This window comes from Streptomyces sp. NPDC006733 (genome assembly GCF_040636125.1).
Taxonomy (GTDB): domain Bacteria; phylum Actinomycetota; class Actinomycetes; order Streptomycetales; family Streptomycetaceae; genus Actinacidiphila.
Genome location: NZ_JBEYJD010000054.1, coordinates 1 through 55,762, shown reverse-complemented (window position 1 = coordinate 55,762; position 55,762 = coordinate 1). Strand labels below are relative to the sequence as shown.

General features: G+C 71.4%; 52 protein-coding genes and 2 pseudogenes. 37 read left to right on the top strand and 17 right to left on the bottom strand.

Annotated features, from left to right (window positions below; all coding sequences use genetic code 11):
• Positions 1-56 precede the first annotated feature (56 nt).
• The 8 genes from ABZ721_RS34585 (at position 57) to ABZ721_RS34550 (ending at position 9,783) form a co-directional block, all read left to right on the top strand.
• Positions 57-1,079, top strand: a complete 1,023-nt coding sequence (locus tag ABZ721_RS34585) for an ABC transporter permease (RefSeq protein ID WP_358792758.1) — start codon at positions 57-59, stop codon at positions 1,077-1,079.
• Entirely contained in the window at positions 1,079-2,257 is a 1,179-nt protein-coding gene (locus ABZ721_RS34580) for an ABC transporter permease (RefSeq protein WP_358792757.1), read from the top strand. The genes ABZ721_RS34585 and ABZ721_RS34580 overlap by 1 nt, the downstream gene beginning before the upstream one ends.
• A complete protein-coding gene (locus ABZ721_RS34575) occupies positions 2,254-3,315 on the top strand; it encodes an ABC transporter ATP-binding protein (protein ID WP_358792756.1) in 1,062 nt (353 codons plus the stop codon). The genes ABZ721_RS34580 and ABZ721_RS34575 overlap by 4 nt, the downstream gene beginning before the upstream one ends.
• Positions 3,316-3,334: 19 nt before the next feature.
• Positions 3,335-4,639 carry an ABC transporter ATP-binding protein gene (locus ABZ721_RS34570; RefSeq protein WP_358792755.1) on the top strand — a complete coding sequence of 435 codons (1,305 nt, stop codon included), beginning with the start codon at positions 3,335-3,337 and terminating at the stop codon, positions 4,637-4,639.
• Between the two features lie 106 nt (positions 4,640-4,745).
• A complete protein-coding gene (locus ABZ721_RS34565; protein WP_358792754.1) occupies positions 4,746-6,347 on the top strand; it encodes an ABC transporter substrate-binding protein in 1,602 nt (533 codons plus the stop codon).
• A gap of 29 nt (positions 6,348-6,376) precedes the next feature.
• Entirely contained in the window at positions 6,377-7,975 is a 1,599-nt protein-coding gene (locus ABZ721_RS34560) for an ABC transporter substrate-binding protein (RefSeq protein ID WP_358792753.1), read from the top strand.
• Positions 7,976-8,119: 144 nt separating this feature from the next.
• Entirely contained in the window at positions 8,120-9,232 is a 1,113-nt protein-coding gene (locus ABZ721_RS34555; protein WP_358792752.1) for a MerR family transcriptional regulator, read from the top strand.
• A gap of 110 nt (positions 9,233-9,342) precedes the next feature.
• The gene (locus ABZ721_RS34550) at positions 9,343-9,783 is read left to right on the top strand and encodes an STAS domain-containing protein (RefSeq protein ID WP_358792751.1); all 441 of its coding nucleotides are present in this window, start codon (positions 9,343-9,345) and stop codon (positions 9,781-9,783) included.
• Here ABZ721_RS34550 and ABZ721_RS34545 read toward each other — a convergent pair.
• From ABZ721_RS34545 to ABZ721_RS34530, 4 genes are all read right to left on the bottom strand, one after another.
• Positions 9,694-10,677 carry a sigma-70 family RNA polymerase sigma factor gene (locus tag ABZ721_RS34545; RefSeq protein ID WP_358792750.1) on the bottom strand — a complete coding sequence of 328 codons (984 nt, stop codon included), beginning with the start codon at positions 10,675-10,677 and terminating at the stop codon, positions 9,694-9,696. The two genes, ABZ721_RS34550 and ABZ721_RS34545, sit on opposite strands and share 90 nt — an antisense overlap.
• A gap of 51 nt (positions 10,678-10,728) precedes the next feature.
• Positions 10,729-11,304 (bottom strand): GNAT family protein, encoded by a 576-nt coding sequence (locus tag ABZ721_RS34540; protein ID WP_358792749.1) that lies wholly within the window; start codon positions 11,302-11,304, stop codon positions 10,729-10,731.
• 99 nt (positions 11,305-11,403) lie between these two features.
• A complete protein-coding gene (locus ABZ721_RS34535; protein WP_358792748.1) occupies positions 11,404-12,075 on the bottom strand; it encodes a response regulator transcription factor in 672 nt (223 codons plus the stop codon).
• 40 nt (positions 12,076-12,115) lie between these two features.
• Positions 12,116-12,976: a PD-(D/E)XK nuclease family protein gene (locus tag ABZ721_RS34530; protein ID WP_358792747.1), complete on the bottom strand. Its 861-nt coding sequence runs from the start codon at positions 12,974-12,976 to the stop codon at positions 12,116-12,118.
• A 140-nt stretch (positions 12,977-13,116) separates the two neighbouring features.
• Between ABZ721_RS34530 and ABZ721_RS34525 the strand changes: the two genes are divergently transcribed.
• The 3 genes from ABZ721_RS34525 (at position 13,117) to ABZ721_RS34515 (ending at position 16,129) form a co-directional block, all read left to right on the top strand.
• Positions 13,117-14,328 carry a site-2 protease family protein gene (locus ABZ721_RS34525; RefSeq protein WP_358792746.1) on the top strand — a complete coding sequence of 404 codons (1,212 nt, stop codon included), beginning with the start codon at positions 13,117-13,119 and terminating at the stop codon, positions 14,326-14,328.
• Positions 14,329-14,427: 99 nt separating this feature from the next.
• Entirely contained in the window at positions 14,428-15,420 is a 993-nt protein-coding gene (locus ABZ721_RS34520; RefSeq protein WP_358792745.1) for a tRNA (adenine-N1)-methyltransferase, read from the top strand.
• A gap of 148 nt (positions 15,421-15,568) precedes the next feature.
• Positions 15,569-16,129: a hypothetical protein gene (locus ABZ721_RS34515; RefSeq protein ID WP_358792744.1), complete on the top strand. Its 561-nt coding sequence runs from the start codon at positions 15,569-15,571 to the stop codon at positions 16,127-16,129.
• 152 nt (positions 16,130-16,281) lie between these two features.
• Here the strand turns inward: ABZ721_RS34515 and ABZ721_RS34510 are convergent, their stop codons facing one another.
• On the bottom strand, positions 16,282-16,581 hold the full coding sequence (locus tag ABZ721_RS34510) for a ferredoxin (RefSeq protein ID WP_358792743.1): 300 nt from the start codon (positions 16,579-16,581) through the stop codon (positions 16,282-16,284).
• 252 nt (positions 16,582-16,833) lie between these two features.
• On the opposite strand from ABZ721_RS34510, the gene arc reads away from it, so the two are divergent.
• The 6 genes from arc to prcA all read left to right on the top strand — a co-directional run bounded on the left by arc (position 16,834) and on the right by prcA (position 22,885).
• Positions 16,834-18,600 (top strand): proteasome ATPase, encoded by a 1,767-nt coding sequence (gene arc / locus ABZ721_RS34505; RefSeq protein ID WP_358792742.1) that lies wholly within the window; start codon positions 16,834-16,836, stop codon positions 18,598-18,600.
• 240 nt (positions 18,601-18,840) lie between these two features.
• Positions 18,841-20,352: a depupylase/deamidase Dop gene (gene dop, locus ABZ721_RS34500; RefSeq protein ID WP_358792741.1), complete on the top strand. Its 1,512-nt coding sequence runs from the start codon at positions 18,841-18,843 to the stop codon at positions 20,350-20,352.
• Between the two features lie 108 nt (positions 20,353-20,460).
• Entirely contained in the window at positions 20,461-20,679 is a 219-nt protein-coding gene (locus tag ABZ721_RS34495; protein ID WP_250991661.1) for a ubiquitin-like protein Pup, read from the top strand.
• 52 nt (positions 20,680-20,731) lie between these two features.
• Positions 20,732-21,280, top strand: coding sequence for an endonuclease VII domain-containing protein (locus ABZ721_RS34490; protein ID WP_358792740.1), 549 nt, complete (start codon positions 20,732-20,734; stop codon positions 21,278-21,280).
• The gene (prcB, locus tag ABZ721_RS34485; protein ID WP_358792739.1) at positions 21,232-22,077 is read left to right on the top strand and encodes a proteasome subunit beta; all 846 of its coding nucleotides are present in this window, start codon (positions 21,232-21,234) and stop codon (positions 22,075-22,077) included. Before ABZ721_RS34490 ends, prcB begins: the two co-directional genes overlap by 49 nt.
• A 58-nt stretch (positions 22,078-22,135) precedes the next feature.
• Positions 22,136-22,885 (top strand): proteasome subunit alpha, encoded by a 750-nt coding sequence (gene prcA / locus ABZ721_RS34480; protein WP_138354815.1) that lies wholly within the window; start codon positions 22,136-22,138, stop codon positions 22,883-22,885.
• 81 nt (positions 22,886-22,966) lie between these two features.
• Here prcA and ABZ721_RS34475 read toward each other — a convergent pair whose 3' ends face one another.
• Positions 22,967-23,977 (bottom strand): LacI family DNA-binding transcriptional regulator, encoded by a 1,011-nt coding sequence (locus ABZ721_RS34475; protein WP_358792738.1) that lies wholly within the window; start codon positions 23,975-23,977, stop codon positions 22,967-22,969.
• 111 nt (positions 23,978-24,088) lie between these two features.
• Here ABZ721_RS34475 and ABZ721_RS34470 point away from each other — a divergent pair, with 111 nt between their 5' ends.
• The 15 genes from ABZ721_RS34470 (at position 24,089) to ABZ721_RS34400 (ending at position 39,088) form a co-directional block, all read left to right on the top strand.
• Positions 24,089-25,336 (top strand): MFS transporter, encoded by a 1,248-nt coding sequence (locus ABZ721_RS34470; RefSeq protein WP_358792737.1) that lies wholly within the window; start codon positions 24,089-24,091, stop codon positions 25,334-25,336.
• A 9-nt stretch (positions 25,337-25,345) separates the two neighbouring features.
• Positions 25,346-26,707, top strand: a complete 1,362-nt coding sequence (gene pafA / locus ABZ721_RS34465) for a Pup--protein ligase (RefSeq protein WP_358792736.1) — start codon at positions 25,346-25,348, stop codon at positions 26,705-26,707.
• 156 nt (positions 26,708-26,863) lie between these two features.
• The gene (locus ABZ721_RS34460; protein WP_358792735.1) at positions 26,864-27,874 is read left to right on the top strand and encodes an FKBP-type peptidyl-prolyl cis-trans isomerase; all 1,011 of its coding nucleotides are present in this window, start codon (positions 26,864-26,866) and stop codon (positions 27,872-27,874) included.
• A 41-nt stretch (positions 27,875-27,915) separates the two neighbouring features.
• Positions 27,916-28,287, top strand: a complete 372-nt coding sequence (locus ABZ721_RS34455; protein WP_250975090.1) for an FKBP-type peptidyl-prolyl cis-trans isomerase — start codon at positions 27,916-27,918, stop codon at positions 28,285-28,287.
• Positions 28,288-28,395: 108 nt separating this feature from the next.
• Positions 28,396-29,337, top strand: a complete 942-nt coding sequence (locus tag ABZ721_RS34450; protein WP_358792734.1) for a WYL domain-containing protein — start codon at positions 28,396-28,398, stop codon at positions 29,335-29,337.
• Between the two features lie 14 nt (positions 29,338-29,351).
• Positions 29,352-30,299 carry a WYL domain-containing protein gene (locus tag ABZ721_RS34445; protein ID WP_358792733.1) on the top strand — a complete coding sequence of 316 codons (948 nt, stop codon included), beginning with the start codon at positions 29,352-29,354 and terminating at the stop codon, positions 30,297-30,299.
• Between the two features lie 9 nt (positions 30,300-30,308).
• Entirely contained in the window at positions 30,309-30,569 is a 261-nt protein-coding gene (locus ABZ721_RS34440) for a hypothetical protein (RefSeq protein WP_358792759.1), read from the top strand.
• Between the two features lie 18 nt (positions 30,570-30,587).
• Positions 30,588-30,791 carry a hypothetical protein gene (locus ABZ721_RS34435; protein ID WP_358792732.1) on the top strand — a complete coding sequence of 68 codons (204 nt, stop codon included), beginning with the start codon at positions 30,588-30,590 and terminating at the stop codon, positions 30,789-30,791.
• Between the two features lie 281 nt (positions 30,792-31,072).
• Entirely contained in the window at positions 31,073-31,354 is a 282-nt protein-coding gene (tatA, locus tag ABZ721_RS34430; protein ID WP_358792731.1) for a Sec-independent protein translocase subunit TatA, read from the top strand.
• A gap of 60 nt (positions 31,355-31,414) precedes the next feature.
• Complete coding sequence (gene tatC / locus ABZ721_RS34425; protein ID WP_358792730.1) at positions 31,415-32,341, top strand: twin-arginine translocase subunit TatC; 927 nt, start codon at positions 31,415-31,417, stop codon at positions 32,339-32,341.
• A 72-nt stretch (positions 32,342-32,413) separates the two neighbouring features.
• Positions 32,414-33,301 (top strand): diacylglycerol kinase, encoded by an 888-nt coding sequence (locus tag ABZ721_RS34420; protein WP_358792729.1) that lies wholly within the window; start codon positions 32,414-32,416, stop codon positions 33,299-33,301.
• Positions 33,302-33,407: 106 nt separating this feature from the next.
• Positions 33,408-36,224, top strand: coding sequence for a DEAD/DEAH box helicase (locus ABZ721_RS34415; protein ID WP_358792728.1), 2,817 nt, complete (start codon positions 33,408-33,410; stop codon positions 36,222-36,224).
• 181 nt (positions 36,225-36,405) lie between these two features.
• On the top strand, positions 36,406-37,089 hold the full coding sequence (locus ABZ721_RS34410; protein WP_358792727.1) for a PadR family transcriptional regulator: 684 nt from the start codon (positions 36,406-36,408) through the stop codon (positions 37,087-37,089).
• Between the two features lie 203 nt (positions 37,090-37,292).
• A complete protein-coding gene (locus ABZ721_RS34405) occupies positions 37,293-38,312 on the top strand; it encodes an ATP-binding cassette domain-containing protein (protein WP_358792726.1) in 1,020 nt (339 codons plus the stop codon).
• Complete coding sequence (locus tag ABZ721_RS34400; RefSeq protein ID WP_358792725.1) at positions 38,309-39,088, top strand: ABC transporter permease; 780 nt, start codon at positions 38,309-38,311, stop codon at positions 39,086-39,088. Before ABZ721_RS34405 ends, ABZ721_RS34400 begins: the two co-directional genes overlap by 4 nt.
• A 106-nt stretch (positions 39,089-39,194) precedes the next feature.
• Here ABZ721_RS34400 and ABZ721_RS34395 read toward each other — a convergent pair whose 3' ends face one another.
• The 10 genes from ABZ721_RS34395 to ABZ721_RS34350 all read right to left on the bottom strand — a co-directional run bounded on the left by ABZ721_RS34395 (position 39,195) and on the right by ABZ721_RS34350 (position 48,746).
• Complete coding sequence (locus tag ABZ721_RS34395) at positions 39,195-40,046, bottom strand: siderophore-interacting protein (protein ID WP_358792724.1); 852 nt, start codon at positions 40,044-40,046, stop codon at positions 39,195-39,197.
• 63 nt (positions 40,047-40,109) lie between these two features.
• Positions 40,110-40,826 (bottom strand): peptidoglycan editing factor PgeF, encoded by a 717-nt coding sequence (gene pgeF, locus ABZ721_RS34390; RefSeq protein WP_358792723.1) that lies wholly within the window; start codon positions 40,824-40,826, stop codon positions 40,110-40,112.
• An 82-nt stretch (positions 40,827-40,908) separates the two neighbouring features.
• A complete protein-coding gene (locus ABZ721_RS34385; RefSeq protein ID WP_358792722.1) occupies positions 40,909-42,105 on the bottom strand; it encodes an alpha/beta hydrolase in 1,197 nt (398 codons plus the stop codon).
• 183 nt (positions 42,106-42,288) lie between these two features.
• Positions 42,289-43,518 (bottom strand): cytochrome P450, encoded by a 1,230-nt coding sequence (locus ABZ721_RS34380; protein WP_358792721.1) that lies wholly within the window; start codon positions 43,516-43,518, stop codon positions 42,289-42,291.
• Positions 43,515-44,759, bottom strand: coding sequence for a cytochrome P450 (locus ABZ721_RS34375; RefSeq protein WP_358792720.1), 1,245 nt, complete (start codon positions 44,757-44,759; stop codon positions 43,515-43,517). The genes ABZ721_RS34380 and ABZ721_RS34375 overlap by 4 nt, the downstream gene beginning before the upstream one ends.
• Positions 44,756-45,382 carry an ATP/GTP-binding protein gene (locus tag ABZ721_RS34370; RefSeq protein ID WP_358792719.1) on the bottom strand — a complete coding sequence of 209 codons (627 nt, stop codon included), beginning with the start codon at positions 45,380-45,382 and terminating at the stop codon, positions 44,756-44,758. Before ABZ721_RS34370 ends, ABZ721_RS34375 begins: the two co-directional genes overlap by 4 nt.
• Positions 45,357-45,713 (bottom strand): DUF742 domain-containing protein, encoded by a 357-nt coding sequence (locus tag ABZ721_RS34365; protein ID WP_358792718.1) that lies wholly within the window; start codon positions 45,711-45,713, stop codon positions 45,357-45,359. Before ABZ721_RS34365 ends, ABZ721_RS34370 begins: the two co-directional genes overlap by 26 nt.
• On the bottom strand, positions 45,710-46,132 hold the full coding sequence (locus ABZ721_RS34360; protein ID WP_358792717.1) for a roadblock/LC7 domain-containing protein: 423 nt from the start codon (positions 46,130-46,132) through the stop codon (positions 45,710-45,712). Before ABZ721_RS34360 ends, ABZ721_RS34365 begins: the two co-directional genes overlap by 4 nt.
• The gene (locus ABZ721_RS34355; RefSeq protein WP_358792716.1) at positions 46,129-47,595 is read right to left on the bottom strand and encodes an ATP-binding protein; all 1,467 of its coding nucleotides are present in this window, start codon (positions 47,593-47,595) and stop codon (positions 46,129-46,131) included. Before ABZ721_RS34355 ends, ABZ721_RS34360 begins: the two co-directional genes overlap by 4 nt.
• 203 nt (positions 47,596-47,798) lie before the next feature.
• A complete protein-coding gene (locus ABZ721_RS34350; RefSeq protein ID WP_358792715.1) occupies positions 47,799-48,746 on the bottom strand; it encodes a 5'-3' exonuclease in 948 nt (315 codons plus the stop codon).
• Between the two features lie 196 nt (positions 48,747-48,942).
• Here ABZ721_RS34350 and ABZ721_RS34345 point away from each other — a divergent pair.
• The 3 genes and pseudogenes from ABZ721_RS34345 to ABZ721_RS34335 all read left to right on the top strand — a co-directional run.
• Positions 48,943-49,758: pseudogene (locus ABZ721_RS34345) on the top strand (glycine betaine/L-proline ABC transporter ATP-binding protein); the annotation flags it as partial.
• 82 nt (positions 49,759-49,840) lie between these two features.
• Positions 49,841-52,468: an ABC transporter permease/substrate binding protein gene (locus tag ABZ721_RS34340; RefSeq protein ID WP_358792714.1), complete on the top strand. Its 2,628-nt coding sequence runs from the start codon at positions 49,841-49,843 to the stop codon at positions 52,466-52,468.
• Positions 52,469-52,537: 69 nt separating this feature from the next.
• On the top strand, positions 52,538-53,278 hold the full coding sequence (locus ABZ721_RS34335; protein WP_358792713.1) for a helical backbone metal receptor: 741 nt from the start codon (positions 52,538-52,540) through the stop codon (positions 53,276-53,278).
• Here the strand turns inward: ABZ721_RS34335 and ABZ721_RS34330 are convergent.
• The gene (locus tag ABZ721_RS34330) at positions 53,247-54,368 is read right to left on the bottom strand and encodes a TDT family transporter (protein WP_358792712.1); all 1,122 of its coding nucleotides are present in this window, start codon (positions 54,366-54,368) and stop codon (positions 53,247-53,249) included. The two genes, ABZ721_RS34335 and ABZ721_RS34330, sit on opposite strands and share 32 nt — an antisense overlap.
• Before the next feature lie 71 nt (positions 54,369-54,439).
• Between ABZ721_RS34330 and ABZ721_RS34325 the strand changes: the two genes are divergently transcribed.
• Positions 54,440-55,384 carry a LysR family transcriptional regulator gene (locus tag ABZ721_RS34325; RefSeq protein ID WP_358792711.1) on the top strand — a complete coding sequence of 315 codons (945 nt, stop codon included), beginning with the start codon at positions 54,440-54,442 and terminating at the stop codon, positions 55,382-55,384.
• Between the two features lie 123 nt (positions 55,385-55,507).
• A pseudogene (locus ABZ721_RS34320) lies at positions 55,508-55,630 on the top strand (DUF2510 domain-containing protein); the annotation flags it as partial.
• Positions 55,631-55,762 lie beyond the last annotated feature (132 nt).

The window sequence follows — 55,762 nt, the reverse complement described above, 5'->3', positions numbered from 1 at the left end:
GGGGAGTGACTCCCCCGCGGGCCGGCCGCCACTCCGGCTAAGAAAGACACCCCTCCATGAGCAAGCAGTCCGGGTCACTGCGCCGCTACATCCTCATCAGGATCGCGCTCGCAATCCCCATGGTCCTCATCCTGCTGGTGATGGTCTTCGTCCTGATGCGGGTGGCCCCCGGTGATCCCATCTCGGCCTCCCAGGGCGGCAAGCTCAACGCGGCGGAACTCGCCGCGAGAAAGCATGCCGCGGGCTTCGACGCCCCGCTGTACCAGCAGTTCTGGGACTACCTGAAGTCCGTCGTCACCCTGAACTTCGGCACCACGTTCTCCGACCGCCGCAGCGTGCGCGACGTCATCATCGAGAACGGCGGCGCCACCCTCACCCTGACCTTCGGGGCACTGGTCTTCGCGACCGTCATCGGCATCCCGGTGGGCCTGCTCGCGGGCCGGCTGCGGGACAGCGCGGTCGACGTGGGCGGCCGGCTCTTCGGCATCCTCAGCTACGCCGTGCCGGTCACCGTCGCCGGGCCGCTGCTGATCCTCGGCTTCGGCGACCTCGTCGGCGACACCGGCGGCCAGGCCTCGCCGCTGGTGCAGCTGAACGTGCCGACGCAGACGCACATCCTCGTCGTGGACGCCATGATCGCGGGCGACTGGGACGCGGTGAGCGACATCGCCACCCACCTGCTCCTGCCCTCGATCGCGCTCGGCCTGATCATCGTCGGTGTCTTCATCCGCATGATCCGCATCAACCTGATCCAGTCGCTGCAGGGCGACTACATCGAGGCGGCCCGCGCCCGCGGTGTGAAGGAGAGCGCCGTCGTCGGACGGCACGCCTTCCGCAACGCCATGGTCCCGGTGATCACCGTCCTCGGTCTCCAGGTCGCGATGCTGCTCAGCGGCGCGGTGCTCACCGAGAAGATCTTCAACTGGCCCGGTATCGGCCGCCAGCTCATCGACTACATCACCCAGCGCGACTACGTCGCCGTCCAGGGCATCGTCACCGTCTTCGCCCTCGTCGTCGTCGCGATCAGCATGCTGATCGACTTCGTCAACGCGCTGATCGACCCGAGGGTGCGGTACTGATGACCCAGACAACGCTCCCCGTTCCGGTCGACCCGGAGATCACCCCCAAGGCTCCGAAGTCCGGAAAGTCCGTCCGCTTCGGCGGTCTGCGACGCATCGTGATCGCCGTCCGGCAGGCCCACGGCGTGCCGAAGTTCATGCTGTGGACCGGTGCGGTCCTCACGGCGCTCTTCGTGATCACCGCGGTCTTCGCGCCGCTGATCGCGCCGTACGACTTCGACACCTACCAGTCCGGCGGCAAGAACTTCCCGAAGCAGGGGGCGCCGGACGGCGACCACTGGTTCGGTACCACCGTGCAGAGCCTGGACGTGGTCTCCAGGACCGTCTACGGCGCCCGTACCGCGCTGGAGGTGATGGTCCTCGCCGTCGTCTTCTCGCTCGTCCTGGGGGTCCTCCTGGGCCTCCTGTCGGGCTACTTCGGCGGCTGGCTCGACCGCATCCTCGTGCTGGTGATGGACGCGCTGTTCGCGTTCCCGTACCTGCTGCTCGCCATCGTCACCGGCTTCGTCTTCTCCGGCATCACCGGCGGAGGCGTGGTGACCGCCGCGCTGTCGATCACCGTGGTCTACATCCCGCAGTACTTCCGGGTGGTCCGCGCCTCGGCGCTCTCCGCCCGTGAGGCCACCTTCGTGGAGGCGGCCCGCGCGATGGGCGCCAAGCCCTCCGTGGTGATCCGCAAGTACCTGTTCGGCAACGTGATCCAGTCGGTGCCCGTCATCGGCACGATGAACGCCGCCGACGCCATCGGCACGCTGGCCGGCCTGGGCTTCCTGGGCCTCGGCATCCAGCCCACCGACGCCGCCGAGTGGGGCTACGACCTCGACCGCGCGATCGACGACGCCAACGCCGGCATGTGGTGGACCACCGTCTACCCCGGCGCCGCCATGGTGATCGCCATCCTCGGCTTCACGCTGCTCGGTGAGGGCCTCAACGACGTCCTCAACCCGACCATGCGCCGCCGCCGCATCACCAAGGTGCTGCTGCCGACGTTCACCCGCCGCCTGGTCACCGCCGGGACCGCGCAGCCCGCGGGGACTGTGGTGACCGCGAAGACCGCGGCCACCACGGTGCCCGCGCAGTCCGCGGAATCCGCAGCGGCCGCACCACCCACCGCGGCGGCACCCGCCACGACCACCGCACCCGCAGCAACCGCAGAAGAAGGGGAGGCCGCGAAATGACCGAACCTGTCCTTTCCGTACGCGACCTGCGCGTCTGGTACGGCACCGAACGCGGACCGGTCCGCGCCGTCGACGGCGTCAGCTTCGACGTCCGCCCCGGCGAGACCCTCGGCCTCGTCGGCGAGTCCGGCTGCGGCAAGTCCACCCTCGGCCGCGGCGTGCTGGGCCTGGCGCCCAGCGTCGCCGCCGTCGACGGTGAGGTGATCCTGAACAGCAAGGGCGGCAGGGGCCGCAACCTGGTCGGCCTGCCGGCCAAGGAGCTGCAGAAGCTGCGCGGCCCGGACCTCGGGCTGATCTTCCAGGAGCCGATGACCCGGCTCAACCCGCTGATGCGGATCTCCCAGCACTTCGAGGAGGCCCTGCACGCGCACCACAAGGACCTCCCCAAGAAGGAGCTGCGCGAGCGCGCCATCGAGGCGCTGGCCGGTATGGGCATCCCCGCCAGCCGGTACGAGAGCTACCCGCACGAGTTCTCGGGCGGTATGCGCCAGCGCATCATGATCGCGCTCGCCCTCGTGCTGCGCCCGGCGTTCATCGTCGCGGACGAGCCCACCACGGCGCTCGATGTCCTCGTCGAAGCCCAGATCATCAAAATCCTTGCTGATTTGCGCAAGAACTTCGACACATCCCTTGTGCTGATCACCCACAACCTCGGTATCGTCGCCGAAGCGTGCGACCGGGTCGCGGTGATGTACGCGGGCCACATCGTCGAGCAGGGCGATGCCCGCGAAGTGTTCGCGAACCCGCAGCACCCGTACACCAAGGAGCTGCTCCGCTCCACGATCTCGCTCTCCACCACCGGACTGCACTTCATCCCGGGCAGCCCCCCGGACCTGGTGCACCCCCCGGAGGGCTGCCGGTTCAGCCCGCGCTGCCCGGTGGCGATGCAGGGATGCGCGAAGGTGGAGCCGCCCGAGGTGGTCCTGCCGTCCGGCGTGCACAGCGTCTGCTGGCAGCAGGCGATCGAGGTCGACCCCTCGATGGCCGACGAGTTGGGAACGGGTGGGCTCGAGCCGCTCGCCGCCGTGAAGGAGATCAGCGTTGCTGACGAAGCCTGAAACAGAAGCGAGCGGTGTCGTGGCACTCGACGACCGCGAGACGCTGATCGAGATGGAGGACCTGCAGGTCCACTTCGGCATGCGGGGCAACGTCTTCGGCCGGCTCTCCGGCAAGGCGGCCGGCGCGGTCAAGGCCGTCGACGGCGTGAACATCAAGCTGCGCAAGGGCGAGGTGCTCGGCCTGGTCGGCGAGTCCGGCTCCGGCAAGACCACCCTCGGGCGGACCCTGCTGGGCATGAACCGCGCCACCGGCGGCACCATCCGCTACCGCGGCGAGGACATCACCGAGTTCGGTGAGCGCAAGATGCGCCCGCTGCGCCGCAAGCTGCAGATGGTCTTCCAGGACCCGCACGCCTCGCTCAACCCGGCGATGGACATCCGCACCGCCGTCGGCCACCCGCTGCGCATCCACAACCTGGTGAGCAGCGACGCCGAGTACGACGCCAAGGTCATCGACGCCATGGAGCGGGTCGGCCTGACCCCGCCCGAGCGGTACCTGACGAAGTTCCCCGGCGACCTGTCCGGCGGCCAGAAGCAGCGGGCCGTGCTGGCCCGCGCGATCATCGCCGAGCCGGAGCTCCTCGTCGCGGACGAGCCGATCTCCATGCTCGACATGAGCGTCCGCGCCAAGATCCTGCAGCTGATGCTGGACCTCAAGCGGGACCTGGACCTGACGTACGTCTACGTGACGCACGACCTGGCCAGCGCGAAGTTCTTCTGCGACACCATCGCGATCATGTACCTCGGCCGGATCGTGGAGTACGGGCCCACCGCGGAGGTCTTCGCCGACCCCAAGCACCCGTACACCAAGGCGCTGCTGGCGGCGATCCCCGAGCCCGACCCGACCCTCGCCGTCGAGCGCGAACTGCTGCGCGGCGAGATTCCGGACGCGGCCAGGCCGCCGCTGGGCTGCTCCTTCCACCCCCGCTGCCCGGTCGCGCTGGCCGGCTGCGGCTGGGAGGCCCGCGACCTGCGTGGCCTGCTGGAACGCCGGTGGCTGGAACTGTCTCCGGAGGAGGCGGGCAAGGAGCGGGCACTGTTCGGCGATCTTGACGCGCTCTCCGAATCAGGGGTCACTTCTGCCGCAGTGGCCCCCGGCAAGGGCCACAGCGCGGAAGATGTGCTGGAATACCTCCGCCGACTCCGTGAGGAGGCCTCGGCGGCCGAGCCGCGCGAGCCCTTCTGGCGGGGCGTGATCACGATGCACGCCGAAGGCGGCCGGGCCGTGGTGGAGTTCTCGCCATCACAGGACCCGCGACTCACCCTGCTGCCGGAAACGGACGTCCAGGTGGCCTGCCACCTGTACCCCGGATCCGGCGGATAACCGCGTCATCACCCACACGGTGGCGGGCGGCGCGGGAGTCGCGTCGCCCGCCCGGGAACGGTAAGGAACCGCTGAGCTCTGAAGGACCCGAGGGAGAACGACGAGGATGAACCGTAAGCTACTGGTGCCGGCGACGCTGGTCGGCGTCGTCGCATCCGCCCTCGCCGGCTGCGGCGATTCGGGCAGCGGTGGTGACAGCAGCGGTAAGCCCATCGTCGTCGGGACCACGGACAGCATCAAGCTGACCAAGGAGAACCCCTCGCCCCTGGATCCGGCGACGTCGTACGACAGCGCCACGTGGAACATCTTCTACAACACCTTCCAGATGCTGCTGCGCTACCCGCGCAGCGGCACCACCCCGGAACCCGACGCCGCGGAGTCCTGCGGCTTCAGCGACCAGGTGGGGCAGGTGTACAGGTGCACGCTCCGCAAGGGGCTCAGCTTCTCCAACGGCCACGCGCTGACGGCCGAGGACGTCAAGTTCTCGATCGACCGCATGCTGAGGATCAACAGCGACAACGGGCCCGCGTCGCTGATATCCGGCGTGGCCGCCGTGCAGGCGACCGACGACCGGACGGTGGTCTTCCGCCTCAAGGCGCCGGACACCACCTTCCCGCTCAAGCTGGCCACGCCCGCCGCGGCGATCGTGGACAGCGAGGTCTACCCTGCGGACAAGCCCTACGACGGGCTGCGGATCACCGGCTCCGGCGCCTACACGCTGGCCGACTTCAAGCAGGGCGACACGGCCGTCTTCTCCAAGAACACCAGCTACAAGGGCTCCCTGAAGCTGAACAACAGCAAGGTGGAGCTGCGGATGTTCACGTCCGCGGACACGATGGAGGCGGAGCTCAAGAAGGGCACCGTCGACGTCGCCACCCGCACCATGCGCCCCGACCAGATCAACCGGCTGCTCAAGGCCGGCGACGGTGACAAGGTCAAGCTCACCGAGGCGGCCGGCACCGAGGCCCGCTACCTGTTCTTCGACACCACGGACCCCGCCGTGCGGCCCAAGGCCGTCCGGCAGGCCGTCGCCCAGATCCTGGACCGCCAGGCGCTGACCCGCGACGTCTTCCAGCGGACCGCGGAGCCGCTGTACTCGCCGGTCCCGGTCGGCATCACCAGCCACGCCAACTCGTTCTTCAAGGCCTACGGCGACCCGAGCACGGCCAAGGCCAAGGCACTGCTGCACGCGGCCGGGATCGACGACAAGGTCGCCTTCGACTACTGGTACCGCAAGGACCTCGCCGGCTCCAGCAACAAGGAGGAGGCCGAGGCGATCAAGGCGCAGCTCGACGCGAGCGGCCTGTTCGACGTCACGCTCAAGAGCGAGGAGTGGAGCGTCTTCATCTCGCAGGCGAAGCAGCACAAGTACGCCGCCTACGCTCTGAGCTGGCTGCCGGACTTCCCGGACCCGGACAACTACATCGCGCCGTTCTTCGACAAGGGCAACTTCCTCAAGCTGCCCTACCAGAGCGAGGTCATCCAGCGCCAGGTGATCCCGCAGACCCGCCAGCAGTCCCAGCGCAGCGCCACCATCAGTGACTTCGAGACCGCACAGAAGATCATCGCCCAGGACGTGCCGATGCTGCCGCTGTGGCAGGGCAAGCAGTACATCGCTGCCCGCAGTGACATCACCGGCGTGGAATGGGCGCTCAACTCCTCCACCACGACCCAGTTCTGGGAACTCGGGCGGGGTGTGACGGGTTGATCAGCACATACATAGGGAGAACGTCGAGGATGAATCGCAAGCTGCTTGCGCTGCCGATAGTCGTGGGTCTGATGACGCCCGTGCTCGCCGGTTGTGGATCCGGCAGTGGCAGTGGGGACGACGGCAAGGCGATCGTCTTCGGCACCACCGACGAGTTCCACATGACGAAGGACACGCCGGCGCCGCTGGACCCCGTCACGGGGTACGACATCCAGACCTGGAACGTCTTCTACAACACGTTCCAGACACTGCTGCGCTACCCCCGCAGCGGCACGGACCCCGAGCCCGAGGCCGCCAAGGAGTGCCACTTCGCCGACGGCATCGGCGAGCAGTACCGCTGCACCCTGCGGGACGGGCTGGAGTTCTCCAACGGCCACGAGCTCACGTCCAAGGACGTGAAGTTCTCCATTGACCGCATGCTGACGATCAAGGACGAGAACGGCCCCTACAGCCTTCTCACCAACATCGACAAGGTCGAGACGCCGGACGACGCCACGGTCGTCTTCCACCTCAAGGACCCCGACGCCACCTTCCCGTACAAGCTGGCCACGCCCGCCGCGGCGATCGTGGACAGCCAGGTGTACGACGCGAAGAAGCAGCACCCGGGCTTCGACATGACGGGCTCCGGCCCGTACCAGCTGTCGTCCTTCAAGGAGGGCGAGTCGGCGGTCTTCACGAAGAACCCGCACTACAAGGGCACGATCAAGCTGAACAACAGCAAGATCGAGCTCAAGTTCTTCAAGACCTCCACGGAGATGGAGAAGGCGCTCGAGGCCGGTGACATCGACGTCATGAACCGGACGATGACGCCCGAGCAGCTCAACCGGCTCAACATCAGCACCAGCGGCAACGTGAAGCTGACCGAGACGGCCGGCACCGAGATCCGCTACCTGGTCTTCAACACGGCCGACCCGGTCGTGAAGCAGAAGGCGGTCCGCGAGGCCTTCGCCCAGGTCGTGGACCGGCAGGCCATCACGCGCGACGTCTACAAGCGCACCGCCGAGCCGCTGTACTCGATGGTCCCCGCGGGCATCACCGCCCACGCCACCTCGTTCTACAACGCCTACGGCGAGCCGAGCGCGGCGAAGGCCCGCAAGACGCTCAAGGACGCCGACATCACCACGCCGGTCGAGCTGACGCTCACGTACACGACCGAGCACTACGGCGAGGCGACCAAGGCCGAGTTCGAGCTGCTCAAGAAGCAGCTGGACGCCAGCGGGCTGTTCAAGATCAAGCTGCAGCCGGTCGCCGACTGGCACGCGTACACCGACGGCGGGCGCAAGCACCAGTACCAGGTGTACGGCATGGGCTGGTTCCCCGACTTCCCGGACCCGGACAACTACGTCGCGCCGTTCCTCGGCAAGGACAACTTCCTCGAGCTGGCGTACGCGAACCCGGCCATCCAGGGCCAGCTGATCAACGCCACCCGGCAGAAGACGCAGCGCAGCGCCACCTTCTCCGACTTCGCCAACGTGCAGAAGATCATCGCCAGCGACGTGCCGCTGCTGCCGCTGTGGCAGGGCAAGCAGTACCTCGCCGCCCGCAAGGACATCACGGGCACCGAGTGGACCCTCAACGCGTCCTCCACGACCCAGTTCTGGGAGCTGGGACGCGGTGTGACCGGCTGATCACGGCATCGGGACGGGCTCGGACGACACGGTCGTCCGGGCCCGTTCCCATGGGCCCGGACGGCCGGGGTTGACCTTGCCCTTGGGGCAGACCGCAGCATCGGGGCAGCCGGGCACAGCGCCCGGCGGGAGGAGGCGAGCACGGTGCTGCTGACGATCGGGGAGTTCGGGCACGCGTCCGGCCTGTCGCCCAAGGCGCTGCGCCTGTACGACGAACTCGGACTGCTGCCGCCCGCCCGCGTCGACCCGCTCACCGGCTACCGGTTCTACGATCCGGCGCAGCTGGAACGGGCCGGGCTGGTGGCGTGGCTGCGCCGGCTCGGGATGCCGCTGGCGCGCATCCGGGTGGTGTGCGACCTGGCGCCGGGCGCGGCGGCCGCGGCCGTCGCCGCCTACTGGGCGCAGGTCGAGTCCGACACCGGCGTCCGGCGGGACCTCGCGACCTTCCTCGTCGACCACCTGTCACGGAAGGACACCGCCATGGACCGGCCCGGAACACCTCTGACGATCCGCTACGCCGCCCTCACCGACACCGGCCTGATCCGCGAGAGCAACCAGGACGCGGCCTACGCCGGGGCACGGCTGCTCGCCGTCGCCGACGGGTTCGGCGCCGGCGGGGCGCCCGCGAGCGCCGCCGCCATCGACGCGCTCCGACGGCTGGACCTCGCCGCCGGGGGCGACGCCGCGGGCACACAGCCCGGCGTGCCCGCGGGCACGCTCCTCAACACCCTGGAGAACGCCGTACGGCAGGCCAACGAGGCCGTACGGGGGCTCGCCGAGACCGATCCCTCCCTCCAGGGGCTGGGAACGACCCTGACCGCCATGGTGTGGACCGGATCGCAGCTCGCCCTCGTCCACATCGGCGACTCGCGCGCCTATCTGCTGCGCGGCGGCGAGCTCTTCCAGATCACCCACGACCACACCCTCGTCCAGTCGATGGTCGACGACGGCCGCCTCAGCCCGGGGGAGGCGGCCTCGCACCCGCAGCGGACGCTGCTGCTGCGCGCCCTCGACGGCGGCGACACGGCCGCCGCCGACCTGCGGCTGCACGACGCACTGCCCGGCGACCGCTACCTGCTGTGCTCCGACGGCCTGACCGCCGTCGTGCCCGGCCCCGACATCCACCGGGTGCTCGCTGCGGTCACCGAGCCCGAGCAGGCCGTCCGCGAGCTGATCGCGCTGGCGAACGCGGGCGGCGGGCCGGACAACGTCAGCTGCGCCGTCGCCGACGTCGTCGGCGACGAACCCGCTCCGTAGCCGCTGCGGGCGCGGCCGGGGGTGCCCGGAGGTGGCCGGAACCCGTCGGCGATGAGTTCCGGGCCGCGGGCCGGTCTGTTGAGGGGAGGACCCACGACAGGAGGCCGACGGTGAGCGCAGTCGACGAGGTGCCCGAGCGGCCGATACGGCAGCCGGACCAGGGCCCGGACACGGTCGTCTGGGTCCTGGCCGGCCCGCTGACCCGCGCCGCCGTCCCCGAGCTGTGCGCGCGGCTGCGGGACCGCCTGCACGGCGTCGAGCCCGGCTGGGTGACCTGCGACGTGGCCGCGCTCACCGAGCCGGACGCGGCCACCGTCGAAGCCCTGGCCCGGCTGCAGCTCACCGCCCGGCGGCTCGGCAGCCGCATCCGGCTGCGCGCCGCGGGCGGCCCCCTGCGCGGCCTGCTGGCCCTGACGGGCCTGCGGGACGTGCTGCCGCTGGAACCGGCGGAGCCGCTGCCCTCAGGGCTCCAGCCGCGGGGGCAGCCCGAACAGCGGGAAGAGGTGCTCGGTGTCCAGGAACGCGTTGATCCCGGTGATCCGGTCCCCTGAGATCTCGATGACCTGCAGCGCCCACGGCAGATGGCCGCCGTCGGAGGCGGGCCGGTACTGGCCGAAGGCCGGTGAGCCGTTCGCCGTCACCGGCACCAGCCGCGAGCCCGCGCAGCCTATGCCGGTGCCGAGCATCCAGCCGCGGATATCCGCGTGGCCGCGGAACCACAGCTCGTACGGCGGCATCGACAGCGTCGCGTCCTCCCGCAGCAGCTCGGTCAGCGAGTCCAGGTCGTAGCGCTCGAAGGCGTCGACGTAGCGGGCCAGCAGCACGCGCTGCGCCTCGTCCATCGGCCGGGCCGGGTCACCGGTGGTGACGTCGCCCGCGGCGAGCGCCGAACGGGCCCGCTGCAGGGCGCTGTTGACCGACGCCACCGTCGTGTCCAGCAGCTCGGCGACCTCGCTGGCCTTCCACGCCAGCACCTCCCGCAGGATCAGCACCGCACGCTGCCGGGGCGCCAGGTGCTGCAGCGCGGCGACGAACGCCAGCCGCACCGAGTCGCGCTGCGCGGCCACCTCGGCCGGGTCGCCGCCCGCGGGCAGCATCCGCGCGTCGGGCATCGGCTCGATCCACGTCGCCTCCGGCAGCGCCGGGGTCAGCGGCGACGAGGACGCGACGGGGGAGGCGAGGTCCATCGGCCGGGCCCGGCGCTCGCGCGCCTTGAGCATGTCCAGGCAGACGTTGGTGGCGATGCGGTACAGCCACGACCGCAGCGACGAGCGGCCCTCGAACCGGTCGAAGCTCCGCCACGCCCGGACCATCGTCTCCTGGACTGCGTCCTCGGACTCGAACGCCGAACCCAGCATCCGGTAGCAGTAGCCCGTCAGCTCCACCCGGTGCTGCTCCAGAAGCAGCTCGGAAGCCACGCCGTCCCTTGCCGCGAGATCACTCATCCCAGGCCCCTTGTCGACCGTCGGCCGTCAGCTCCGGCCGTCACACGCATCCTAGGCGGGGGGTGTGACAACGCCCCCGGGATCCGCCGGGCCGGGCGCCGTGCCGTCCTCGGCGGGCAGGTCACGGGCGAGCAGGTCCATCATCAGGCTGTCGTGCCACGTCCCGTCGGGCCCGCGCTCGTAGTCGCGCATGATGCCGACCGGACGGAACCCGGCCTTGGTGTAGCAGCGGATCGCGGCCACGTTGTCGGCCGCCGGATCGATGATCAGCCGGTGGTGCCCGTGGGCGGCGATCAGATGGCCGACGAGGGTGCGGACGGCGTCGGTGCCCAGCCCCCGGCCGTGGCAGGCGGGGTCGAGGTAGATGTCGATGTTCGCGTGCCGGTAGTCGGGCTCCTCCTCGGCGCTCCACTGGATCGCGCCCGCCACCCGGCCCCCGTACTCGATGACGAAGTGCTCGGTGTCCGGCTCGGCGAAGTCCTCCGCGATGGACGCGGCCATGCCGTCCGGGTCGCCGCGCCACCGCGCGTACACCTCCGGCGTGCGGCGGATCGCGGCGAGCGCGGGGATGTCGGCGGCCGTGGCCGGACGCAGCGTGACCGAGGCGCCGTGAAGAGTGGTCTGCATGCCCGGGACGTTACCCACCGGCGAGCGGCGCGGTCACGGGGGCGTGCCCGGCCGTCCGGCCCCGTTCCGGCCGCTCTCCCGGACCCCTTCCGGCCGCTCTCAGTTCGCCCCGGGGCGCACCAGACCGCTCTCGTACGCGTACACCGCCGCCTGGACCCGGTCGCGGAGCCCCAGCTTGGTCAGCACGTGGCCGACATGGGTCTTGACGGTCGTCTCGCTGACGAACAGCTCCGCCGCGATCTCCGCGTTCGACAGCCCGCGGGCGACCAGCTTCAGCACCTCGACCTCGCGCTCGGTCAGCGTGTGCAGCGGCTGCGGCACCGAGTCCTCACCGGAGGGCAGCCGTCCCGCGTACTTGTCCAGCAGCCGGCGGGTGATGCTCGGCGCGAGCATGGCCTCACCCGCCGCGACCACCCGGATGGCCTGCACCAGCTCGGCGGCCGGCGCGTCCTTGAGCAGGAAGCCGCTGGCACCGGCGCGCAGCGCCTCCACCACGTACTCGTCCAGGTCGAAGGTGGTCAGCACCAGGACCTTCGCCGGCCCGTCCCGCCCGGGGCCGGTGATCTGCCGGGTCGCCTCGACCCCGTCCATCCGCGGCATCCGGATGTCCATCAGCACCACGTCGGGCTGCAGCGCCCGCACCTGGTCCAGGGCCTGCTGGCCGTCCCCGGCCTCACCGATCACGGCAAGGTCCGGCTCCGCCTCCAGGATCATGCGGAACCCGGTACGCAGCAGCGGCTGGTCGTCCACCAGTAGGACGCGAATCGCCACAAGATCTCCCTCGTCGTTGCCGGACCCGCCCCATTCTTGCCTAGAGCAGGTCGTCCCCGGACGGCGCGGGGGCCGGGAGCGGCAGCGGATAGGGCGGGGGAGTGCCCCCGAACTCCGGACAGAACGCCTGGTGGTCGCACCAGCCGCACAGCTTGGACCGCCGCGGCAGCCATCGGCCGGTCGTGGTCGCCTCCCGGATCGCGTCCCACAGCGCCAGCAGCTTGCGCTCCACGCTCCGCAGGTCCGCCTCGGACGGGTCGTACGTGATCACGTCGCCGCTGCCCAGGTAGACCAGCTGCAGCCGGCGCGGCACCACACCGCGCAGCCGCCACAGCACCAGGGCGTAGAACTTCATCTGGAACAGCGCCTCGCCGGCGTACTCCGGGCGCGGCGCCTTGCCCGTCTTGTAGTCGACCACCCGCAGGTCGCCGGAGGGCGCCACGTCGAGCCGGTCGACGTACCCGCGCAGCGTCAGCCCCGAGTCCAGCACCGTCTCCACGTACATCTCGCGCTCGGCGGGCTCCAGCCGCGTCGGGTCCTCCAGCGTGAACCAGCGGTCGACGAGCTGCTCGGCGCTCTCCAGCCAGCGGGTGAGCGCCGGCGCGTCCGCCACCTCGAACAGCTGGGCCAGCTCCGGGCGGGCGGCCAGCAGCTTCTCCCACTCGCCCGGGACCATCGCGCGGGCGCGGTCCGCCGTGCGCTCGACGGCGGGCGCGTCGAAGAGCCGCTCGAGCACCGCGTGCACCACGGTGCCCCGGGTGGCGGCCTCGCTCGGCTTCTCCGGCAGCTTGTCGATCACCCGCAGCCGGTACAGCAGCGGGCACCGCATGAAGTCCGCCGCCCGTGACGGGGAGAGCGACGACGGTGGCCGGGGAGGGATGTCTGCGGTGCTGGTGCCCATGGCAGACGACCCTACGGCCTCCCGCCGACAGCCGGTGTCGGCCGCGGACCACCGGGCAATACCATCGATGGCAGAGCCCCTCGCGTCACACGATCGACTCGACCGGTGTGCGAGGGTTCAGACATGAACGAGGGGAACCAGTGAGCGAGAGCGGGCAACCGCCGTCCCAGGGCACGCAGGCCCAGCCGGGGAACGGTCAGAAGAAGCGCCCGCGCGAAGCCGGCGGCGGCATCCTCATGGGCCGCGTCTTCGGCGTGCCGGTCTACGTCGCCCCCAGCTGGTTCCTGGTCGCGGCCCTCATCACCTGGGTCTTCGGCGGCCAGCTCGACGAGGTGCTGCCGGAACTGGGCACCATCCGCTACCTCGTCTCGCTCTTCTTCGCCGTCGCCTTCTACGCCTCCGTCCTCATCCACGAGCTCGCGCACACCGTCGCCGCCCTGCGCTTCGGCCTTCCCGTCCGCCGCATCCAGCTGCAGTTCTTCGGCGGCGTCTCGGAGATCGAGAAGGAGTCCGAGACCCCGGGCCGCGAGTTCGTCCTCGCCTTCGTCGGCCCGCTGCTGTCCCTGGTGCTGGCCGGGGTCTTCTACGGCGGCATGCAGCTCGTCGAGCCCGGAACCGTCCCCGGCGTGCTGCTCGCCGGCCTCATGATCAGCAACCTGATCGTCGCCGTGTTCAACCTGCTGCCCGGCCTGCCGCTGGACGGCGGCCGGATGCTCAGGGCCGTCGTCTGGAAGATCACCGGCAAGCCGATGAGCGGCACCGTCGCCGCCGCCTGGACCGGCCGCGCGCTGGCCATCGCCGTCCTGGGCCTGCCCCTGCTCACCTACGACAGCGCCGCCGACAGCAGCGGCTTCGACTCGCTCACCGACGCCCTGCTCGCCGCGATCCTCGCCGCCATCATCTGGACCGGCGCCGGGAACAGCCTGCGCATGGCCCGGCTGCGCGAACGCCTCCCCGGCCTGCGCGCCCGCGCCCTCACCCGGCGCGCCGTGCCGGTCAGCTCCGACACCCCGCTGTCCGAGGCGCTGCGCCGCGCCAACGAGGCGGGCGCCCGCGCCCTGGTGGTCGTCGACGGGCAGGGGGACCCGACCGCGGTCGTCCGCGAGGCCGCCATCGTCGGCATCCCCGAGCACCGGCGCCCCTGGGTCGCGGTCAGCGGCCTGGCCCAGGACCTCAAGCCGGGCATGCGGGTCTCCACCGAGCTGGCGGGCGAGGACCTGCTGGACACCCTGCGGGCGACCCCGTCGACGGAGTACCTGGTCGTCGAGCCGACGGGCGAGATCTACGGAGTCCTGTCGACCGCGGACGTGGAGAAGGCCTTCCTGGCCGCCATGGCCAGACCGCAGACCTGAGCCCAGCAGCCGGGGAGGACCACCCGGCGCGTGAGCCGAAGGGGCCGCGGCGCCCCGGCGGCGAACCGAGCCCCTGAAAAGAGGAGCTAGGCTGAGGGCATGTCCGAACCGACCGGTGCCGCCCGCCGTCGCGGCCCATTCCAAGTCGGGGACCAGGTCCAGCTCACCGACCCCAAGGGACGCCACTACACCTTCACGCTCGAAGCCGGAAAGCAGTTCCACACCCACAAGGGCGCTTTCCAGCACGACGAGTTGATCGGTGCTCCCGAAGGAAGTGTTGTCCGTACCACGGGGAACGTCGCCTACCTGGCGCTGCGCCCCCTGCTCCCCGACTATGTCCTGTCCATGCCACGCGGTGCCGCGGTGGTCTACCCCAAGGACGCGGGGCAGATCCTGTCGATGGCCGACATCTTCCCCGGCGCCCGGGTCGTCGAAGCGGGAGTCGGGTCGGGATCGCTCAGCACCTTCCTGCTGCGCGCCGTCGGCGACCAGGGCATGCTGCACTCCTACGAGCGCCGCGCCGACTTCGCGGAGATCGCCTCCCAGAACGTCCAGCGCTACTTCGGCGGGGAGCACCCCGCCTGGCAGCTGACCGTCGGCGACCTCCAGGACAACCTGTCCGACACCGACGTCGACCGCGTCATCCTGGACATGCTCGCCCCGTGGGAGTGCCTCGACGCCGTCTCCAAGGCGCTCGTCCCCGGCGGCATCCTGTGCTGCTACGTCGCCACCACCACGCAGATGGCCCGCACCGTCGAGTCCATCCGCGAGCACGGCACGTTCAACGAGCCCGCGGCCTGGGAGACCATGGTGCGCAACTGGCACGTCGAGGGCCTCGCCGTCCGTCCCGACCACCGCATGATCGGGCACACCGGCTTCCTGCTCACCGCCCGCCGGCTCGCCGACGGCGTGGAGCCGCCCATGCGCCGCCGCCGCCCCTCCAAGGGCTCGTACGGCGAGGACTACACCGGTCCCGGCAGCGAGAGCGGGAGCAAGCGAGCCGCCGCCGACGCGGCCGCGGCCACCGAGGCGCCCGCCGTCGAGGCACCGGCCGCCGACGTGCCGGCCGCCCCCGAGGCACCCGCCGAGTAGCACCGGGCCACACCCCGCCAAAAGCACCGGCGCCTTCCGCGTTCTGGCCGCCCCGGCCCTCCCGCCCGCCCCTGCGGTTCCACCCGGGTGTGACGTGTGGCACCATGCTGGCCACCCCCCTCGAACGAACTCCCCAGGAGCCAGGCGAGTGCAGCCCTCCGCAGGACCGGCCCTTCCGCATACCCGCACCCGATCGGTGCACTGGATCTCCACCGCCGCGCTGCTCGGCGCGATCATCGGCGGCGGAGCCCTCGTCCAGCCCGCCGACGCCTCCCCGCACGCCTCCCAGGCCGCCGTACAGGCCGCCCCGGACCCCGCGAGGGCCACGTACCCGTTCGACTGCGCGGGAGCCCCCGTGGAGGTCGCCGGACGCGCCACGGGGGACCTGGACCAGGACGGCCGGCCCGAGACCGTCGCCGTCGTGCACTGCCGCGCCGAGGCGGGCACCCCGCCCACCGGCGTCTACGTCCTGGCGGCCGGCGCCTCGCCCGGCAGCCCGCCGCGCGTCGTGGCCACCCTCGTCGACCCGGCGGAGGAGCGCAGCATCACCGGCTTCGGGCTCCAGGGCGGCACCATCCGGGCGACCGTCCTCGGGTACTCCAGCGACACCACCCCGCGCTGCTGCCCGGACCAGAAGCGCGCGTACACCTGGCGGTGGCGGGCCGGGCGGTACTACGCCACGCCGGGCGCGCTCGCCAACAGCGTCTGATCCGCTCCCGGCAGCCGCCCTGGAATCGGGCGCGGCACCGGCCCCGGCGCCGGGCGTGGCACCGGGCGTGGCTGAAAACCGCCGGGCCGGCGGCTGCCACGGCACGCCCGCCCCGGGACGCGCCCGATGTGGCGCGCGTCACATGATCCGCCTCAGGCGGCGTCGGGCCCGAAGACCTCCACCCGGTCGGCGACGCGCCGCACGTGGATGCAGTCGCCCGGGCACTCCTTGGCCGAATCCACCACGTCGGTGAGGATCGTCAGCGGCACGGGCGCCGTGGCGCCCGGGGTCTGCCGCAGCTCGTCGTCCTGGCCCTTGACGTAGGCCAGCCCGTCGATGTCGAGCTCGAACACCTCGGGCGCGTACTGCACACAGATCCCGTCGCCGGTGCACAAGTCCTGGTCGATCCAGACTTCCAGCTCCTGCGCGCCGGCCTCGGACACGTCACTCACGGGGTACCTCGCCTGCCATTCATGGATCGGCCCGTACACGGACCGCAACAGTCCCTGACGGGTGTTGACCGAACCGACGATACAACCGGCCGCTTTCCGATGTTGATCCGTGGGTATCCCCCTGGCGTGAGGACGTACGCAAGGGTGAAGATCGGACACACCCCGACCGTCTTTGTGATCTAGGGGTTTCAACCCCCACCGGCCCAGGTAGGGTCTGGAAACGTCCAGCTCCCCTTGGAGGAGGTGAGGACCGTGGCGGCCCACGACGACGACATCACCCGTGGCGGCCGACCCGCTCGTGGTTCAGAAGACACCGCGAGCCAGGTCGCCTTTCTTGAGCAGGAAATCGCCGTCCTGCGACGTAAGCTCGCCGACTCTCCGCGTCACACGAGGATTCTCGAAGAGCGGATCGTCGAGCTGCAGACCAATCTGGCAGGCGTGTCCGCTCAGAACGAGCGGTTCGCGAACACTCTCCGAGAGGCCCGCGACCAGATCGTGGCCCTCAAGGAAGAAGTGGACAGGCTCGCGCAGCCTCCTGCCGGTTTCGGCGTCTTTCTGCAGGCGAACGAGGACGGAACGGCGGACATCTTCACCGGCGGCCGAAAGCTGCGGGTGAACGTCAGCCCCTCCGTCGACCTGGAAGACCTCCGACGAGGTCAGGAACTCATGCTCAACGAAGCGCTCAACGTGGTCGAGGCCATGAAGTACGAGCGCATCGGCGACATCGTCACCCTCAAGGAGATCCTCGAGGACGGCGAACGAGCCCTGGTGGTCGGACACACCGACGAGGAGAGGGTGGTGTGGCTCGCCGAGCCACTCCTGGACGGCGCTCTCCGCGTAGGCGACGCACTCCTGCTGGAGCCCCGCTCCGGCTACGTGTACGAAAGGGTCCCCAAGAGCGAGGTCGAGGACCTCGTCCTCGAAGAGGTCCCCGACATCGACTACCAGCAGATCGGCGGCCTCGCCGGTCAGATCGAGCAGATCCGGGACGCGGTCGAACTCCCGTACCTGCACGCGGACCTGTTCAAGGAGTACGAGCTGCGCCCGCCCAAGGGCGTGCTGCTCTACGGCCCCCCCGGCTGCGGAAAGACCCTCATCGCCAAGGCAGTGGCCAACTCCCTTGCCAAGAAGGTCGCCGAAGTCACGGGACAGCCGCAGGGGAAGAGCTACTTCCTGAACATCAAGGGCCCCGAGCTGCTCAACAAGTACGTCGGTGAGACCGAGCGCCAGATCCGCCTGGTCTTCCAGCGAGCCAGGGAGAAGGCGAGCGAGGGCACCCCCGTCATCGTCTTCTTCGACGAGATGGAATCCCTCTTCCGCACCCGCGGATCCGGTGTCAGCTCGGACGTGGAGAACACCATCGTCCCCCAGCTGCTCGCCGAGATCGACGGGGTGGAGGGCCTGGAGAACGTCATCGTCATCGGCGCCTCCAACCGCGAGGACATGATCGACCCGGCGATCCTGCGGCCCGGCCGTCTGGACGTCAAGATCAAGATCGAGCGGCCGGACGCCGAGGCGGCCAAGGACATCTTCTCGAAGTACCTCGTTCCGACACTCCCGCTCAACAGCGAGGACCTGGCGGAGCACGGCGGCTCGAAGGCCGGCACGGTCGAGGCCATGATTCAGGCCGTCGTCGAGCGGATGTACACCGAAACGGAGGAGAACCGCTTCCTGGAGGTCACCTACGCCAACGGTGACAAGGAGGTCCTGTACTTCAAGGACTTCAACTCCGGAGCGATGATCCAGAACATCGTGGACCGGGCCAAGAAGATGGCGATCAAGGCCTTCCTCGACCACGACCAGCGCGGTCTTCGCGTCGCCCACCTGCTCGCCGCCTGCGTCGACGAGTTCAAGGAGAACGAGGACCTGCCCAACACCACCAACCCCGACGACTGGGCCCGCATCTCCGGCAAGAAGGGCGAGCGGATCGTGTTCATCCGCACGCTCGTCACCGGGAAGCAGGGCGCCGACACCGGCCGCTCCATCGACACCGTGGCCAACACCGGGCAGTACCTGTAAAGCAGACCTCCGGCTGCGGGCGCCCGACCGGGTTCCCGCAGCCGGAGTGTTTGTCCACAGGTAGGCCAGGACCGGAGCAATGAGTGAAATGATCTCCCCACCGCCGCCATCGCGTTCTAGGCTCTTCCGTACCGCGCCCTGCAGTGCGGCTCAGGAATCAGCAGTCGCGCTCGGGCCATATGCGCAGCGGTACTTGAGCGTCAGCCCCAGCACGGGGCGGCGCCGGGCAAGGAGGGCCGCATGACCGTACGGCGAGTAATGGGTATCGAGACGGAGTACGGCATCTCCGTCCCCGGCCACCCGAACGCCAATGCCATGCTCACCTCGTCCCAGATCGTCAACGCCTACGCGGCGGCGATGCACCGGGCGCGTCGTGCCCGATGGGACTTCGAGGAAGAGAACCCGCTACGTGACGCCCGGGGCTTCGACCTCGCCCGTGACACGGCGGACTCGAGCCAGCTCACCGACGAGGACATCGGGCTGGCCAATGTCATCCTCACCAACGGCGCACGGCTCTACGTCGACCACGCCCACCCCGAATACTCCTCACCCGAGGTCACCAACCCCCTCGACGCCGTCCTGTGGGACAAGGCGGGCGAGCGCATCATGGCCGAGGCGGCCGAGCGGGCCGCCCAGCTCCCGGGCGCCCAGCCGATCCACCTGTACAAGAACAACACCGACAACAAGGGCGCGTCCTACGGCACCCACGAGAACTATCTGATGAAGCGGGAGACCCCCTTCTCGGACATCGTGCGCCACCTGACGCCGTTCTTCGTCTCGCGCCAGGTCGTCACCGGCGCCGGCCGCGTCGGCCTCGGGCAGGACGGCCACGAGCACGGCTTCCAGCTCAGCCAGCGCGCCGACTACTTCGAGGTCGAGGTCGGCCTGGAGACCACCCTCAAGCGCCCCATCATCAACACCCGCGACGAGCCGCACGCGGACGCGGAGAAGTACCGGCGCCTACACGTGATCATCGGGGACGCCAACCTCTCCGAGATCTCGACCTACCTCAAGCTCGGCACCACCGCCCTCGTGCTGTCGATGATCGAGGACGGCTTCATCAAGGTCGACCTGGCCGTGGACCAGCCGGTGCGCACCCTGCACCACGTCAGCCACGACCCCACCCTGCAACACCTCATCACGCTCCGCAGCGGCCGGACGCTGACCGCCGTACAGCTCCAGATGGAGTACTTCGACCTGGCCCGCAAGTACGTCGAGGAGCGGTTCGGCGTCGACGCGGACGACCAGACGAAGGACGTCCTCAGCCGGTGGGAGGACGTGCTGAACCGGCTGGAGAACGATCCGATGAGCCTGTCCGGCGAGCTGGACTGGGTCGCCAAGCGGGAGCTGCTGGAGGGCTACCGCCGCCGTGACGGCCTGGAGTGGGACGCGGCGCGGCTGCACCTGGTAGACCTCCAGTACGCCGACGTACGGCCCGACAAGGGCCTCTACAACCGCCTCGTGGCCCGCGGCCGCATGAAGCGGCTGCTGGAAGAGCCGGCGGTCGAGCGCGCCGAGGCCAAGCCCCCGGAGGACACCCGGGCGTACTTCCGCGGCCGCTGCCTGGAGCAGTACGCCGACGACGTCGCCGCCGCATCCTGGGACTCGGTCATCTTCGATCTGCCGGGCCGGGACTCACTGCAGCGGGTTCCGACCCTGGAGCCCCTGCGGGGCACCCGCAACCACGTCAAGGAGCTCCTCGACCGCTGTCGTACGGCGGAAGACTTGGTCCGCATCCTTTCCGGCGGCTGAAATGGCCCAGAACCGGGAATCAAGCAAGTGAGCGGAAACAGGGCCGATGTCGGACCCGGCTTGTAGGGTCTGATCAAGTAGGAAACGCAACCGAGCGGGGTGAGCGTCATGGCTACGAAGGACACCGACGGCGGACAGCAGAAGGCGACACGCGCCACAGAGGAAGTCGAAGAGGTAGCGCAGGACGCGCAGGCCTCGGACGAGCTCAAGGAGCGCCACGAGAAGCTCTCCGAGGATGTCGACGACATCCTCGACGAAATCGACGATGTCCTTGAGGCTAATGCTGAGGATTTCGTTCGAAGTTTCGTTCAGAAGGGCGGAGAGTAGTCCGAAAATGTCCGAACTGCACCCAGGAAGGAAATGCTCCCGGTGCAAGAGGATGTTGCTGCGGGCTGCCTTCGCCAGTAACACGTCGATGCCTGATGGGCTCCAGGCCTACTGCCGGGAGTGCTCCGCGGAGTACTACCGGCAGCGGCAGGAGGCCAAAGGGCTCAGTGTCCGCCGCAAGGTGGCGGTTCCACCCGGCCACAAGCGGTGCCCGAGGTGTGCCGAGATCAAACCGCACGCGCAGTGGTCCGGGAACAGCAGCGCCTCCGACGGCCTGGCCACCTACTGCAAGGCGTGCCGAGCGATCGAGGGGCGCGCGCGGCACCTCATGCGTCAGTACGGCATCACCGTGGCCGAGCGCGACGAGCTGATCGCCTCTCAAGCGGGCGTGTGCCCGATCTGTTTGGCCGCTTCAGCGGAACATGTGGATCACTGCCACGAGACGGGTAGGGTCCGAGGCGTACTGTGCTTCAGCTGCAATGCCGCACTGGGGCAGTTGAAAGACCGGCCTGATGCCATCCGCCGGGCTGCCGCTTACCTGGAAGGAAACGTGTGGAAGCCAACACTCGTAGCACAGGGCGTCTACCGGCTGCCTTCCTGACGCCTGGCTCGTCCTCGTTCATCGACTTCCTCGGCGAGCACTCACCGGACCTGCTGCCGCGCAACCGGAGCCTGCCGCCGCTGCAGGGTGCCGTCGAGATCCCGCACGGCACGACCATCGTGGCCGCGACGTTCCCCGGCGGGGTGATCCTGGCCGGTGACCGGCGCGCGACGATGGGCAACATCATCGCGCAGCGGGACATCGAGAAGGTCTTCCCGGCCGACGAGTACTCGGCCGTCGGCATCGCCGGCACCGCCGGTCTCGCCGTGGAGATGGTGCGGCTCTTCCAGCTGGAGCTGGAGCACTACGAGAAGATCGAGGGCGCGGTGCTGTCCCTGGACGGCAAGGCGAACCGGCTCTCCACGATGATCCGCGGGAACCTCGGGATGGCGCTGCAGGGGCTGGCCGTCGTTCCGCTGTTCGCCGGGTACGACGTGGACCGCGAACGGGGCCGGATCTTCTCCTACGACGTGACGGGCGGGCGCTCCGAGGAGCTCGGCTTCGCGTCGACGGGGTCGGGTTCGGTCTTCGCCCGCGGTTCGATGAAGAAGCTGTACCGCAAGGACCTGACGGAGGACCAGGCGATCACGCTGGTCGTCCAGGCCCTGTACGACGCGGCCGACGACGATTCGGCCACCGGTGGCCCGGATCTGGCGCGGCGCATCTACCCGATCGTCACGGTCATCACCGACGAGGGTTTCCGCAGGCTCACGGACGACGAGTCGTCCGAGGTCGTCCGCACCATCCACGCGCGACGCCTGGAGCAGCCCGACGGCCCGCGCGCCGAACTGCTCTGACGGTTCGGCAGGACCGCGGACCCAACTCTCGCCACTGACAGAAAGGGACGGATAGCCGGTGTCGACGCCGTTCTATGTCTCACCCCAGCAGGCCATGGCCGACCGTGCGGAGTACGCCCGCAAGGGCATCGCGCGCGGCCGCAGCGTCGTCGTGCTGCAGTACACCGACGGCATCGTGTTCGTCGCCGAGAACCCGTCCCGCGCTCTGCACAAGGTCAGCGAGATCTACGACCGGATCGCGTTCGCGGCGGTGGGCAAGTACAACGAGTTCGAGAACCTGCGGATCGGCGGTGTGCGCTACGCCGACCTGCGGGGGTACACCTACGACCGTGAGGACGTCACGGCCCGTGGTCTGGCCAACGTCTACGCCCAGACGCTGGGCACCATCTTCTCCAGTGTCGGGGAGAAGCCGTACGAGGTGGAGCTGATCGTCGCGGAGGTCGGCGCGGCCGCCGAGGACGACCAGATCTACCGGCTGCCGCACGACGGCTCGATCGTCGACGAGCACGGTGCGGTGGCGGTGGGCGGCAACTCGGACTCGATCGGCGCGTACCTGGACCAGCGGCACCGCGACGGCATGACGCTCGCGGAGGCGCTGAAGCTCGCGGCCGAGTCCCTCGGCCGGGACAGCAACGGCGGGGAGCGCACGCTCACCGCCGAGCAGCTGGAGGTCGCGGTGCTGGACCGCACGCGGCCGCAGCAGCGCAAGTTCAAGCGGATCCTGGGCCGCCAGCTGGCCCGCCTCCTGGAGGCGGACAGTGCGGCCACCACGAAGACGGACGATCCTTCGGACGAGGAAGAGGAGTAGGCCCGCGGCCGGCTCCTTCGACGTACCGCACGCCCGCATCCCGTCACCGGGGTGCGGGCGTGCGGCGTTGCGGCGCCGGGCTCAGGGCGCGGGCGGGGCCGTGGAGCCGCGGACGACGAGGTCGACCGGCAGGACGGTGCGGTCGGGTTCGCGGCCGTCCAGGACGGCGAGCAGGGCCGTCATGCCGCGGCCGCCGATCTCGTCGGCGGGCAGGCGGACGGTGGTGAGTTCCGGTTCGACGGCGGTGGCCAGCGCGAGGTCGTCGAAGCCGGTGACGGAGACGTCGGCGGGTACCCGCAGGCCCAGCCGGCGGGTGGCCTTGCAGGCTCCGGCGGCGAGGATGTCGTCGTCGCAGATGAGGGCGGTGGGCCGGGGGCCGGGGCGGGTGAGGGCGCGTTCGGCGGCGAGCCGGGCGTCCTCGACGCCGTGTGCGGAGCGCTCGGTGTGCAGCTCCGTGTCCGCGGTGCCCGCCAGGGTGCCGGCCAGGGCCTCGGCGCGGACCTGGAAGGTCCAGGTGTCGACGGCGGAGGCCAGGTGGGTGAATCGGCGGTGCCCGAGGCCGAGCAGGCAGCGGGCCACCTGGCGCATGCCGTCGGCGATGTCGAAGTTGACGGTGGCGGCGGCGCCGGCCGCGGCGGGGTCGCTGTCGAGCATGACGAGCGGGAGGTCGCCGCCGCCGATGGCGTCGAGCGCGTCGGCGGCCATCGAGGACGCGATGACGCCGTCGAGCGGGGCGCGGGCGGTGCCGAAGGGGTCGCGGGCCGGGCCGGTGCCGTCGGGGGAGGGGTAGAGCACCACGCCGAACCCGTGCTCGGCGGCGACGCGGGCGGCGCCGGTGTAGACCCGGGCGAAGTACTCGTTGGTGAGTGCCGGGACGACCAGCAGGGCGGTGCGGGTGCGGCCGAGGCGGAGGTTGCGGGCGGCGAGGTTCGGCCGGTAGCCGAGGGCTTGTGCCGCGGTGCGGACCGCCTCCGCGGTGCGTTCGGAGACCCGGCCGCGCGACTTGCCGCCCAGGACCAGCGAGACGGTCGCCTGCGAGACGCCCGCGGCCCGCGCCACGTCCCGGGAGGTGGGGCGTGCGGTTGTGCTCACTGCGGGCGTCCTTCCGGTCTCCGCGGATGGACCCGCGGCCTGCCGTCATGGTACGTATGACGCTCACGTTATACGTAACACTTCGGCGGTGTCCGGGGGAGAGGGGCCGGTATGGCGGCGGGGTACGGGGATCTTCTGCGGACGCGGTACGCGGGCCGGCTGCTCGCGGGCACGCTCATCGGCCGGCTGCCCAACGCGACGGCCGCGCTGTGCATCGTGCTGCTGACCCGGTCGGAGGGCGGCAGCTACTCGCTCGCCGGGTCGCTGGGCGCGCTCTACGGGCTGGGCACGGCGATCGGCCAGCCGCTGCTGGGCCGGGTCGTCGACCGCTACGGCCAGCCGCGGGTGATGCTGCCCGCGGCCGTGCTGTCGGCGGCGGGCATGGTGCTGTTCGCGCTGGTCGGCCCGGACCCGCTGCCGGTGGCCTGTGCCGCGATGGCGGTCGCCGGGCTGTTCACCCCGCCGCTGGAGGGCGGGCTGCGCGCGTTGTGGCCCGGCGTGCTGAAGAGCGAGGAGCGGCTGCACGCCGCGTACGCCCTGGACGCCGCCGCCCAGGAACTGCTGTTCACGATCGGGCCGGTGCTGGTCACCGGGCTGGTTCTGGTGGCCTCCGAGGCCGCCGCCGTGGTGTGGATCGCGGCGGTCGGCGTCGTGGGCGCGCTGGGCGTCGTCACGGCCGCGCCGTCCCGCGAGTGGCGGGCGGAGCCGCGGGCGGCCGACTGGCTCGGGCCGCTGCGCGCTCCGGCGCTGCGGGCGCTGATCGCCTGCCTGTTCTTCGTCGGGGTGGCGCTGGGCTCGATCGCGGTCGCCGCGGTGGCGTACGGGGACGCGCACGGCGGCGGCATGGTCAACGGCTACCTGCTGTCGGCGCTCGGACTGGGTGCGCTCATCGGCGGAGTGACGTACGGCGCCAGGACGTGGCCGGGCACCCCGGAGCGTCGACTGCGGCTGCTCACCGTCGGACTGGCCGTCTGCTACGTGCCGTTGGTGCTCGTGCCGGGGGTGGTCGCGATGACGGTCCTGTCGGGGGTCGCGGGGGTGTTCCTGGCGCCGGTACTGGCCTGCACGTTCGTGGTGGTGGACCGGCACGCGCCGAGCGGCACGGTGACCGAGGCGTTCTCCTGGCTGGTGACCGCGATCGGCGTCGGCGCGTCGCTGGGGACGGCGGCCGCGGGGCCGGCCGCGCAGTTCGGCGGGGTCGCCGCGGGATTCGCCGTCGCGGCCGGCGGCGGATTCGCCGCGCTGGCGGTGCTGGTCGCGACCAGCCGATTCCTCGCGTTCCCAAACCTGAAAACCCCGTTGGAAAAAGATCGAATCGGTGGCGTCGAACCCGGTTTCAGCACCACGCATCAGGCGTAATGTTCAGACATGGACCGCCGCATTTTCGGGCTGGAGAACGAGTACGGCGTCACATGCACGTTCAGGGGGCAGCGGCGTCTGTCTCCTGACGAGGTGGCGCGGTACCTCTTCCGCCGTGTCGTGTCATGGGGCCGGAGCAGCAATGTCTTCCTGCGCAACGGCGCCCGCCTGTACCTCGATGTCGGCTCGCACCCGGAGTACGCCACTCCGGAGTGTGACAATCTGACCGAGCTGGTCACCCATGACAAGGCCGGTGAACGCATCCTCGAAGGCCTTCTGGTGGACGCCGAACGGCGTCTGCACGAAGAGGGGATCGCCGGCGACGTCTATCTGTTCAAGAACAACACCGACTCCGCGGGAAACTCCTACGGGTGCCACGAGAATTACCTCGTCGCGCGGCACGGCGAGTTCTCCCGCCTCGCCGACATCCTCATTCCGTTCCTGGTCACCCGCCAGATGATCTGCGGCGCCGGCAAGGTGCTGCAGACCCCGCGCGGGGCGGTGTTCTGCGTCAGCCAGCGCGCGGAGCACATCTGGGAGGGCGTCAGCTCGGCGACCACCCGATCCCGTCCCATCATCAACACCCGTGACGAGCCGCACGCGGACGCGGAGCGCTACCGGCGGCTGCACGTCATCGTCGGCGACTCGAACATGTCCGAGACGACCATGCTGCTGAAGGTCGGTGCCACCGACCTCGTGCTGCGCATGATCGAGGCGGGCATCGTGATGCGGGACCTGACCCTGGAGAACCCGATCCGGGCGATCCGCGAGGTCAGCCACGACATCACCGGCCGCCGCAAGGTGCGGCTGGCCACCGGCCGCGAGGCGTCCGCCCTGGAGATCCAGGAGGAGTACTACTCCAAGGCTGTCGACTTCTGCGAGCGCCGGGGCATCCGCTCCGGGGTGATCGAGCAGGTGCTGGAGCTGTGGGGCCGCGCGCTGGAGTCGATCGGCAGCGGCGACCTGGCCGCCATCGGCACCGAGATCGACTGGGTGATGAAGTACCAGCTGATCGAGCGCTACCGGAACCGGGACAACATCACGATGTCCCACCCGCGCGTCGCCCAACTGGACCTCGCGTACCACGACATCCACCGCCGCCGCGGGCTGTACTACCTGCTGGAGAAGAAGGGCCAGGCCAAGCGGATCTGCAGTGATCTGAAGATCTTCGAGGCGAAGTCGGTTCCCCCGCAGACCACTCGGGCCCGGCTGCGCGGCGACTTCATCCGCCGGGCGCAGGAGCAGCGGCGCGATTTCACCGTCGACTGGGTCCACCTGAAGCTCAACGACCAGGCGCAGCGCACGGTGCTGTGCAAAGACCCCTTCCGATCGGTGGACGACCGGGTGGAGAAGCTGATCGCCGGTATGTGACCGGCGTATGTCGCAACGCGATCGGTTGCGGCTGATGTCCAGGGGCCCCACACGTCGAGGCGTGCGGGGCCCCTGGCATGCCGGGGACCTGCCCCTCGGGGCAGGCCGTAGAGTGACCGCTACTGACGGACCATCCCAGCTACCCCGAGGACCACTGTGCGACGCCGACTCGCTGCCGCGCTCATCGTGCCGGCTCTGATGCTCACCGCGGCCTGTGGAGGTGGCGACGACTCGGACAAGAAGGCGGACGCGTCCGCCACGCCGTCCGCGACGCCCACGCAGGCCGCCGCTCCCAAGCCGGTCGCGTCGGCCTCGCCGATGCCCACCGTCGCCGGTGAGCCGGGCAAGAAGGCGACGATCACCATCCCCAAGGGCGACCCGAGCGGGAAGTTCGTCGTGAGCACCGTGACCGCGGGCACCGGCCCGGTGGTCAAGAAGGATGAACTCGTCGTCACGAAGTTCACCGGAAAGATCTGGAAGAGCGGCAAGGAGATCGGCGGCTCGTACGACAAGGGCGGCGCCGCGCAGATCATCCCGGCGGGCTCTCCGACGATCATCCCGGCCTTCAGTGAGGCCGTCCTGGGCCAGAAGGTCGGCAGCCGCGTCCTGGTCGTCGCCCCGCCGGCCGCCGCGTTCGGCGCCCAGGGCAAGCAGGAGCTGGGCATCACCGCCACCGACACGCTCGTCTTCGTCCTCGACATCGACCGGATCATGCCGATCAAGGCCGAGGGCACGCAGGCCCCCATCCCGTCCGACCTGCCGAAGGTGGAAGCGGACAAGGCGGAGGCGGCGAAGATCACCATTCCGAAGAACGACCCGCCGAAGACGCTCGTCGACAAGGTCCTGATCGAGGGCAAGGGCGACGTCGTCAAGAGCGGCCAGACGGTCTACATGCAGTACAGCGGCGCCGCCTGGAAGCCCAACGAGGGCAAGAGCCCCGCCAAGCTGTTCGACGACAGCTGGAAGACCGGGGCCCCGTTCAGCACCGTCATCGGCCAGGGCCAGGTCATCGAGGGCTGGGACAAGGGCCTGGTCGGCAAGAAGGTCGGCAGCCGGGTGCTGCTCGTCATCCCGCCGGCGCAGGCCTACAAGGCCGAGGCCAAGGGTGAGGACCTTCCGGCCAACTCGACCCTCGTTTTCGTCGTCGACATTCTCGGCGCAGTGTAAGACTGTCCGGGTTGTCCGCAACGTATCGAGGAGTTACCGCAGTGAGCATCGAGAAGCCCGAGATCGACTTCCCCGCAGGTGAGCCGCCGGCCGACCTTGAGATCAAGGAGATCTGGGAGGGCACCGGCGAGGAGGCCAAGGCGGGTCAGAACGTCAGCGTCCACTACGTCGGCGTCTCGTTCAGCACGGGCGAGGAGTTCGACGCCAGCTGGAACCGCGGTTCCGCGTTCACCTTCCCGCTCGGTGGCGGCCGCGTCATCAAGGGCTGGGACCAGGGCGTGCAGGGCATGAAGGTCGGCGGCCGTCGCCAGCTGACCATCCCCGCGCACCTCGCCTACGGCAACCAGAGCCCGACCCCGGCGATCAAGCCGGGCGAGACTCTGATCTTCGTCGTGGACCTGATCTCGGTTTGAGCAGGCGCGCAGCGAGGGCCCACGCCGGCAGGCGTGGGCCCTCGCTTTTGCGGTGGCTCCCCGGAGCGGTACGGTCATCGATCGAGAGCTGAAGACGAAGGGTGCGCGATGGCGATTGCCAAGGCCGAGCGACTGATGAACCTGGCGCTGTGCCTGATGAACACCCGGCGTCCCGTCAGCAAGCGGGAACTGCGCGAGTCGATCGAGGCCTATCACGAGATAGGTTCCGACGACGCGTTCAACCGGATGTTCGAACGCGACAAGGACGATCTGCGGGAACTCGGACTCATCATCGAGACCGTGGAGAGCGTCGACGGCGACGTGGGCTACCTGGCCCGCCGCGACCGCAACCGGCTGCCCGAGATCGCGCTGGACGCCGAGGAGGCCGCCGCGCTGAGCCTGGCGGCCAAGGTGTGGCAGCAGGCCCGGCTCGCCGAGGCCGCCAGCGGCGCGCTGCAGAAACTCCGGGCCGCGGGCGTCCCGTTCGAGGACACCCAGAGCGCCCTGGAGCCGCGGATCCCGACCCCGGAGCCCGCGTTCGAGCCCCTGATGGTCGCGACGCGCGAGCGCCGCGCCGTCTCCTTCGACTACCGCAAGGCGAACGCGGTGCGCCCCGAGGCCCGGCAGGTCGAGCCGTGGGCCCTGGAGTGCTGGCGCGGCCACTGGTACCTGGCCGGCTGGGACCGGGACCGCGGCGCGGTGCGGGTCTTCCGGCTCTCCCGCATCTCCGGCAAGGTCCGCTCGCGCGGCGGCGCCTTCGGTACCCCCGTCCCCGACCACGTGGACGTGCGGGCCGCCGTCGCCAGCTGGGCCGGTGAGGGCGCGACCGCGACCGCCCGGATCCGGCTGCGCCGCGACTCGGGCTACCCGCTGCGGGCCAAGGCCGTGACCTCCCAGCCGATCGACGCGGTCTGGGACGAACTGGAGATCCCGTACGGGCACGGACTCGACGCCTGGCTGGTGGAGTTCGGACCCGACGTGGTGGTCCTGGAACCCGCCGAACTGCGGGCCGATGTGGTGGACCGGCTGCGTGCCGTGGCCAAGGACTGACGGGACTTCACGACATGGCGAACGCGATCGACCAGACCCGGCGGATGCTCTCCCTGGTCACCTACCTGCGCGAGCGGCCCGGCGCCCGCGTCACCGACGTGGCCCGTGCCTTCGGCGTCACCGAGGCCGAGCTGATCGGCGACCTGAACGTGCTGCCGCTGTGCGGTACGAGCTTCCGCGGCGGCGACCTGCTCGACATCGACACCGACGGCGAGCGCATCTGGTGGCACAACGTCGACGACGTGGCGCAGCCGCTGCGGCTGGCCGCCGACGAGGCGACGGCGCTGCTGGTGGCCGCGCGGGCGGTGGCGAACCTGCCGGGGCTGCGCGACAGCGACCGGCAGGCGCTGCTGCGTGCCACGGCGAAGCTGGAGACCGCGGCCGGCGAGGTGGCGGCGGCCAGCTCCCAGCTGTCGGTGACCTTCGAGTCCGAGGGCAGCGTCTTCGCCGACGTGGACCGGGCCATCGCCGAGCGGCGGCGGGTGTGGATCCGCTACTACTCGCCGGCCAGGGACGCGCTCACCGAGCGCGAGGTGGACCCGATCCGGCTCTTCGCGGTCGGCCACACCTACTTCGAGGGCTGGTGCCGGCTGTCGGAGGACCGCAGGACCTTCCGCCTCGACCGGGTCGCGGAGATCAAGATCCTCGACGAGCCGTCGAACCCGCCGCGCATCGAGCCGCGGGACCTGTCCCTGGGCCTGGTGCAGCCGGCCGGCGACGACCCGGAGGTCGTCATCGAGGTGGGGCCCGGCGGCCGGTGGGTCGCCGAGTACTACCCGTACGACAGCGCCGACGAGCTGCCCGACGGGGGCCTGCGGATCAGCCTGCGCACCCCGGACCCCGGTTCGCTGCGCCGGCTCGCGCTGCGGCTGGGCCGCGACGGGCGGATCGTCTCACCGGCCGACCTCGCGGACCGGGCGCGCGAAGCGGCCGTGCTGGCGCTGGCGGCGTACGGAGAATAGGGAGTGACGATGACGGGTGCGGCGACCTCGACGATGACGGCCCCCAGGCCGTCCCCGGTGCTCTTCAAGGCCGCGTGCCCGGACTGCCGCGGCCGTTTCGAGCTGGCGTCGCAGGAGCTGCGGCTGGCGATCGGCCGCACCGACCGGACGACGTTCTACTCCTTCACCTGCCCCGAGTGCGGGCTCGCGGTCCGCAAGCCGGCGGGGGAGCGGATCATCGAGCTGCTCACCGGCGGCGGGGTGCGCACGATGCGGCTGCACATCTGCTGAGCCGATAGGGTCGGATCCATGTGGTGGCTCTACCTGTACGTCGGCCTCTCGACCGCCGGCATCCTCGTGCTCGGCGTGCTCGCCGTCCGGCTCTTCGCCGAGGTCCAGCACCTGGCCGGCCAGGTGGCCCGGAGCACCGACGACCTCACCCGCGCCGCCGAGCGGCTGAGCCGGGCCGCGGAGCCGCTCGCGGAGCGGGCCGGGGACATCTCCCGGCCCTGACATGGCCGGCGGCTACCGCCCGGACCTGGTGCGATACCCGGATCAACGGGCCGGGTCGGAGCAGGCGTCGTCCACAGGCCCTCGTTCCCGGCCGCCCCGGAGGGTACGCTGCGTAACGTGGCCCCTTGAGCGAGCGGCGGGGGCCGCGCCAGGAAGTTGCCGACGGGTTGCCGGTCGTTTACCACCGCACGCTACGATCGCAGCCAGTACGGCGGTGCGGACACCTGTCCGGATCGTCGAAGACAAGGATCCACGCCGCCTCGGTGAGTAGGTAGACACTTATGCTCGGCAATCTCAAGCCCCTCGAGATCGTCCTCATCCTTCTCGTCATCATCTTGCTGTTCGGCGCCAAGAAGCTTCCCGACATGGCCCGGTCGCTCGGCAAGTCCGCCCGCATCCTCAAGAGCGAGGCCAAGGCGATGAAGAAGGACGACGAGGCTCCGGCGGCCGACACCCACACCGCCGAGTCCACGCCCGCCGCGCCGAAGACGATCCAGGCCGCGCCCGGCGACGTGACCAGCGCCCGCCCGGTGACGGAGCCGAACCACACCACCCAGGGCTGACCCAGCCCGTACTGGTTCGCAACAAGCCGCTGACGGCTGCCGCACGAGACGAGGACGTGGGTGCTCAAGTCTGCCCGCAAGCAGGAGAAGGATCCCGAAGGGCGGATGCCCCTCGCGGACCACCTGCGTGAGCTGCGCAACCGGCTGCTGAAGTCGGTACTGGCGATCATCGTCGTCACGATCGTCGCGTCGTTCTTCTACCGCGACATCATCCAGTTCTTCATGCACCCGGTCCTGAAGTCCGTCGGCTGTGTGGACGGCAAGATCAAGGGTGCCGACGGCCAACCGTGCGCGGAGATGACCGTGAACGGGCTGACCGGCCCCTTCGCGATCGCCATGAAGGTCTCCCTGATGGCGGGCCTGGTGGCGACGACGCCGATCTGGCTCTACCAGCTGTGGGCGTTCCTGGCGCCGGGGCTGCACACGAAGGAGAAGCGCTACGCGATCTCCTTCGTCGCCGCGGGCGTCCCGCTCTTCCTCGGCGGCGGCTACCTCGCGTACGTGATCCTGCCGCAGACCGCGCAGATCATGATCGACCTGACGGTCGACGACGCGCGCAACCTGTTCCCGCTCGACGACTACCTCGACCTCGTCGTGCGGATGATCATCGTCTTCGGCTGCGCCTTCGAGCTGCCGCTGCTGCTGATCCTGCTGAACTTCACCGGGGCGCTCAGCGCCAAGCGGATGCTCGGCTGGTGGCGGGTGATGATCCTCGGCATCACCATCTTCGCCGCGGTGGCCACGCCCACCGGCGACCCGTTCTCGATGTCGCTGCTCGCCGCCCCCATCGTGTTCCTGTACTTCGGGGCCGTGGCGATCGCGGCCTTCAACGACCTGCGCAAGCGGCGCCTGCGCGAGGCCGATCCGGACTTCGCGCTCGACGACGACGAGGCGTCCAGCCTCGGCCACATCCCCGAGCAGGTCGGCGCCGCGCCGACCCCGCCCGCGTCGGACCGTCCCACCGACGACTTCGACGACGCGACCTGATCGCTGGGGCTCGGCCCGCCCCCGCCCCGGTCCGACCTCGACGCCGGTGATCACGCGCGGTAGGGTCCGCGCGTGACCAGCGACATCACCCTCTTCGTCAACCCCACCGCGGGACGCGGCCGGGGCGCGCACGCCGCGCAGCCGGCCGCCCGCGCGATGCGCGACGCGGGCTACACCGTCCGCACCGTCGTGGGCCAAGACGCCGCCGACGCCCTCGTACGGGCCCGCGAGGCGGTGGCCGGGGGGACCAGGGCGCTGGTGGCCGTCGGCGGCGACGGGATGGTCTCGCTGGCCCTGCAGGCGGTGGCGGGCACCGACACCCCGCTGGGGGTCATCGCGGTGGGCACCGGCAACGACTTCGCCCGCGCCACCGGGCTGCCCGTCCGCGACCCCGCCGCGGCCGGCCGGCTGGCCGCCGACGCCCTCAAGGAGGGGCGGGTCCGGGCCGTCGACCTGGGCCGGGTGGGCGACCGCTGGTTCGGGACCGTGCTGGCCTCCGGCTTCGACTCGCGGGTCAACGACCGCGGCAACCGGATGCGCTGGCCCACCGGCCGCTTCCGCTACGACGTGGCGATGCTCGCCGAACTGGCCGCGCTGCGCCCGATCCCGTACCGGATCCAGTTCGACGACAGCCCCGAGCGGGAGATCGAGGCGACCCTGATCGCCGTCGGCAACGGCTCCTCCTACGGCGGCGGCATGCGGATCTGCACCGACGCGCTGCTCGACGACGGGCTGTTCGACGTCACCGTGGTCGGCCCGTGCAGCCGCACCACGCTGCTGACGGTCTTCCCCCGGGTCTACCGGGGGACGCATCCCAGCCACCCGAAGGTGACCGTGCACCGGGCGGCGCGGGTCCGGCTCGCCGCGGACGGCGTGACGGGGTACGCGGACGGCGAGCGGATCGGGCCGCTGCCGATGACCGCGGTGACGGTGCCGGAGGCGGTACGCCTGCTGGTCTGACGTTCGGCGGCGCGGGGGCGATACGCGGTCCGCCGCATGTCCGGACGTCGGTACGAATAAAAGATCACGCGGTGTGTCGGTGGGGGCCGGTACGCTCGGAGACAAGATGAGCGATGAGATGTCCCCCTCCGAGCGCTACGCCGCAGCCAAGCGTCGCGCGGCCGATCAGGCCACTGCCCTCGCGCCGTTCCGCGCGCTGTACGACTTCGACCTGGATCCGTTTCAGATCGAGGCATGTCAGGCTCTGGAGGCCGGAAGCGGAGTGCTGGTCGCCGCCCCGACCGGCTCAGGAAAGACCATTGTCGGCGAGTTCGCCGTCCACCTCGCCCTCTCCGAGGGCCGCAAGTGCTTCTACACCACCCCGATCAAGGCCCTGTCGAACCAGAAGTTCAGCGACCTCGTCAAGCGCTACGGCGCGGACAAGGTCGGCCTGCTGACCGGCGACAACAGCGTCAACGGCGACGCACCGGTGGTCGTGATGACCACCGAGGTGCTGCGCAACATGCTCTACGCCGGATCCTCGGCGCTCGACGGCCTCGGCTACGTGGTGATGGACGAGGTGCACTACCTCTCCGACCGCTTCCGCGGCGCCGTCTGGGAAGAGGTGATCATCCACCTCCCGCAGTCGGTGACGCTGGTGTCGCTGTCGGCGACGGTCTCCAACGCCGAGGAGTTCGGCGACTGGCTCGACACCGTGCGCGGCAGCACCGAGGTGATCGTCTCGGAGCACCGTCCGGTGCCGCTGTGGCAGCACGTGCTGGCCGGCCGCCGGATGTACGACCTGTTCGAGGAGAAGGAGGGCGCCGCCGAGACCGCCCGCCGCGAGGTCAACCCCGACCTCGTCCGCCTCGCCCGCATGGAGAACCAGCGCACGGTCCACCCCCGCGACCGCTACAAGCGCGGCTACGAGGCGGACCGGGAGCGCGAGCGCCGTGCCGGCGGCAAGGTGTGGACGCCGAGCCGCGCGGACGTGATCGAGCGGCTCGACAACGAGGGGCTGCTGCCGGCCATCACCTTCATCTTCAGCCGGGCCGGCTGCGAGGCGGCCGTCCAGCAGTGCCTGTACGCGGGGCTGCGGCTGAACAGCGACGAGAACCGGGAGCGGGTCCGGGCCATCGTCCAGGAGCGCACCCGGGCCATTCCGGACGAGGACCTGCACGTCCTGAAGTACTTCGAGTGGCTGGAGGGCCTGGAGCGCGGCGTCGCCGCCCACCACGCCGGCATGCTGCCGACCTTCAAGGAGGTCGTCGAGGAGCTGTTCCTCAAGGGCCTGGTCAAGGCGGTCTTCGCCACCGAGACGCTGGCGCTGGGCATCAACATGCCGGCGCGCTCCGTGGTCCTCGAGAAGCTCGTGAAGTGGAACGGGGAGACGCACGCCGACATCACCCCCGGCGAGTACACCCAGCTCACCGGCCGCGCCGGCCGCCGCGGGATCGACGTCGAGGGCCACGCCGTCGTGCTGTGGCAGCGCGGCTTCGACCCGGGCGCCGTCGCGGGCCTGGCCGGCACCCGGACGTATCCGCTGCGCTCGTCCTTCAAGCCGTCGTACAACATGGCCGTCAACCTGGTCGGCCAGTTCGGGCGGCACCGCTCGCGGGAGCTGCTGGAGACGTCCTTCGCGCAGTTCCAGGCGGACCGGTCGGTCGTCGGGATCTCCAAGCAGGTGCAGCGCAACGAGGAGGGGCTCGACGGCTACAAGGAGTCGATGACCTGCCACCTCGGTGACTTCGACCAGTACATGGCGCTGCGCCGCCGGCTGAAGGAGCGCGAGGCCGAGCTGTCGCGGCAGGGCATGACCCAGCGCCGGGCCGCGGCGTCGGACGCGCTGGAGAAGCTCAAGCCGGGGGACATCATCCATGTCCCGGCGGGCAAGTACGCCGGGCTCGCGCTGGTGCTCGAACCCGGCATCCCGGCCGGCCGCAGCCCCGGCCACCGGCGGCACGAGGACCATCAGGACGGCCCGCGTCCGCTGGTGCTCACCGCCGAGCGGCAGGTCAAGCGGCTGGCGCAGATGGACTTCCCGGTGCCGGTCGCCGCGGTGGACCGGATGCGGATCCCGAAGTCGTTCAACCCGCGCAGCCCGCAGTCGCGCCGGGACCTGGCCTCCGCGATGCGGACCAAGGCCGGGCACTACGAGCCGGAGCGGCACCGCAAGTCGCGGGCGGCGGCGGCCGACGACACCGAGATCGCCCGGATGCGCACCGAGATCCGCGCGCACCCCTGCCACGGGTGCGACGAGCGCGAGGACCACGCGCGCTGGGCCGAGCGGTACCACCGGCTGGCGCGCGACACCAAGCAGTTGGAGCGGCGCATCGAGGGCCGCACCAACACCATCGCGCGGACCTTCGACCGGATCTGCGGGCTCCTGACGGAGCTCGGCTACCTCAAGGGCGAGCAGGTCACCGCCGACGGCAAGCGGCTGGCCCGGCTCTACGGCGAGCTGGACCTGCTGGCCAGCGAGTGCCTGCGCGAGGGCGTCTGGGAGGGCCTGGGGCCTGCCGAACTGGCGGCGTGCGTCTCGGCGCTGGTCTTCGAGGCGCGCCAGTCCGACGACGCGCTGGCGCCGAAGCTCCCGACCGGCAACGCCAAGGAGGCGCTCGCCGAGATGGTCAGGATCTGGGGCCGGCTCGACGCGCTGGAGGAGGACCACCGGATCCACCAGACCGAGGGCGTCGGCCAGCGTGAACCGGACCTGGGCTTCGCCTGGCCGGTCTACCGCTGGGCGTCGGGCCACGGCCTGGACCAGGTCCTCGGCGACGCCGAGATGCCGGCCGGCGACTTCGTCCGCTGGTGCAAGCAGGTCATCGACGTCCTGGGCCAGATCTCGGACGCGGCCCCGGACGACAGCCCGGTCCGCAGAACGGCCCGCAAGGCAGTGGAAGCCCTCCGCCGAGGCGTGGTCGCCTACTCATCGGTGGGCTGAGCCCGGCCGAAGCCCGTCACCCCGCTCATCGGATTCTTCCGGTGGGCGGGGTTTTCGTTGTGCCAGGCTGCCCCCCAGCGACACGACATCTCCGTGCGAAACTCGCGATGTATCGCGCTTGTCGAGAGCTGTGCAGACGCGATATGCTCGGCTACGGATATACGGGAGCGAGGTGAGGGTGATGGCGAAGCGGCGGAAGTTGTCCAATCCGTTGGCGCTGGCGGTGATGGCCACGTTGGGGGAGCGGGCGATGCATCCGTACGAGATCGCGCAGGTGCTGCGGCAGCGTGGCAAGGAGCAGAGCATCAAGATCAATTACGGGTCGCTCTACACCGTCGTCCAGAACCTCGAGAAGCACGGATTCGTCCAGGTCGCCGGCACCCAGCGGCAGGGGAACCGCCCCGAGCGGACGCTGTACGGCCTGACCGGGGCCGGGCGGGTGGAGATGCACGACTGGCTGGCGGACCTGGTGGCCGTGCCCGTTCGGGAGTATCCCGCCTTCGAGGCGGCGCTGTCGCTGATCCTCATGCTGCCGCCGGACGAGGCGGTCGGGCTGCTCCAGGAGCGGGTCGCCAAGCTGGAGATCCAGGTCGCCGCCATCCGCGGCGTGCTGGGCAAGCTGGACGGGGACCTGCCCCGGATGTTCCTCATCGAGACCGAGTACCAGGTGCACATGATCGAGGCGGAGATCGCCTGGACGCGCGGCTTCCTGGCCGAGGTCGCCGAGGGGACGGTCTCCGGGGTCGCCGAGTGGCGGTCCTGGCAGGAGAGCGGCGAGATCCCCGGCGAGTGGGCGGACATCGAGAAACAGGTCGCCGACTCCGGGATCGGCGAGCAGTTCCGGGAGCACATGAAAGAACTCTGACGCCGGAGCGGGGGGAGCACCCCCGAAAACGACAACTCCGGCGCCCGCTGCGCGAACAGCGGACGCCGGAGGCGTAACCCATCGACCGGACAACCGCGTGAAGCAGGTGCCAGGCGATTCAGGTGCGGCACACCCAGGATAGCCCGGCTCCCTTCCCGCGATCGGTTCGGTATACACCGAATTTCGACATGCGGAGGAACGTCATGACGACCACCCGCGCGCCCGCAGTGGCGGCACAAGCACTGATCAAGACCTACCCCGGCGGCGTCACGGCCCTGGACGGCATGGACATCACCGTCCGGACCGGAACGGTCTTCGGACTGCTGGGCCCCAACGGCGCCGGCAAGTCCACTACCGTCAAGATCCTCACCACCCTCGCCCGCCCCGACTCCGGGACCGCGACCGTCGCCGGCCATGACGCGCTGCGCCACCCCGACCGGGTCCGCCGCGCCATCGGCGTGGTCGCGCAGAAGTCCGGCGCCGACCCCGTCGCCACCGGCCGGGAGAACCTGATCCTGCAGGGGCGGCTCTACGGGCTCCGGGGCGCCGGGCTGGCCCGGCGGGCCGACGAGCTGCTGGACCGCTTCGGCCTCGCCGACGCCGGCAAGCGGCTGGTCAAGACGTACTCCGGCGGCATGCAGCGCCGGCTGGACGTGGCCATCGGGCTGGTCCACCGGCCCGAGGTGCTCTTCCTGGACGAGCCCACCACCGGCCTCGACCCCGAGGCGCGCACCGCCATGTGGGAGGAGATCTCCCGGCTGGCCGGCGACGAGGGCCTGACCATTCTGCTGACCACCCACTACCTCGAAGAGGCCGACCGGCTCGCCGAGCGCGTCGCGATCGTCGACCGCGGCCGAGTGGTCGCCGAGGGCACCCCGGACGAGCTGAAGGGCGAACTGCGCGGCGACGCCGTCCAGGTCGTGCTGCGGGACGACACCGGCGCGGTCGATGCCCGGCTGCTGGAGACCGCCCTGTCGGAGTTCGCCGGCGTCCGCGAGGCGGTCGTCGACGGACGCCATCTGCGGGCCCGTGCCGACGACGGCCCCTCCGCGGTGCCGCACGTGCTCGCCGTCCTCGAGCGCGAGGGCGCGGCCGTCGCCTCCGTGACCGTGGCCCGGCCCTCCCTCGACGACGTCTACCTGCGCTACGCCGGCCGCCGCTTCGCGGACGCCGACGCCGGTGACGGCGCCCCCGTCCCCGCCACCGCCGGAGGCACCCGATGAGCACCGCGACCCTGAACCACACCTGGTACATGACGCAGCGGCAGCTGATGGCGATCCTGCGGCAGCCGGCCTTCCTCGTCATCACCCTGGTGCAGCCGGTGATCTGGCTCTTCCTCTTCGGCTCCCTGTTCCGCCGGGTCGTCGAGCTGGGCGGCTTCGGCACCACGTCCTACCTGGACTACCTGGTGCCGGGCGTGGTCGTCATGAGCGCCCTGTCCTCCAGCATGTGGGCGGGCATGGGCACCCTGGAGGAGATCGAACGCGGCACGCTCAACCGCTTCCTGGTCACCCCGGTCAGCCGGGCGGCGCTGATGAACGCCAATGTGGTGCAGCAGGGCATCAGCACCGCCCTGCAGTCCGTGGTGATCGTGCTGCTGGGCAAGCTGGGCGGCGCCGACTACCCGGGCGGGGCCACCGGGCTGCTGGTCCTGGTCGTCGCGGCGATCCTGCTCGGTACGGTGTTCGGCGCGTTCTCCAACGCGCTCGGCATGCTGGTGCGCCAGCGCGAGAGCATCATCGGCATCAACACCTTCCTGCTGCTGCCGCTGACGTTCCTGTCCTCGGCCTTCATGGCCGTGACGCTGATGCCCTCGTGGATGCGGCACGTCGCCGCCTTCAACCCGGTCAACTGGGCCCTGGTGGCGGGACGTTCGGCCATGGCCACCGACCCCGACTGGGGTCTGGTGCTCAGCCGCGGCGGCGCGCTGCTGGCGCTCGCGGTGGCCGCGCTGTGGCTGTCCACCCGCTCCTTCCGCGCGTACCAGAAGTCGGTCTGAGGACCGTAGGACCCGTAGAAACGTAGGACCCGTAGGAACGCAGGCGGCCGGGCCCGGAATCATCCGGGCCCGGCCGCCGCTGTCCGCAGTTCTCCGGCCTCCGGCCTCAGGCCGTGGCCGACTCCTGCTCCTGCTCCAGCTCGACCTGCTGGTTCCACTCGCGCTTGGACGCCTGCCAGCCGTCCTCGTCGGCGCCGCGCCGCCAGTAGCCGGAGATGGAGAGCTGCTCGCGCTCCAGGCCGCGGTCGATCCGCAGATGGCGCCGCAGTTCCTTCACGAACGTCGCCTCGCCGTGCACGAAGGCCTGCGGCGTGCCCTCCGGGAACTCCAGGGCCTGCACCGCCTCGACGAGCGCGGCGCCGATCGGCCGGTCGCCGCGGTGCAGCCAGACGATGTCCGCCTTGCCCGACGGAACGATCTCCTGCTCCTCCTCGGGGCCCGCCACCTCGATGAACGCCTTCGCGACCGCTCCCTCGGGCAGCCGCTCCAGGGACGCGGCGATGGCCGGCAGTGCGCTCTCGTCGCCGGCGAGCAGGTGCCAGTCGGCGTCCTCGCCGGGGGAGTAGGCGCCGCCGGGGCCGGCGAACAGCACGTGCTCACCGGGCTGCACCCGGGCCGCCCACGGACCGGCGATGCCCTCGTCGCCGTGGTGCACGAAGTCGACGGTCAGCTCCACCGCCTCCGGGTCCCAGGCGCGCACGGTGTAGGTACGGGTGCGCGGCCACTGGTCGCGGGGGAAGTCCCGGCGGACCGCCTCCAGGTCCATGGGCTCGGGGTACGCGACCCCGTCCACCGGGAACTGCAGCTTGATGTAGTGGTCGGTGTGCTCGCCCGCGCCGAAGTCCGCGAGCTGCTCGCCGCCGAGCACCACGCGGATCATGTGCGGGGTGATGCGTTCGGTGCGCAGCACGCGCGCCCGGTTGAGCTTCGGGGTCCTGCGCGCCGGACGGTCCGCCATGGACTGTTCCCACCTTCGTCGGATGACTCAAAGCAACTTAGGTAAGCCTAACTGATGACGGTGCTACGCCGTCAGCCAGATATAGGACGCGAACCGCCCCGTGGTCTGCTCCCGCCGGTACGAGAACAGCTCCTTCGACTCGATGGTGCAGCGCGGGTCGTGCCGGATCCGCGTCACCCCGGCCCGGGTCAGCTGCCCGGCGATGCCCGCCCGGACGTCCAGTCCGGCGGTGCCCCGGGCGGTGGTCGCCCATGCCTCGGGGACCGTGGCGCAGACCTCCTCGCGCATGGCGTCGGGCACCTCGTAGCAGGAGCCGCAGGCGGTCGGCCCGACGAAGGCGACGGTGCGGGCCGGGTCGGCGCCCCGGGCGACCATGGCGCCGACGGTCGCGGGCACGACGCCGGCCACCGTTCCCACCCGCCCGGAGTGCGCGGCGCCGACGACCCGGGCCACCGGGTCGGCCAGCAGCACCGAGGCGCAGTCGGCCCCCAGCGCGACCAGCGCGAGGCCGACCTCGGAGGTCACGACGGCGTCGAGCGGCGGTGCGTCGGGGCCGAAGGGCTCGGTCACCTCGGCCACCGTGGCGCTGTGCACCTGGCGCATGAGCACCACACGGGAGGGGTCGAGCCCCAGCTCGGACGCGGTCAGCTGCCGGTTGCGGCGGACGGCCGCCGGATCGTCGCCGGTGGCGCCGCCGAGGTTCCTGCTGTCGTACGGGGCCCTGCTCACCCCGCCGTGCCGGTCGGTGACGGCGTACCGCACTCCTGGCGCCAGTTCCATGCGCAGTCTCCCTCGGGGTCGGCCTGTGCCAGCAGCGTACGGGCTCGGCCGGCCCGCCCCGGAGCCGGCGGCCGCCGCGAACTCACCGCGCGGTGCGGCCGGCCAGCCTCTCCACGGCCGCGGCGACCGCGTCCGGGCTGGAGATCATCGTCAGATGGCGGGCACCCGGGATGAGCGTCGGGGCGGGGGCGCCGATGCGCTCGGCGGTCTCGGCCGGTGTCCGCGCGCTGAACACGTCGTCCCCCTCGCCGAAGACCGCGGCCTTGGGCAGGTCCACCCGGCGCAGCCCCGTCAGCCGCTCCGCGGACATGCCGGGCACGCCCTCGCCGAGCATGCTCCACAGCGCGCCCTCGGCGCCCGCGACCCGCAGCGGCCGCCGCCACCGGTCCAGCTCCGCGCCCTCCAGCCGGGGGCAGCCGGGCCCGCACTGGGCGTTGTACACCCTGCGGATCAGCCAGTCGGAGCCGAGGCCGAGCCGCAGCAGGGTGGTGCGGTACGGGTCGATCAGTACGTAGCGCAGCCCGGGCGGCGGCCCCGCGCCCGTGTCGAGGGCGTCGCCGTCGAGGAGCATCACCCCGCCGATCCATCCGGGCGCGCGCAGCGCCGCCTCGGCGACCATCGCCGCGCCGCTGGAGTGGCCGACCAGGACCGGGCGCTCGCCGGGAGCACCGCCCAGCCGCATCGCGTCGAGGAAGCCGAGCAGTTGCCGGGTGAGGTGGTCGACGGTGTACGGGCCGCTCCGCTCGCTGTACCCCGAGCCCGTCAGGTCCAGCGCGTACACCCGGTGGTCGCGGGCGAGCAGCGGCGCCAGCCGCGACCACGTGTCGGCCGACTCGAACGCGCCGTGCACGAGGACGACCGGCGTGCCCTGCGTCCCCCACGCCTCGTAGCGGGTGTGGATCCCGGCAGCCTCCACGTACGTCAGTCCCGGCGGCGGCGCGGCCCGGCCGGAGGTGACCGCGTTGTACGCGAACGAAGCGGCGGTCACCGCCACCAGCAGTCCGGCGCAGGTCAGCGCGGTGCGCCGGGCCCAGCGCCGCAGCCGGGAGCGGGGCGCGGCAGCGGCGGGCGGCACCCCCGGCCGGAAGCCCGGCCCGGGCAGGACGCCCGCCCCGCGCTCGTCGTCCGCCCCGCGCTCGTCGCCCGCCCCGGGCTTGCCGTCCGGCGCGGGCTCGTGATGCGGCCCGGGCCGGCCGCCCTGCTCCGGCCCGTCGTTCTCCTCCGGCTCCTCCGGCCCGTCGCCCTGCGCGCGCCCGTCGTTCGTTCGTGTGTGGTCCACGGCTGCTGTCCCGGTCGTCGGTGGTCCGTCAAAGGCGCTCCGCCCCGCCGCACCACTCTCGCCCCCGGACCCGTCCCGTCGCGTCCGGCGCGAGGAGGGGCCCGCCGTACTCCGGTCGCGGCAGCACGGCCGCGGCGGCTACTCCCGGCGGAGCAGCGCCGCGGCCGTGGCGGTCCTCGCGGTCTAGCGCAGCCGGACCGGGATCTCCTGCCAGCCGTAGGCGATGAACGACGGGACCTGCCGCAACTCGTCCGCCGTGGCCGCCAGTCGCAGGTCGGGGAAGCGCTCGAAGAGCGCGGGGAGCGCGGTGAGGGCCTCCATCCGGGCGAGCGGGGCGCCGATGCAGCGGTGGACGCCGATGCCGAACGCGAGGTGGTCGTCGGACTTGCGGGCGGCGTCGAACTCGGCGGCGTCCTCCCCGTAGTGCTCCGGGTCCTGGCCCGAGGCGGCGTACGTGGTGACGATGGCGTCGCCCGCCGGGATCGTCACGTCCCCGACCGTGATGTCGGAGACCGCGAACCGCAGCGGGAGCGAGGCGATCGACGGTGCGACCCGCAGCACCTCGTCGATGACGCCCTCCCAGCCGATCTCGCCGGCGCAGACGGCCGCGAGCTGGTCGGGGTGCTGGAGCAGCGCGACCACGGCGTTGCCGATGAGGTTGACGGTGGTCTCGAAGCCGGCGCCGATGACCAGGAGCAGGGTGTAGAGCAGCTCCTCGTCGCTGAGCCGGTCGCCCTCCTCGTCCCGGACCTTGATCAGCTCGGTGGTCATGTCGTCGCCGGGGTGCTCGCTCTTGTAGCCGATGAGAGCGGGCAGCACGGTGCCGATCTGCTGCTGGACGAAGGCGGCGTGCTCCGGGCTGGGGTCGGAGGTGTCCATGATGGCGGCGATCAGCCGGCCGGTGTCCTCGCGCAGGTCGTCCGGGACGCCGAAGAGCTCACAGATCAGCTGCATGGGCAGCGGGTGGGCGTAGCCGGCCCGCACGTCGACCGGCTCGCCCGAGGCGCCCGCGGCCTCCAGCCCGTCCAGCAGCTCGGCGGTGATCGCCTCCACCCGGGCGCGCATCGCCTCGGTGCGCCGGGCGGTGAAGCTGGGGGCGACGAGCTTGCGCAGCCGGGTGTGGTCGGGGCCGTACGTCGAGAGCATGTTGACGACGCCGACCCAGCCCATGATCCAGCCCCATGCCGGGTGTTCGCCGACCTCCGCGAAGAGCGACCAGTGCTTGCGCGGGTCCTTGCTGACCCGTGGGTCCAGGATCAGGGCCTTGAGGGTGTCGTAGCCGGTGGGCGCCCAGGCGGGGATCCCGCCCGGCAGTTCGACGGCCACCACCGGGCCGAGGGCGCGCAGCCGCGCGCTCTCGGCGGGGATGTCGGCTCCGAACGGGTCGATGGCCACACGGGGGGACACGGTCATGCTCGGTCTCCTGGCTGGTCGGGGATACGCGGGGTGAAGCGGACGGGCAGCGCCTTCAGGGAGCGGTGGAACGGTCCCGGGCGCCAGGTCAGGTCCTCGCGCGGGGTCGTCGCCGTCAGGTCGGGCAGCCACTGGGTGAGCCGTTCGATGGCCTCGGTGGCGATCAGCAGGGCCGACTGCTTGACGGGGCAGGCGTGCTCCCCGGCCCCCCACGACAGGTGCGAGGCGTCCTTGGGGTGGTGCGTCCCGGCGAACTCCTGCTCCGAGAAGAGCGCGAGGGCGCCGTAGGAGACGACGACGGGCACGGCCGCCTGCACCCACACGCCGTGGAAACTCAACGACTCGCGGGCGTAGAGGATGCCGTAGTTCGCCAGCGGCGTCTCGTACCGCAGCACCTCGACGACGGCCTCCATGACCGGGCGTGCGCCGCTGGTCAGCGTCGAGTAGTAGGCGGGGTTGCCGAGGATGCGCGACAGGGCGTTGGAGACGAGGTTGGCGCTGGGCTCGTGGCCGGCCCCCAGGGTGAGGAAGACCTGCCAGACGACCTCCTCCGGGGTCAGCTCCAGCGGGTGGTCCAGCAGCCAGCTCGTCAGGTCCTCGCCGCGCTGCGCGCTCTTGGCGCCGACGAGGCCCATGACGTAACTGCCGTACTCGGCCTCGCCCTGGGCGGAGTCGGCGCCGCCCTCCATCATCTTGCCGAGCGCCGCTTCCAGCCGCCCGCTCTCGCTGTCCGGCAGCCCGAAGAGGTTGTTGAAGATCAGCGACATCAGGGGGCGCGCGAAGTCGCCGACGAGGTCGGCGCTGCCGGCCGGGCCGAACCGGTTCACCAGGACGTCCACCGCGTGGTGCACCCGCTCGCGCAGGTCGTGCGGCTCCACCAGGTCGAAGGCGTCCACCAGCGTGCGGCGGTAGCGGATGTGCGCGTCGCCGTCGGAGAACAGGGTGTTGGGCCGCCAGCGCATCATGCCGAGGATCGGCGAGTCCTCGGCGACCGTGGCCTCCCACGGCCTGGGGTCGTGCGACCAGGTCTGCGGGTCGTGCAGCACCTCCAGCGCCGCGCGGCGGTCGGTGACGACGTACGCGGGGATGCCGGGGCCGAGTTCGGCCCAGCCGATCGGGCCCTGGGCCTTCAGCGTCGCGTAGTAGGCGTGCGGGTCGGCGGCGAAGCCGTCCTCCCACAGGCGCACCGGCGCGGACAGCGAGAAGGTCTCGGCGGGGGCGGGGTAGGGAGAGGGGTTCACCAGGTCTCCGGACGGTCGCGGGCTATCAGGTGCTGGACGAGGGCGAGCAGCGAGTCGATCGAGGAGTTGGCGTCCCGGGCGTCGCAGCTCACCATCGGCGTGCCGGGATCCAGGTCCAGGGAGCGGCGGAGCTGGTCCTCGGTGTAGGACCGCGAGTCGGGGAACGTGTTGAGCGCCACCGCGTACGGCAGTCCGGTCTCCTCCACCAGGCCGAGGACGTCGAAGGAGTCGTCGATGCGGCGGGTGTCGACCAGCACCAGCGCGCCGAGCGCCCCGTAGGCGATGTCCGCCCACAGGGAGCGGAAGCGCTCCTGGCCGGGGGTGCCGAACAGGTACAGCACGACGCCGCCGGCGAGGCTGACCCGCCCGAAGTCGATGGCGACGGTGGTGCTGGTCTTGTCCCGCACCCCGGCCAGGTCGTCGACCTGGACCGAGGCCTCGGACATGTGCTCCTCGGTGTGCAGCGGACGGATCTCCGAGACCGAGTCGATCAGCGTGGTCTTGCCCACCCCGAAGGGGCCCGCCACCAGGATCTTCACCAGGTCGCGGGCGGTGTCCGGCAGGTGCAGGCCGTCGGTGGCGGTGCCGGTGGCGGGGCTACTGCTTGAGGGCGCGGAGGCCATCGGCCACTCTCTTCAACAGGTCGGGGTCGTGCAGGGCGGCCGGGGGTACCGGCGGGCGGGCGGTCACCAGCCCCAGGTCGATCAGGTCGGCGGCGAGGACGCGGACGGCGGAGACCGGCAGCTCCAGCACGGCCGCGGCCTCCACCACGGTCAGCGAGCCGCCGTCCAGCGCCTTGAGCAGCGCGTGCCGGGCGGCGGGCAGCCCGTCGGGGACGTGCTCGTCGCCGGTCAGCAGCGAGAGGCGCTCCAGGCTGTTGCGGGTCGGCCGCGCCACCCCGCCGGTGGACAGGTAGGCGGGGACCAGGGGGCGGCCGCTCCGGCGGCCCGTCATACCGGAGAGCCGCCATCGACTCCCCGGGGCGCGGCGGCCATCGCCTTCTCGCCGAGCCGTGCCACCTGCGAGTGCACCCGGTGGGCGAGCAGGTCGAGGCGGACCTCCGGGTCGCCGAAGGCGGCCACGACGGTGCCGTGCGCGGTGGGCGCCACCAGGATGTAGCCGTGGTCGGACTCGATGACGATCTGGCGGATCTGCGCGTCGGTCCGGTCGGCGAAGGCCGCGGCGGCGGCCCGGCACGCGCCCTGCACCGTGCTGGTGATCGCGGCGGTGCGCTCGGCGGTGGCCTGGGACAGGTCCGCGGAGAATCCGGAGACCAGGCCGTCACGGGTGAGCAGGACGGCCGCCCGGACGTGCGGGATCTCCAGGATCGGGTCGAGCACCCACGCCGTGTCACCGGCTTCTCGGCTGGTCATCGCGCGTCGTTCCCTTCGGTTTCGAGTGCGGATCGGGCGGCGGCGGTGCCGGACTGCAGGGCTCCGAGAGCGGCGGCCGCCTCCTCGGGGGTCCGCTCCCGCAGCCGCGGCGCGGCGGACTCGGCGGCTTCGGTCCTGCCGTGGTCGGCGCCGCCGAGGCCGGGGGTCCCGTGGTCGGACGTGGTGAGGTCGGGCCGGACGTGGGCGGTCGCGGCGTCGGCGCGGACCCGGCGGCGCCGCTGCGGCAGGGCGTCGCCGTCCGGCGCCGGCTCGTGGGTGACGGCGGGGCCGTGCGCGGCGGCCGGGGCCGGCGGCAGCGCGACCGCCGCCCTGCCGTGGGTCACGGTCCGCGGCTCGGCGGGCGGCTCCGGACGGGTGGAGCGCGGGGTGCTGGCCGCGGGCGGCCGCTCCACCGGGTCGATCCGGCTGAGCAGGTGGTTCTTGACGAGCAGCACCGCGCGGACGCCGCCGTAGGGCGACGGCGACGACAGGTCGACCGCCAGGTCGAACTTGCGGGTCAGCTGGCCGATCGCCGCCAGGCCCATCCGGGGCGGGTCGCCCAGCTCCGACAGCAGGATCGGGTCGCGTCCCGCCACCATCCGCTGCGCGTAGGCCCGTTCGTCCGCGGCCATGCCGACCCCGGCGTCGTCGATGGTGATCGAGACGCCGTGGTGGGCGCGTTCGAGGTGCACCACGACCTCGGTGTCGGGGGCGGAGTGCCGCAGCGCGTTGTCGAGGAGTTCGGCGACGATGATCGCGACAGGTTCCACGGCGTGCGAGACGAGCGCCATGCCCGACTCCAGGTGGTTGTTGATCTGCACCCGGTGGTAGCCGACGAGCCGGGACTGGCCACCGGTCACCGCCTCCACCAGGTGGGACTCCTCACGGGCCAGCCCCACCCAGGCGCCGCACACCACGGCGGTGACCTGCGCGCGCCGCAGCGACTGCTCGTTCTCGTGGTCGAGGGCGAAGAGCGTCTGCGACAACTCCGGGTCGTCGTAGCGCTCCTGCATGCCCCGCAGCACGTCCTGCAGCCGGTACAGCCCGGCCTGGATGTCGCGGGTGGCGCCGCGCATGCCCGCGCGGGCGGCGGCGTCGACCCGCCGGCGCTCCTGCGCGATGGCGGTCAGCAGCCCCTCCAGGACGCTGTCGAGGCCGGCGCCCACCGGGGTGCCCTCGACCTCCGGGTGCAGCGGTCCCGGCACCTGGATGTGCGGGTGGGCGGCGCGGGTGGCCTCGGCGGGCATGCGCTGGTTCGCCAGATGGACGATCTCGGCGGTGAACGCCTCGGAGGAGCGGCCGATTTCCTGCCGCGCGCCGTCCAGGTGCGAGCGCAGGGCGGCGATCTCCTCGCCCTGCCGGGCCCGATGACGGCGCGAGCTGAGCAGCCCGCCCCCCAGGACGAACGCCAACACGGTCCCGGCGGCCAGGCCGCCGGCGGCCAGGTCCGGTATCTCGATCATCGAATGGACCTCAGGGAGATCAGGGAGCGGGGAAAGAGTGCGGATCCGCCCCGAAAGCGGATCCGCACAGTACACACCGCGTACGACTGGTCTCGCACTGTTTTGCGAGAAGATCCTTTGGATTTTGGCCGACTGAGGACTTGTTCTGTCCGAACTGTCGTACTGCGTCGCGAAGTTGTCACCCTTCGCGTGGCGCCTGGGCCCTAACGGGCCTCGGCCAGGGCGGTCAGGAGGCGGGTCAGGGAGCTGCCCAGGCCCCAGCGGTCGGCGAGGGATTCGAGGACCTCGGGGTCGGCCGGCTCGGTCGGGAGCGCCGGGTCGAACGGGGGGAGGGGGACGTCGGGGGCGACCGTGACGACCTTGGGGGCGACGTCCAGGTACGCCGACGCCTGCACGATGCCCTTGCGCTTGGCGGGGGTGAGCTTCGAGACCGGGTCCGCCGCGGCGCGCCGGACGCCCGCGAGGTCGCCGTACTCGCCGATGAGCTGCGCCGCCGTCTTCTCGCCGATGCCCTTCACGCCCGGCAGGCCGTCGCTGGCGTCACCGCGCAGCGCCGCGAAGTCGGCGTACTGGTCGGCGCGGACGCCGTAGCGCTCGCGGATGACGTCCTCGGTGATCAGGTCGCAGTCGCCGACGCCCTTGCGGGGGTAGAGCACCCGCACGCCGCGCGCGTCGTCGACGAGCTGGAACAGGTCGCGGTCGCCGGTGACGATGTCCACCGGCCACAGGGACTGGCCGGCGAGCGTGCCGATGACGTCGTCCGCCTCGTAGCCCGCGACGCCGACGCGCGCGATGCCGACGGCGTCGAGCACCGCCTCGATGACGGGCACCTGCGGGGAGAGCGTGTCCGGGATCTCCTCGGTGTCCGGACCCGACGCGCCCGCGGGGGCCTCCTCCGCGACGCGGTGCGCCTTGTAGGAGGGGATGAGGTCGACCCGCCACTGCGGCCGCCAGTCGGCGTCCATGCACGCGACGATCTCGTCGGGGCCGTGGTCGGTGACCAGCCGGGTGATGAAGTCCAGGAGCCCGCGCACCGCGTTGACGGGCGTGCCGTCGGGTGCCTTCACCGACTCCGGGACGCCGAAGTAGGCACGGAAGTACAGGCTCGCGGTGTCGAGCAGGAGCAGCTTGTTCGGGCGCGCTTCAGTCACGCGGCCAGCATGGCACGCGCGTAGGACACCGGCACGGCGCTCGGCCGCCGCGCCGCCCGCGCCCCGCGTGGGGCCGCAGGTGACCTGAGTCACCGTTGGGTTTGCCCCGGGCGATCGCGGGCAGCGGCGGGTCTTGAAGTGGGCGACCCACGAGCGGGGGCTGTGCGTCGCTCTTCCTGCGAGCCGTGAGGTATTTGTGTCAAGGTTGCAAGTCGAGCATCTCTACAAGATCTTCGGGCGACAACCCGAAGCAGCGGTCCGCCGGCTCGAAGCCGGTGCGGACCGGGACGAGCTGCGCGAGGACGGCGTCACCGCCGCCGTCATCGACGCGTCGTTCGAAGTGCAGGAGGGCGAGGTCTTCGTCGTCATGGGCCTGTCCGGATCGGGCAAGTCCACTCTCCTGCGGACGCTCAACGGGTTGCTTCCGCCCACGGCCGGCCGGGTGCTCTTCGACGGCCAGGACCTCACCGCGCTCAACGACACGGAACTGCGCCGCGTGCGCTCGCACAGCATCAGCATGGTCTTCCAGCACTTCGCGCTCTTCCCGCACCGCAGCGTGCTGGAGAACGCGGCCTACGGCCTCGAGGTGCAGGGCGTCGCCCGTGCCGAACGTGAGCGCCGGGCCGGCGAGGCGCTGGAGCTGACCGGGCTCGGCGGCTGGGAGAAGTCCTGGCCCGACGAGCTGTCCGGCGGTATGCAGCAGCGCGTGGGCCTGGCCCGCGCGCTCGCCACCGAGGCCCCTGTCCTGCTGATGGACGAGGCGTTCAGCGCGCTGGACCCGCTGATCCGCCGCGAGATGCAGCAGCAGCTGGTGGACCTGCAGAAGACCCTGCGCAAGACCATCGTCTTCATCACGCACGACCCCCACGAGGCGGTGCGCCTCGGGAACCGGATCGCGGTCATGCGCGACGGCCGGATCGTGCAGAACGGCACCGTCGAGGAACTGCTGCTGCGGCCCGCCGACTCCTACGTCGCCTCCTTCATGGAGGACGTGGACCGCGCCCGGGTGCTGGCAGGTCAGGGAGCATCCACGGCCGCCTCGCCGGCTGTTCCGTCCGCCGGCCTCGTGAAGAACGTGAAGAAGGAGTCGACCGGTGCCTAGACTCCACCTCGGTGACTGGATCGACAGCGCGGTCACCTACCTCCGCGACCACTTCGCCTGGCTCTTCGACGTCATCACCGACGTCGTGTCCGGGATGTACGACGGCCTGGACGCCGTACTCGGCGCCCCCGCGCCGCTGCTGCTCGCCGGGATCCTCGCGGTCATCGCCCTGTGGCTGCGCGGCGCGACCGCGGCCGTGCTCACCTTCGCCGGGTTCGCCCTCATCGACTCGATCCAGCAGTGGGACCAGGCGATGGCGACGCTGTCGCTGGTGCTGGTCGCCACCGTGATCACCATCGTGCTCGCGGTGCCGCTGGGCATCTGGGCGGCCCGCAACCGCACGGTGAGCGCCGTGCTGCGGCCGGTGCTGGACTTCATGCAGACGATGCCCGCCTTCGTCTACCTGATCCCCGGCATCTTCTTCTTCGGCGTGGGCCAGGTGCCCGGCGTCATCTCCTGCATCGTCTTCGCGATCCCGCCGGGCGTCCGGATGACCGAACTGGGCATCCGGCAGGTCGACCCCGAGCTCATCGAGGCCGCCGAGGCGTTCGGCACCACCTCGCGCAACACCCTGCTGCGGGTGCAGCTGCCGCTCGCCCTGCCGACCATCATGGCCGGCATCAACCAGGTCATCATGCTGGGCCTGTCCATGGTCGTGACCGCCGGCATGGTCGGCGGCGGCGGCCTGGGCGCGTCGGTCTTCACCGCGATCAGCCAGGTCAACATCGGGCTGGGCTTCGAGGGCGGCATCTCCGTCGTCATCCTGGCCATGTACCTGGACCGGATGACCGCCTCGCTCGGCACCCGCGTCTCCCCGCTCGGCCGCCGCGCGAGCGCGGCCCTGACGTCGCTGCGCGGCGCCAGCATGTGGAGCTACCGGCCGCAGACCTCCGTCGCGGTCGTCGGCGTGGTCGTCCTCGCCCTGGTCGCGGGCGGCATGAACGTCTTCGGCGGCTCGGCCGGCACCGACACCGCCGCGGCCGAGGGCAAGAACGTCGGCGGCAACCGCCCGGTGAACATCGGCTACATCCCCTGGGACGAGGGCATCGCCTCCACCTTCCTGTGGAAGGAGGCGCTGGAGCAGCGCGGCTACGCGCCCAAGCTCTCGCAGTACGACGTCGGCGCGCTCTACACCGGGCTGTCCGCCGGGAAGCTGGACTTCCAGACCGACGCCTGGCTGCCGACCACCCACCAGTCGTACTGGGACAAGTACAAGGACAGCCTGGACGACCTCGGCTCCTGGTACGGCCCGACCTCCCTCGAACTCTCCGTCCCCTCCTACGTCAAGGGCGTCGACTCGCTCGCCGACCTCAAGGGGCAGGGCGGAAAGTTCAAGGGCCGGATCATCGGCATCGAGCCGGGCGCCGGCATGATGAAGGCGCTCAACGACAAGGTCCTCAAGCAGTACGGCCTGGAGGGCGAGTACCAGGTCACCACCGGCAGCACGGCGAGCATGCTCGCCCAGCTCGACCGGTCGCTGAAGGCCGAGGAGCCGGTCGTCGTCACCCTGTGGTCCCCGCACTGGGCCTACAGCAAGTACGGCCTGAAGAAGCTCAAGGACCCGCAGGGCGCCTGGGGCGCCGGCGACGGGGTGCACACCCTGGCCCACAAGGGCTTCGCGGCCAAGGAGCCGCAGGTCGCCCAGTGGCTCAAGGACTTCAAGCTCACCGAGGCCCAGCTCAGCAGCCTCGAAGCGGCCATCCAGGACGCCGGGCAGAGCCATGAGCAGGACGGCGTGCGCGCCTGGCTGAAGAAGAACCCCGGCGTCATCGACAAGATCGCCCCGGTGAAGAAGGCCGCGGGCGACACCCCGGGCAAGGACGCCGGCGCCGCCCCCCACATCGGCTACTTCCCGTGGGACGAGGACATCGCCACCACGTACCTGTGGCAGGCGGTCCTGCAGCGCCGCGGCTACCAGCCGAAGATGGCGCAGTACGACGTCGGGTCGATGTTCACGGCCATGGCCGACGGGCAGGTGGACGTCGAGTTCGACGGCTGGCTGCCGGTCGCCCAGAAGCAGTACTGGGACAAGTACCAGGACAACCTCGTCGATCTGGGGGCCTGGTACGACAAGACCTCGCTGGAGATCGCCGTCCCGTCCTACGTCAAGGACGTGCGGACGCTCGCCGACCTCAAGGGCAAGGCGGGCCTGTTCAAGGGCCGCATCATCGGCATCGAGCCGGGCACCGGCGAGATGAACCTGCTCAGGAGCACGGTGCTGCCGGCGTACGGCCTGGACAAGGAGTACCAGGTCACCACCGGCAGCTCGCCGAGCATGCTGGCCGAGCTGGGGCGGGCCTACGCGAAGAAGGAGCCGGTCGCGGTCGTGCTCTGGTCCCCGCACTGGGCCTACAGCAAGTACCGGCTCACCAAGCTCGCGGACCCGCAGCAGTCCTTCGGCGCGAACAACCAGATCAAGACCCTCGCGCACAAGGACTTCCCGCAGAAGTTCCCCGAGTTCGCCGGCTGGCTCAAGAACTGGCACATGACCGAGGCGCAGCTCGGCAGCCTGGAGCAGCGGATCCAGGACGCCGGCCAGGGCCACGAGGCCCAGGGCGTCGAGAAGTGGATCGCCGCCAACCCGGGAATCGTCGACGCCATGGCGCCGGTCGCTTCCTGACCAGACCGCCCGGCCGCGCGACCTGACGCCGCGCGGCCGGGCTCCGACCGGGCGCCGTACGGTGGGACGGTGACGAATCGTCCTGCCGTACGGCGCGTGGTCTCGCTCGTTCCCTCGCTCACCGAGGCGGTGGCGGAGAGCGCCCCGGAGCTGCTGGTCGGCGCGACCGACTGGTGCACCCACCCCGCCGGGCTCGACGTGGTCCGGATCGGCGGGACCAAGAACCCGGACACCGCCCGGATCACCGCCCTGGCGCCCGACCTCGTGATCGCGAACGAGGAGGAGAACCGCGCGCCGGACCTCGCGGAACTGCGGGCGGCCGGTGTCCCGGTCCTCGTCACCGAGATCCGCGACCTCGACCAGGCCTTCACCGAACTGCACCGGGTGCTGGTCTACGGCTGCGGCCTCGACCGCCCCGGCTGGCTCGACGCGGCCGAGGCCGCCTGGCGGGCCCTGCCCGTTCCCGGGCGGCGGCTGCGCGCGGTCGTCCCGATCTGGCGGCGGCCCTGGATGGTGCTCGGCCGCGACACCTTCGCGGGCGACCTGCTCGCCCGGCTGGGCGTGGACAACGTCCACGCGTCGCACGCCGACCGCTACCCGGCGATCCCCGTCGAGGAACTGCGCTCCGCCGGCGCCGACCTGGTGGTGCTGCCCGACGAGCCGTACGCCTTCACCGCCGAGGACGGCCCCGAAGCCTTCCCCGGCCTGCCCGCCGCCCTCGTCGGCGGCCGCCACCTCACCTGGTACGGCCCCTCGCTCGTCGACGCGCCCGCCGCGCTCAGCGCGGCCCTGTCAGCAGCGACCCGTTGAGCAGGCCCTGGGCCGTGCGCGCGGCGGCGACGGCCCAGGCCGCCACCAGGGCGGCGTACAGGGCGGTCGCCAGCCAGCCGAAGGCGGCGAGGCCGGTGTGGTGGGCCAGGCCCGCGGTGGCGGTGACGCAGGTGCCGACGGGGAAGGTGAACGCCCACCACGTCATCGCGAACGGCAGGCCGCGGCGCGCTGCGCGCACCACGAAGGCCGCGGCGAGCGCCAGCCAGAGGAGCGCGAAGCCCATCACCGGCACGCCGTAGAGCACGGCGAAGGCGCCCATGGCCGCCGCGTACGGGGCCCCGACGACGCCCGGCGCGGTGTCGGCGAGCTGGCTGACGGCGGTCGTGGACTGGCCGAGCGGGCCGAGGACCAGGAAGAGGGCCGGCGTCAGGGCGATCGGCAGCGGTCCGTGCTGCACGAGCCGCTGCCAGATCAGCGGCAGCATCACCAAGGTGCCCAGCAGGCTCAGCCCGAACATCGCGTAGCAGCCCAGCAGCATCGCCTCCTGGCACTGCCCCGCGGGCAGGTGCGCGATCAGCGCCGGGCCGAGCGCCGCCGACACCATCGGCGCGACCACCGGCAGCAGCCACACGGGAGAGGCGCTGCCCGGCTCGACGCGGTGCCGGGTGATCATCAGATACGGGACCGCCGCCGCGACCAGCAGCCCGCCGGCGGTACCCACCGTCCACAGCGCCGCGTCCACGGCGATCGCCGCGGTCCGCCCGATCAGCGGGGAGCCCGTGCTCAGGGCGCCGCCCCCCACCGCGAGCAGCGCCATCGGCAGGCAGCCGTAGAAGGGGGCCACGGCCGGGTCCAGCAGGTGCCGGCGGGCCTGGTCGCCGTGGCGGTGCCAGTGCAGGGCGCGGGCGGTGAGCAGGGCGGCCAGCAGGATGGCGGAGAGCGCCCAGACGGCGGTGCAGACGGCGGCCAGGCCGGGGACGCGCAGCGGCAGCGCGGCGCCCGCGCCGGCGACGATGGCGGTGCCCATCACGGCGGCGTACCAGTTGGGTCCGAGGTGGCGCAGGGTGCCGGGGCGGATCTCCAGGTCGTGGAGGGCGCGGGCCGGTACCGGGGCGAGGGTGGTTGCCATGCTGTCCACCCTTCCCGCCCGGTGGCCCGGCCGGAAGGCGGCGGCCGGCTATAGGGGCATAACCTGGGCTTATGAGCACAGGCAGCGACACCGGCGACCGCGTCCCCCGGGCGGGGTTGGCCCACCGGGTGCCCGACCTCGGCGCGATGGAGCTGCTGCTCGCCGTCGCCCGCCTCGGCAGCCTCGGCCGGGCCGCCCGCGAGCTGGGCATCAGCCAGCCGGCCGCGAGCAGCCGGGTGCGCGCGGTGGAACGGCAGCTGGGCGTCGCGCTGGTGAACCGCTCGCCCACCGGGTCCACCCTCACCGACGCGGGCGCGCTCGTCACCGAGTGGGCGCGCCGGGTCGTGGAGTCGGCGGAGGCGTTCGACGCCGGGGCGCGGGCGCTGCGCACCCGGCGCGACTCGCGGCTGCGGGTGGCCGCGAGCATGACCATCGCCGAGTACCTGCTGCCGGGGTGGCTCATCGTGCTGCACGGCCGGCACCCCGACACCGCCGTGTCGCTGTTCGCCGGGAACTCGGCGGACGTCGCGGAACGCGTCATCGGCGGCGGCGCCGACCTCGGCTTCGTCGAGGGGACGGACGTGCCGAACGGGCTGGACTCGGCGGTCATCGCGCACGACCGGTTGGTCGTCGTGGTGGCCCCCTCGCACCGCTGGGCGCGGCGGCGCACCCCGCTGTCCGCGGCCGAACTCGCCGCCACCGCCTTCATCCTGCGCGAGCAGGGCTCCGGAACCCGCCAGGTGCTGGACGCCGCCCTCGCCGCGCACGGGGGCCTCGCCGTACCGCTGCTCGAACTCGCCTCCACCACCGCGCTCAAGGGCGCCACGCTGAGCGGCGCGGGCCCGGCCGTCCTCAGCGAACTGGCGGTCGCCGACGAACTGGCCGCCCGCCGGCTCGTCGAGGTCCCGGTGGCCGGCGTCGCGCTGGAACGCGTCCTGCGGGCCGTCTGGCCCACCGGCCACCGCCCCGCGGGCCCGGGCCGCGACCTGCTGTCGCTCACCCGCCGGCCCGCGTGAGCACGCTCCCGGGGGTGCGTACGGGCCACCGCCCGGATTCGGCCAAGCCGGTCACGTGACCTGGCTGTGACCGACGTCCTTACGGGATTCTCATGCTGTGGCCTTAGGGTGACGGCCGTGACGATGACGACCCCGCCCGGCTGGTATCCAGAGCCCGGGCACACAGGCAACGGCCCGGCCCTGGAACGGTGGTGGGACGGCAGCGCGTGGAGCGAGTACACGCGGACCGCCCAGGCCCCGGCGGACCAGGTCGGCGCCCCCGGCATCCCCTCCTACGCGCCCTACCCCGGCGCGGGCGGGCCCGGGCGCCCCCCCCCCCCCCGGGCGGGAGTTACGTAAAGGCGGGGGCCCGGTCTGGTAGGCGCACCAGCAACTAGT

Excerpts from the sequence above, each read along its gene's own strand:
- ABZ721_RS34530 (WP_358792747.1), bottom strand. The coding sequence starts at position 12,976 with ATGGGCACCAGCACCGCAGACATCCCTCCCCGGCCACCGTCGTCGCTC.
- ABZ721_RS34395 (WP_358792724.1), bottom strand. The coding sequence starts at position 40,046 with ATGGCGGACCGTCCGGCGCGCAGGACCCCGAAGCTCAACCGGGCGCGC.
- ABZ721_RS34330 (WP_358792712.1), bottom strand. The coding sequence starts at position 54,368 with ATGGCAACCACCCTCGCCCCGGTACCGGCCCGCGCCCTCCACGACCTG.
- ABZ721_RS34355 (WP_358792716.1), bottom strand. The coding sequence starts at position 47,595 with ATGATCGAGATACCGGACCTGGCCGCCGGCGGCCTGGCCGCCGGGACC.
- ABZ721_RS34410 (WP_358792727.1), top strand. The coding sequence starts at position 36,406 with ATGGCGAAGCGGCGGAAGTTGTCCAATCCGTTGGCGCTGGCGGTGATG.
- ABZ721_RS34435 (WP_358792732.1), top strand. The coding sequence starts at position 30,588 with ATGTGGTGGCTCTACCTGTACGTCGGCCTCTCGACCGCCGGCATCCTC.
- ABZ721_RS34470 (WP_358792737.1), top strand. The coding sequence starts at position 24,089 with ATGGCGGCGGGGTACGGGGATCTTCTGCGGACGCGGTACGCGGGCCGG.
- ABZ721_RS34365 (WP_358792718.1), bottom strand. The coding sequence starts at position 45,713 with ATGACGGGCCGCCGGAGCGGCCGCCCCCTGGTCCCCGCCTACCTGTCC.
- ABZ721_RS34565 (WP_358792754.1), top strand. The coding sequence starts at position 4,746 with ATGAACCGTAAGCTACTGGTGCCGGCGACGCTGGTCGGCGTCGTCGCA.
- pgeF (WP_358792723.1), bottom strand. The coding sequence starts at position 40,826 with ATGGAACTGGCGCCAGGAGTGCGGTACGCCGTCACCGACCGGCACGGC.
- ABZ721_RS34580 (WP_358792757.1), top strand. The coding sequence starts at position 1,079 with ATGACCCAGACAACGCTCCCCGTTCCGGTCGACCCGGAGATCACCCCC.
- ABZ721_RS34380 (WP_358792721.1), bottom strand. The coding sequence starts at position 43,518 with ATGACCGTGTCCCCCCGTGTGGCCATCGACCCGTTCGGAGCCGACATC.
- ABZ721_RS34360 (WP_358792717.1), bottom strand. The coding sequence starts at position 46,132 with ATGACCAGCCGAGAAGCCGGTGACACGGCGTGGGTGCTCGACCCGATC.
- pafA (WP_358792736.1), top strand. The coding sequence starts at position 25,346 with ATGGACCGCCGCATTTTCGGGCTGGAGAACGAGTACGGCGTCACATGC.
- ABZ721_RS34520 (WP_358792745.1), top strand. The coding sequence starts at position 14,428 with ATGTCCGAACCGACCGGTGCCGCCCGCCGTCGCGGCCCATTCCAAGTC.
- tatA (WP_358792731.1), top strand. The coding sequence starts at position 31,073 with ATGCTCGGCAATCTCAAGCCCCTCGAGATCGTCCTCATCCTTCTCGTC.
- ABZ721_RS34325 (WP_358792711.1), top strand. The coding sequence starts at position 54,440 with ATGAGCACAGGCAGCGACACCGGCGACCGCGTCCCCCGGGCGGGGTTG.
- ABZ721_RS34450 (WP_358792734.1), top strand. The coding sequence starts at position 28,396 with ATGGCGATTGCCAAGGCCGAGCGACTGATGAACCTGGCGCTGTGCCTG.
- ABZ721_RS34495 (WP_250991661.1), top strand. The coding sequence starts at position 20,461 with ATGGCTACGAAGGACACCGACGGCGGACAGCAGAAGGCGACACGCGCC.
- ABZ721_RS34445 (WP_358792733.1), top strand. The coding sequence starts at position 29,352 with ATGGCGAACGCGATCGACCAGACCCGGCGGATGCTCTCCCTGGTCACC.
- ABZ721_RS34370 (WP_358792719.1), bottom strand. The coding sequence starts at position 45,382 with ATGGCCTCCGCGCCCTCAAGCAGTAGCCCCGCCACCGGCACCGCCACC.
- ABZ721_RS34585 (WP_358792758.1), top strand. The coding sequence starts at position 57 with ATGAGCAAGCAGTCCGGGTCACTGCGCCGCTACATCCTCATCAGGATC.
- ABZ721_RS34540 (WP_358792749.1), bottom strand. The coding sequence starts at position 11,304 with ATGCAGACCACTCTTCACGGCGCCTCGGTCACGCTGCGTCCGGCCACG.
- ABZ721_RS34440 (WP_358792759.1), top strand. The coding sequence starts at position 30,309 with ATGACGGGTGCGGCGACCTCGACGATGACGGCCCCCAGGCCGTCCCCG.
- dop (WP_358792741.1), top strand. The coding sequence starts at position 18,841 with ATGACCGTACGGCGAGTAATGGGTATCGAGACGGAGTACGGCATCTCC.
- ABZ721_RS34545 (WP_358792750.1), bottom strand. The coding sequence starts at position 10,677 with ATGAGTGATCTCGCGGCAAGGGACGGCGTGGCTTCCGAGCTGCTTCTG.
- ABZ721_RS34400 (WP_358792725.1), top strand. The coding sequence starts at position 38,309 with ATGAGCACCGCGACCCTGAACCACACCTGGTACATGACGCAGCGGCAG.
- ABZ721_RS34560 (WP_358792753.1), top strand. The coding sequence starts at position 6,377 with ATGAATCGCAAGCTGCTTGCGCTGCCGATAGTCGTGGGTCTGATGACG.
- ABZ721_RS34490 (WP_358792740.1), top strand. The coding sequence starts at position 20,732 with ATGTTGCTGCGGGCTGCCTTCGCCAGTAACACGTCGATGCCTGATGGG.
- ABZ721_RS34405 (WP_358792726.1), top strand. The coding sequence starts at position 37,293 with ATGACGACCACCCGCGCGCCCGCAGTGGCGGCACAAGCACTGATCAAG.
- ABZ721_RS34415 (WP_358792728.1), top strand. The coding sequence starts at position 33,408 with ATGAGCGATGAGATGTCCCCCTCCGAGCGCTACGCCGCAGCCAAGCGT.
- ABZ721_RS34575 (WP_358792756.1), top strand. The coding sequence starts at position 2,254 with ATGACCGAACCTGTCCTTTCCGTACGCGACCTGCGCGTCTGGTACGGC.